45 protein-coding genes, 1 tRNA gene and 1 rRNA gene are annotated in these 46,271 nt (G+C 65.3%); 18 read left to right on the top strand and 29 right to left on the bottom strand.

Annotated features, from left to right (window positions below):
• Positions 1-244 precede the first annotated feature (244 nt).
• Entirely contained in the window at positions 245-1,063 is an 819-nt protein-coding gene (locus FYJ28_RS16040; RefSeq protein WP_229780524.1) for a tyrosine-type recombinase/integrase, read from the top strand.
• A gap of 70 nt (positions 1,064-1,133) precedes the next feature.
• Here the strand turns inward: FYJ28_RS16040 and FYJ28_RS16045 are convergent, their stop codons facing one another.
• Complete coding sequence (locus FYJ28_RS16045) at positions 1,134-1,799, bottom strand: SGNH/GDSL hydrolase family protein (protein WP_154580040.1); 666 nt, start codon at positions 1,797-1,799, stop codon at positions 1,134-1,136.
• Between the two features lie 37 nt (positions 1,800-1,836).
• Complete coding sequence (locus tag FYJ28_RS16050) at positions 1,837-2,364, bottom strand: helix-turn-helix domain-containing protein (protein WP_326831778.1); 528 nt, start codon at positions 2,362-2,364, stop codon at positions 1,837-1,839.
• 144 nt (positions 2,365-2,508) lie between these two features.
• Here FYJ28_RS16050 and FYJ28_RS16055 point away from each other — a divergent pair, with 144 nt between their 5' ends.
• Genes FYJ28_RS16055 through FYJ28_RS16065 form a run of 3 tightly spaced genes read left to right on the top strand, consistent with a single transcriptional unit; the run spans position 2,509 to position 4,300 of the window.
• Positions 2,509-2,796, top strand: a complete 288-nt coding sequence (locus FYJ28_RS16055; protein WP_442778595.1) for a hypothetical protein — start codon at positions 2,509-2,511, stop codon at positions 2,794-2,796.
• Positions 2,793-3,509 (top strand): ABC transporter ATP-binding protein, encoded by a 717-nt coding sequence (locus tag FYJ28_RS16060; protein WP_154580042.1) that lies wholly within the window; start codon positions 2,793-2,795, stop codon positions 3,507-3,509. The genes FYJ28_RS16055 and FYJ28_RS16060 overlap by 4 nt, the downstream gene beginning before the upstream one ends.
• The gene (locus tag FYJ28_RS16065; RefSeq protein ID WP_154580043.1) at positions 3,506-4,300 is read left to right on the top strand and encodes an ABC transporter permease; all 795 of its coding nucleotides are present in this window, start codon (positions 3,506-3,508) and stop codon (positions 4,298-4,300) included. Before FYJ28_RS16060 ends, FYJ28_RS16065 begins: the two co-directional genes overlap by 4 nt.
• A gap of 27 nt (positions 4,301-4,327) precedes the next feature.
• Here the strand turns inward: FYJ28_RS16065 and FYJ28_RS16070 are convergent, their stop codons facing one another.
• Positions 4,328-4,735, bottom strand: a complete 408-nt coding sequence (locus tag FYJ28_RS16070) for a VOC family protein (protein ID WP_154580044.1) — start codon at positions 4,733-4,735, stop codon at positions 4,328-4,330.
• A 73-nt stretch (positions 4,736-4,808) separates the two neighbouring features.
• On the opposite strand from FYJ28_RS16070, the gene FYJ28_RS16075 reads away from it, so the two are divergent.
• Complete coding sequence (locus tag FYJ28_RS16075; protein WP_154580045.1) at positions 4,809-5,387, top strand: TetR/AcrR family transcriptional regulator; 579 nt, start codon at positions 4,809-4,811, stop codon at positions 5,385-5,387.
• Here the strand turns inward: FYJ28_RS16075 and FYJ28_RS16080 are convergent.
• Positions 5,364-5,858: a MarR family winged helix-turn-helix transcriptional regulator gene (locus FYJ28_RS16080; RefSeq protein WP_154580046.1), complete on the bottom strand. Its 495-nt coding sequence runs from the start codon at positions 5,856-5,858 to the stop codon at positions 5,364-5,366. The genes FYJ28_RS16075 and FYJ28_RS16080 overlap by 24 nt on opposite strands.
• 30 nt (positions 5,859-5,888) lie before the next feature.
• Here FYJ28_RS16080 and FYJ28_RS16085 point away from each other — a divergent pair, with 30 nt between their 5' ends.
• The gene (locus tag FYJ28_RS16085; protein ID WP_154580047.1) at positions 5,889-6,947 is read left to right on the top strand and encodes a bifunctional NAD(P)H-dependent oxidoreductase/GNAT family N-acetyltransferase; all 1,059 of its coding nucleotides are present in this window, start codon (positions 5,889-5,891) and stop codon (positions 6,945-6,947) included.
• Between the two features lie 43 nt (positions 6,948-6,990).
• Here the strand turns inward: FYJ28_RS16085 and FYJ28_RS16090 are convergent, their stop codons facing one another.
• Positions 6,991-7,881: a LysR family transcriptional regulator gene (locus FYJ28_RS16090; RefSeq protein ID WP_326831779.1), complete on the bottom strand. Its 891-nt coding sequence runs from the start codon at positions 7,879-7,881 to the stop codon at positions 6,991-6,993.
• Between the two features lie 79 nt (positions 7,882-7,960).
• On the opposite strand from FYJ28_RS16090, the gene FYJ28_RS16095 reads away from it, so the two are divergent.
• A complete protein-coding gene (locus FYJ28_RS16095; protein WP_229780525.1) occupies positions 7,961-8,887 on the top strand; it encodes an EamA family transporter in 927 nt (308 codons plus the stop codon).
• A 58-nt stretch (positions 8,888-8,945) separates the two neighbouring features.
• Here FYJ28_RS16095 and FYJ28_RS16100 read toward each other — a convergent pair whose 3' ends face one another.
• Positions 8,946-10,355 (bottom strand): aminotransferase-like domain-containing protein, encoded by a 1,410-nt coding sequence (locus FYJ28_RS16100; protein WP_154580069.1) that lies wholly within the window; start codon positions 10,353-10,355, stop codon positions 8,946-8,948.
• On the opposite strand from FYJ28_RS16100, the gene FYJ28_RS16105 reads away from it, so the two are divergent.
• The gene (locus FYJ28_RS16105) at positions 10,354-11,316 is read left to right on the top strand and encodes a DMT family transporter (RefSeq protein ID WP_154580048.1); all 963 of its coding nucleotides are present in this window, start codon (positions 10,354-10,356) and stop codon (positions 11,314-11,316) included. The genes FYJ28_RS16100 and FYJ28_RS16105 overlap by 2 nt on opposite strands.
• Positions 11,317-11,686: 370 nt before the next feature.
• Here FYJ28_RS16105 and FYJ28_RS16110 read toward each other — a convergent pair whose 3' ends face one another.
• Positions 11,687-12,163, bottom strand: coding sequence for a MarR family winged helix-turn-helix transcriptional regulator (locus FYJ28_RS16110; RefSeq protein WP_154580049.1), 477 nt, complete (start codon positions 12,161-12,163; stop codon positions 11,687-11,689).
• Positions 12,164-12,225: 62 nt separating this feature from the next.
• Here FYJ28_RS16110 and FYJ28_RS16115 point away from each other — a divergent pair, with 62 nt between their 5' ends.
• Both FYJ28_RS16115 and FYJ28_RS16120 read left to right on the top strand, forming a co-directional pair.
• Positions 12,226-12,660, top strand: coding sequence for a hypothetical protein (locus FYJ28_RS16115; RefSeq protein ID WP_154580050.1), 435 nt, complete (start codon positions 12,226-12,228; stop codon positions 12,658-12,660).
• Positions 12,661-12,710: 50 nt separating this feature from the next.
• Positions 12,711-13,948, top strand: a protein-coding gene (locus tag FYJ28_RS16120) for an IS3 family transposase (RefSeq protein WP_154580051.1) whose coding sequence is annotated in 2 segments (ribosomal slippage) — positions 12,711-12,996 and positions 12,996-13,948 — 1,239 coding nt in all. Because the reading frame shifts where the segments join, the coding sequence is not laid out codon by codon here.
• Positions 13,949-14,986: 1,038 nt separating this feature from the next.
• Here FYJ28_RS16120 and FYJ28_RS16125 read toward each other — a convergent pair.
• The 9 genes from FYJ28_RS16125 to FYJ28_RS16165 form a co-directional block, all read right to left on the bottom strand.
• Positions 14,987-15,060: transfer RNA gene (locus FYJ28_RS16125), tRNA-Pro, on the bottom strand.
• A gap of 209 nt (positions 15,061-15,269) precedes the next feature.
• Complete coding sequence (gene der, locus FYJ28_RS16130; RefSeq protein WP_055241865.1) at positions 15,270-16,814, bottom strand: ribosome biogenesis GTPase Der; 1,545 nt, start codon at positions 16,812-16,814, stop codon at positions 15,270-15,272.
• 184 nt (positions 16,815-16,998) lie between these two features.
• A complete protein-coding gene (gene cmk, locus FYJ28_RS16135) occupies positions 16,999-17,700 on the bottom strand; it encodes a (d)CMP kinase (RefSeq protein WP_326831780.1) in 702 nt (233 codons plus the stop codon).
• Positions 17,697-18,806 (bottom strand): prephenate dehydrogenase, encoded by a 1,110-nt coding sequence (locus FYJ28_RS16140; protein ID WP_326831781.1) that lies wholly within the window; start codon positions 18,804-18,806, stop codon positions 17,697-17,699. Before FYJ28_RS16140 ends, cmk begins: the two co-directional genes overlap by 4 nt.
• 4 nt (positions 18,807-18,810) lie before the next feature.
• Positions 18,811-19,920 (bottom strand): pseudouridine synthase, encoded by a 1,110-nt coding sequence (locus FYJ28_RS16145; protein WP_154580053.1) that lies wholly within the window; start codon positions 19,918-19,920, stop codon positions 18,811-18,813.
• Between the two features lie 24 nt (positions 19,921-19,944).
• Entirely contained in the window at positions 19,945-20,577 is a 633-nt protein-coding gene (gene scpB / locus FYJ28_RS16150; protein WP_055241872.1) for an SMC-Scp complex subunit ScpB, read from the bottom strand.
• Positions 20,558-21,454: a segregation and condensation protein A gene (locus tag FYJ28_RS16155; protein WP_055241874.1), complete on the bottom strand. Its 897-nt coding sequence runs from the start codon at positions 21,452-21,454 to the stop codon at positions 20,558-20,560. Before FYJ28_RS16155 ends, scpB begins: the two co-directional genes overlap by 20 nt.
• Entirely contained in the window at positions 21,432-22,331 is a 900-nt protein-coding gene (locus FYJ28_RS16160) for a ParA family protein (RefSeq protein ID WP_055241876.1), read from the bottom strand. The genes FYJ28_RS16155 and FYJ28_RS16160 overlap by 23 nt, the downstream gene beginning before the upstream one ends.
• 251 nt (positions 22,332-22,582) lie before the next feature.
• Positions 22,583-23,983: a cation:dicarboxylate symporter family transporter gene (locus FYJ28_RS16165; protein ID WP_154580054.1), complete on the bottom strand. Its 1,401-nt coding sequence runs from the start codon at positions 23,981-23,983 to the stop codon at positions 22,583-22,585.
• 197 nt (positions 23,984-24,180) lie between these two features.
• On the opposite strand from FYJ28_RS16165, the gene FYJ28_RS16170 reads away from it, so the two are divergent.
• Positions 24,181-25,839 (top strand): sensor histidine kinase, encoded by a 1,659-nt coding sequence (locus FYJ28_RS16170; protein WP_154580055.1) that lies wholly within the window; start codon positions 24,181-24,183, stop codon positions 25,837-25,839.
• On the top strand, positions 25,836-26,531 hold the full coding sequence (locus FYJ28_RS16175; RefSeq protein ID WP_055241879.1) for a response regulator: 696 nt from the start codon (positions 25,836-25,838) through the stop codon (positions 26,529-26,531). Before FYJ28_RS16170 ends, FYJ28_RS16175 begins: the two co-directional genes overlap by 4 nt.
• A 13-nt stretch (positions 26,532-26,544) precedes the next feature.
• Here the strand turns inward: FYJ28_RS16175 and FYJ28_RS16180 are convergent, their stop codons facing one another.
• Entirely contained in the window at positions 26,545-28,452 is a 1,908-nt protein-coding gene (locus FYJ28_RS16180; RefSeq protein WP_154580056.1) for an AMP-binding protein, read from the bottom strand.
• Positions 28,453-28,663: 211 nt separating this feature from the next.
• Here FYJ28_RS16180 and FYJ28_RS16185 point away from each other — a divergent pair, with 211 nt between their 5' ends.
• The 4 genes from FYJ28_RS16185 (at position 28,664) to FYJ28_RS16200 (ending at position 33,009) form a co-directional block, all read left to right on the top strand.
• Entirely contained in the window at positions 28,664-29,311 is a 648-nt protein-coding gene (locus FYJ28_RS16185) for a GntR family transcriptional regulator (RefSeq protein WP_055241883.1), read from the top strand.
• Positions 29,312-29,330: 19 nt separating this feature from the next.
• Positions 29,331-30,848 (top strand): MmgE/PrpD family protein, encoded by a 1,518-nt coding sequence (locus tag FYJ28_RS16190; RefSeq protein ID WP_326831782.1) that lies wholly within the window; start codon positions 29,331-29,333, stop codon positions 30,846-30,848.
• Complete coding sequence (prpB, locus tag FYJ28_RS16195) at positions 30,849-31,772, top strand: methylisocitrate lyase (protein ID WP_154580058.1); 924 nt, start codon at positions 30,849-30,851, stop codon at positions 31,770-31,772.
• A 100-nt stretch (positions 31,773-31,872) separates the two neighbouring features.
• Positions 31,873-33,009 carry a bifunctional 2-methylcitrate synthase/citrate synthase gene (locus FYJ28_RS16200; protein WP_055241889.1) on the top strand — a complete coding sequence of 379 codons (1,137 nt, stop codon included), beginning with the start codon at positions 31,873-31,875 and terminating at the stop codon, positions 33,007-33,009.
• 62 nt (positions 33,010-33,071) lie between these two features.
• On the opposite strand, the gene FYJ28_RS16205 is transcribed toward FYJ28_RS16200, so the two are convergent.
• On the bottom strand, positions 33,072-33,248 hold the full coding sequence (locus FYJ28_RS16205; RefSeq protein ID WP_154580059.1) for a hypothetical protein: 177 nt from the start codon (positions 33,246-33,248) through the stop codon (positions 33,072-33,074).
• Positions 33,249-33,279: 31 nt separating this feature from the next.
• On the opposite strand from FYJ28_RS16205, the gene FYJ28_RS16210 reads away from it, so the two are divergent.
• Positions 33,280-33,732 carry a monooxygenase family protein gene (locus FYJ28_RS16210; protein ID WP_154580060.1) on the top strand — a complete coding sequence of 151 codons (453 nt, stop codon included), beginning with the start codon at positions 33,280-33,282 and terminating at the stop codon, positions 33,730-33,732.
• 19 nt (positions 33,733-33,751) lie between these two features.
• Here FYJ28_RS16210 and FYJ28_RS16215 read toward each other — a convergent pair whose 3' ends face one another.
• The 10 genes from FYJ28_RS16215 to FYJ28_RS16260 form a co-directional block, all read right to left on the bottom strand.
• Complete coding sequence (locus FYJ28_RS16215) at positions 33,752-34,258, bottom strand: 8-oxo-dGTP diphosphatase (RefSeq protein ID WP_321164371.1); 507 nt, start codon at positions 34,256-34,258, stop codon at positions 33,752-33,754.
• Positions 34,255-35,442, bottom strand: coding sequence for a site-specific tyrosine recombinase XerD (gene xerD / locus FYJ28_RS16220; protein ID WP_268235042.1), 1,188 nt, complete (start codon positions 35,440-35,442; stop codon positions 34,255-34,257). The genes FYJ28_RS16215 and xerD overlap by 4 nt, the downstream gene beginning before the upstream one ends.
• Before the next feature lie 8 nt (positions 35,443-35,450).
• Positions 35,451-36,119 (bottom strand): NUDIX domain-containing protein, encoded by a 669-nt coding sequence (locus FYJ28_RS16225; protein ID WP_055241893.1) that lies wholly within the window; start codon positions 36,117-36,119, stop codon positions 35,451-35,453.
• A 4-nt stretch (positions 36,120-36,123) separates the two neighbouring features.
• Positions 36,124-37,818, bottom strand: a complete 1,695-nt coding sequence (locus FYJ28_RS16230) for a CTP synthase (protein WP_326831783.1) — start codon at positions 37,816-37,818, stop codon at positions 36,124-36,126.
• 19 nt (positions 37,819-37,837) lie between these two features.
• A complete protein-coding gene (gene recN, locus FYJ28_RS16235) occupies positions 37,838-39,562 on the bottom strand; it encodes a DNA repair protein RecN (RefSeq protein WP_326831784.1) in 1,725 nt (574 codons plus the stop codon).
• Entirely contained in the window at positions 39,559-40,503 is a 945-nt protein-coding gene (locus FYJ28_RS16240; RefSeq protein WP_055241899.1) for an NAD kinase, read from the bottom strand. The genes recN and FYJ28_RS16240 overlap by 4 nt, the downstream gene beginning before the upstream one ends.
• A gap of 90 nt (positions 40,504-40,593) precedes the next feature.
• Complete coding sequence (locus FYJ28_RS16245) at positions 40,594-41,400, bottom strand: TlyA family RNA methyltransferase (protein WP_326831785.1); 807 nt, start codon at positions 41,398-41,400, stop codon at positions 40,594-40,596.
• 1 nt (position 41,401) lies between these two features.
• On the bottom strand, positions 41,402-41,695 hold the full coding sequence (locus FYJ28_RS16250; protein ID WP_154580064.1) for a hypothetical protein: 294 nt from the start codon (positions 41,693-41,695) through the stop codon (positions 41,402-41,404).
• 9 nt (positions 41,696-41,704) lie between these two features.
• Positions 41,705-42,700: an HAD-IIA family hydrolase gene (locus FYJ28_RS16255; RefSeq protein WP_154580065.1), complete on the bottom strand. Its 996-nt coding sequence runs from the start codon at positions 42,698-42,700 to the stop codon at positions 41,705-41,707.
• Positions 42,693-43,499 (bottom strand): hypothetical protein, encoded by an 807-nt coding sequence (locus FYJ28_RS16260; RefSeq protein WP_195840711.1) that lies wholly within the window; start codon positions 43,497-43,499, stop codon positions 42,693-42,695. The genes FYJ28_RS16255 and FYJ28_RS16260 overlap by 8 nt, the downstream gene beginning before the upstream one ends.
• Before the next feature lie 6 nt (positions 43,500-43,505).
• On the opposite strand from FYJ28_RS16260, the gene FYJ28_RS17170 reads away from it, so the two are divergent.
• Positions 43,506-44,288 (top strand): hypothetical protein, encoded by a 783-nt coding sequence (locus tag FYJ28_RS17170; protein WP_195840712.1) that lies wholly within the window; start codon positions 43,506-43,508, stop codon positions 44,286-44,288.
• A gap of 1,845 nt (positions 44,289-46,133) precedes the next feature.
• On the opposite strand, the gene rrf is transcribed toward FYJ28_RS17170, so the two are convergent.
• Positions 46,134-46,250 (bottom strand): 5S ribosomal RNA (gene rrf / locus FYJ28_RS16265).
• Positions 46,251-46,271: the final 21 nt, after the last annotated feature.

Raw genomic sequence — 46,271 nt, forward strand, 5'->3', positions numbered from 1 at the left:
TTGCGGGCGACCGCGACGACATCGCGTCGGAACTCTTCGGGAAAGGCTTTGGGCATGATGAACATCCTTCCACCCGCAAGGATCAAATCCTCACAGGCAAAGTGTCAATCAAACCTTCAGCAGTCCCGATCGTTGGCAGCGGGGCCTGGATCCCACCTCCACCGCCGAGCTCTACGACACCGGCCTCCGACTGCGTGTCCTGCCTGCGCTCGGGCATGTTCGGGTTGCGAAGATCACCGCGGGGATGATCGACCGCACCATCGACGCTTGGGAGGTCGAGCACTCCGCCTCGACGATCAAAAACTCCATCGCCCCACTCGTCCGGGTGCTCGATGAGGCGGTGCGTGACGACATCATCTCGATCAACCCGGCCAAGCATCGTGCACGGCGCAATCTCGGCAAACACGTCACTCACACAACGGGGGCGCTGCGGCAGTACGCGCTCCCGGATCTGGCGACGCTGCGGAAGCTTGCAACAGCGTGTGGGAAGGTGCATCAGTCGTATTCCGATCACGTCATGCTCGCCGCGCTCCTGGCCGCGAGGGGTTCGGAGGTCGCAGGGCTGCGGGTTGGGGATGTGGACTGGGAGAACCACATCGTGTGGATCAGGCGCCAGCACTATCCGGGCAAAGGCGGCCTCGTCGTCAAACAGACCAAAGGCCGCCGCGACCGTCCAGTGCCGATGCTCGATGCTCTCGAATCCGTCCTCGAACGCCTCACCACCGACAAGAAACCCGACGACCCGCTGCTGCGCGGGCCACGCGGAGGCGTTCTCACCACCGCGACTGTCAGAGACGCCACCCGCTGGGATGACCTCGTCGCAGGTCTCAACCTCACCGGTCTCACTCGGCATGGGCTGAGGCACACCGGGGCGACGTGGATGGCCGACGCCGGCATCGCTCTGCACGTCCTCCAGGAGATCCTCGGCCATCAGTCGATCGAGACGACCAAGGGCTACCTGCACCCCGATCACCGCCACCTCGCCGAAGCCGCAAGGCAGGCCAACCAGTTCCTCTCCAACACCCCCACGAGGAAGGACATCAGCAACGGACCCCGCCTGTGACCACGAATGGAACCACGCTCTGACCGTCCCAGAAGGGGCCGGAAGACCCTCGTTGCTGGACCGTGGAGCCTCAGCCACCATCGCGGTCTGCCATCAGGTCCGCGACGACGGGCGCGAGTGCGACACCCAGGGCGTGGTGCTGGTCGGCGTCGAGATGCACGCCGTCATGCTTGCTGCTGGTGATGATCGTGTTCGAGTCGAAGAAGAGGCAGCCGGCGTCTTCGCTGACCTGTCGAATCGCCCGCGCGAGACCCCGAGCGGCTATATCCCCGCCCGCGAACTTCGGGCCGATCGGTCCTCGAGGGTTGTCCAGCTGCGGGGGCGCGATAACGAGAATCGGTGGGGTAGGCATCCCGGGCTCGATCGGCGCTGTCCTAATCGCGTGGACGAGCGCTGAGACGCCCATCGCGGAGTGCCAGGGTTTGTGCTGGTGCACGGATTGGAAGTCATTCGTACCGAGTAGCAGGATCACGAGGTCGAGCGGGGATTGCGCTTCTATGACCTGTTGGATGCCGCTGAGGGCGTTCCGCCCAGGCTTGTACGGGTCGTCGAAGGCGGTGCGACGCCCGTTGAGACAGTCCTCCGTCAGCCGGATGCGACCGTCCCTTCCCGCGTTGAGCGCGGCGTGCAGGACTCCGGGCCAGCGCTCTTCGAAAGGAAGTCGCTGCCGAGTTGTCGGGACTATGCCCCAGGTCAGCGAGTCTGAGTACACAAGGATGTGCTTTGTCGTTGGCATCCTGGCTCCTTTGCGTTGCCGTCGTTCCTTTATGCGTTCACGGGTCTGGTAGGAGGATCGTGGCGAGGTTGACGCGTTGCTGACCGTCCTGCCGTTCCGTCAGGTAAGGGGTCAGTAGCTCAGCGAGACCTGCCTGGATCGTGGCGAGATCCTCCGTGTTCACGTACAAGGGAGTTCGGGCGAATCCGACCAGCTCACGGGCTTCGGGAGAATCCGCGCTGAGGAAGCGATCGAAATCACCCGTGACGTCTCCCAGGAAAGTCAGGAAGGCCGCGCTCAGCTGAGCGCTACTCATCGCAGAAAGCTCCGCCTGGTCAATGGAGGCCATCCGGTCTCCCAGCGCCAAGGTTCGCTCGATCGCGCCACGAGATCTGCGCTCATCGACCACGGCGACAACCTTGGCATCGAGGAGGGCAGCCACATGTCGGTAGAGCGTGGCCTGCGGGATATCCGGGAGCGCCTCGCGCAACTGGGCCGTCGTGCGGTTGCGACCACCCAGCTGCTGGATGATCCGTAATCGCACCGGGTGCAGCACGACCTCTGCCAGAGCAGTATTGTCCGGCACCTTGACTCCTCACTGTTATCACAATGATAATGTTCTCAGTACGATTCCATTCTAGCGATCGAGGAGAGCACGATGACGAACATCACATGCGACCAAACGGGAGTGCACGTGCAGTTTCCCGGTTGGGAGGCGACGATGACGGGCTTGCCGAAGCTGTCTATTCCGAGGTCGGCGATCCATGGCGTCGCGAGCGAGCAGGGATGGACGTCCGAGATCCTCGGGATGAGATCCGGTCTCGTCATCTCTGGCTACCGCAAACTGGGCACGTTCAGGCACCCTTCGGGAGTGCGGCGCCTGGTCTCGATGAAGCGCGGGCTCCCGCTGCTGCGGATCGCCGTCGACCGGGCCGCCGTCGGCTTCGACGAGATCCTCCTGAGCACCGATGCTGCAGAGACGATCGCGGCAGACCTTCGATCGGACGTGCACTCTTGAACGCTGCGATCGAGGTAAAGGCGCTCTCGAAACGGTTCGGTGCAGTCGTTGCGCTCGAAGATGTGACCGTGACAGTCGAATACGGGCGCGTCGTCGGGTTCCTCGGGCCCAACGGGGCAGGGAAGTCGACGCTGATGCGCGCGCTACTCGGCCTGATCCGCTCAGACAGCGGCGAGGCGCACATCGCTGGCGCGCCCTATGCCCGCCTGCCTGCGCCCGCAAAGACCGTGGGCGCAGTCCTGGACATCGCCTCGGCGCATCCGCGCGTGACGGCACGCGCTCACCTTCACACGTACGCGGCACTCGGAGGAATGGACCGGTCACGGGTCGACACCGTGTTATCCCTCGTGGGGGCGCCGTCGTACGCCGATCGTCGGGTCGGCACCTTCTCCACGGGGATGCGCCAGCGCCTCGCGCTGGCCACCGCGATGCTCGGCGACCCGGACATCCTCGTGCTCGATGAGCCGTCGAACGGTCTCGACCCAAGCGGAATCGCCTGGCTCCGCACATTCCTGCGCGAGTTCGCCGATGCTGGCGGCGCCGTTCTGCTCTCCAGCCATGTGCTCCATGAGATCGAGCACACGATCGACGACGTCATCCTCATCGACCGGGGCCGCACCGTCTGGACGGGCGCGCTCGAACGACTCGTGGCGCAAGATGCTCCTCTCGAGAAAGCCTTCCTGCGCCTCACGCAGAAAGGACCTCTCTCATGAATGCCGTCTACGGCGAGGTCGCGCGACTGCGCGCCACCGGAGTAGCACTGTGGTCGGCACTGGTTGCGCTCGCGTGCGGTGGCGGATTGACGCTTCTCCTTGCGCTCACCGGACCGCAGAACGCCCAGCCTCCCATGCCGGACATCGACACCCCCGAAGGCGTGGGATTCGTGTTCGGTATCGGAACCGTGCTTCTGTTCGTCCCCGCACTGATCGGGACCATCGCGATCACGAGCGAGTATCGACACCGCACAATCGGCACGACGTTCCTCGTCGTTCCTCGACGGGGTCGAGTGCTCACAGCCAAGCTCGCCGTTTACACGGTGCTGGGCATCGTCTATGGAACGATCGCATCCCTGTCGGCCTTGCTCGCCCTGATCGTCGCAGCGTGGATGCGCGGTGTACCTCTGGGCGTCGATGTGGCGGATCTGGTACCGGCACTCATACAGCTCAGCCTCGCCGCTGCCGCCTACATGCTGCTCGGCGTAGGGATCGGCGCGTTGACCCGTTCACCCTTCGTCGCGATCGGCGTCGTTCTCGGCTACTTCCTGTTCGTCGAGTACCTCCTGATGATGATTCCCGGAGTCAATGCGATCTACCCGTTCCTGCCGGGCGGCGCAACGGCATCGCTGACGAGTTTTGACTTCCTCACCGGCGCGATCGCGAGCCAGACAGCGCTGACGCCCGCGACGATGGTCTCACCTGTGGTCGGCGCTGCGACCCTCGTGGCATACGCGGTCATCGCGGCGATTCTCGCCGTCTTCGTTCCCCTTCGGCGAGACCTGAGGTGACCGGACCCTGGGTCTCGCCGAACGGGACTATGGCTGCGCATACGCGCTCGCGTAGTCCTCGCTGGGGGCCACGGGCTGGATGATGTCGAGCAGGACGCCGTCGGGGGCGGCAACGATGAAGTGCCGCTGGCCGAAGTCCTCGTCGCGAAGCGGTAACACCACGTTCGCCTCTGTCTTGCCGGCCAGCTGCTTGTGGAAGGCATCGACGTCGCTGACTTCGAGGTTGACGATCACTCCTCGGGGAAGCTCACGGTATCCGTCCGGCACCGTGGGGTGATCGTGAGCCAAGACTGCCAGCTCGAACGCGCCTAAGCGCAAGCTGACATACCAGTCCGATTCAAAGGTCGTCTCAAAACCGATGACGTCGCGGTAGAAGGACGCCGCGGCGTCGACATCGCGAGACATGAGCACGGGATAGAGGCTGGTGACGGACATTGCACTCCTTTACGTACGATATGAATGTAACGAAGCCAGCATACATACACACTGTACGTAAAGGAAGAGGACCATGCCCCGCGCCTCCGCAGCCGACGCCGCCCAGACAGCCCAACGCATCCTCGATTCCGCGAAGGAACTCTTCTCAGCACGAGGCTTCAGTGAAGTCTCCGTCGATGACGTCGCCCGGGACGCCGGGGTCACGCGAGGAGCGGTCTACCACCACTACCGGACCAAGGTCGCGCTGTTCGGCGAGGTCGTCTCCCGCCTCCAAGCCGACGTCGCACGAGCTGTCGTCGCGGCAGCAGAGAATGCAGACCCGCAGCCTCTCGAACAGCTCAGGGCCGGGTCGCACGCGTTCCTCGATGCGATCACGAACGGGGCCGCCATGCGCATCCTGCTCATCGATGCACCTGCGGTGACCGGCTGGCAGGAATGGCGCCGACTCGACGCGGAGAATTCGGCGACGCATCTGCGAGAGGCACTACGCGAGGCAGGAGTTGCAGAAGAGATCCTCGATGCATCGACCGCGCAGCTCTCCGGCGCGATGAACGAGGCAGCCCTCTGGACGGCCCAACACGATGACACCGACCTGGCTCGCCGGCAGTCCCACAGGGTTCTCGACAGACTACTCACGGCCTCCGTGTCGTAGACCCGACTCTGGGGCGTGGGCGAGCTTTCCAGAGATTCGCACGATGTCGAGGAGGTCGCGCGCGTCGAGCCGATCGGCGAAGCGACGGCGCACGGACTCCAGGTGCACGGCAGTCGCCCCGCGAAGGGCGTCGAGCCCGAGGGGAGCAAGCACGAGCAGACAGCCGCGGCCATCTGCCGGGTCAGGATCACGGCGAATCAGCTCTCGCACTTCCATCCTGCTGGCATGACGCGAGAGCCTGCTCCGCGACCACCCCATCTTCTGCGCCTGGGCATGCAGTGTGCTCGTCATCTCCGGCGCTTCGACCAGAGTGCTGAGCACTTCGTAGTCGGGCTCCGAGAGGCCCGATGCCGCAAGGTCGTGCACCACACCGGCCTGCACGGCGATCATCATGCGACGGAACGCGCGCCAGGCGACTTCCTCATCCTCGCTCAACCAAGGTGCCGCCGACCCCATCCTTTTCGTTGACATGTAATCATTCTACGATCTATGCTCGTTTACATGTCAACAAAGTCTCCTAGAGTCGTGATCCTCACGTGCAGCACCCGGCCCGGAGCGATAGGCCCGGCGGTTGCAGACTGGCTCCTGCAAACCCTCACCCCCCGCGCCGACGCACTCGATGTCGAGCTTCAGCATGTGTCGTTGCGCGATCTCGATCTCCCGTTCTTCGACGAGGAGGAGCATCCGGCAATCGGCGCCTATCGAAACCCGCACACCAAAGCGTGGAGCAAGATCGTCGACGAGGCCGATGGCTTCATCACGGTCACGCCTGAATACAACTACGGCATGCCCGCAACGCTCAAGAACGCCCTCGACTACCTGAGCCGCGAATGGGCATGGAAGCCCATGGGGTTCGTGAGCTACGGCAACACGTCGGCAGGCACCCGATCCGTGCAGCACGCGAAGCAGGTGATAACGACGCTTCGTCTCGTCCCCCTCGGCTCGACCGTCGCCCTGCGCCTGAAAGACACGATCGATTCGACCGGAGTGCGTCCGAGTGCACAGCTGACCGCGTCGGCGAACGGCTTGCTGGAGGAACTGGTCAGACTAGCTCACGCACTCAAGCCCATGCGGGAGGCTGCACGACCCGGTATCGAAGTCGGGCCGTTGCCCGGTAGCTATACACGCCCATTGACTCCCAACGACGCCCGGCATGTACTGGTTCTGCAGCGATGCTGCTGGGTCGACGAGGCGTTGAGCAACGAAACGCTGGACCTCGCTCCGTTCACCGAGACCCTCGAAGACGTGCAGGCCTGGCTCACCGACTGGGAGAGCGTCGGACTCTGGCTCCACGGTCGTCTCATCGGAATGGTTCGCGCTCGACGCGCATCGCGAACAGGGCACATCGGCAGACTCGCCGTCGTTCCCGATCTCTACGGGCGGGGAATCGGGCGCTGGCTCCTCCGGCACGCGACGGATGCTCTCGCCAGCTCCTGCGACCGGATACAACTCAGCACCGGATCGCGGAGCACGAAGAACATCCATCTGTACACGAGCGAAGGATTCGTCCAGCACGCCGAGAACCCCGAAGGAACAGTCGAACTCGTCAAGCGTTCTTGAAGTGAGGCCCGACGGACTGACATCCGGTCCCCTACCCGTGCACCTACTTGTCGTCGCCCGATTGAGGAATCGGCAGGCTTTCGAGGAATGCTCTTGCCGCGGGGGTGGGGTTGAAGCTGCTACACGCGAGGTATTCGATACGGGTGGGGCCATCGGTGACCGGGATCGTTCGAAGACCCATACTGCTGGGTGGGATCACGGCGGGTGACAGCAGGGCGATCACGAGGCCCTGCCTGACCAGGTCGAGGATGAGGTCGGCGCTCATCGCTTCGAAGGCGACCTCGCGATGGATGCCGGCGGCCTGGAACGCGAGGTCGGAGGGAATCCGTCCGGGTGTTCCTTCGGGAAAGTCCACGAACGCTTCATCGGCCAAGTCTTCCAATCGCAACCTGCGACGCCGCGCCAGTGGGTGTTCAGCGGACACGACAGCGACGAGTCGTTCCCGGGCGAGCACGCGCGCGTTCACGCCTTTCGGGGGTGCGCTGTCGGGCAGCCCGAGCACTGCCACGTCCATACGGCCCTCGCTGATCGCGGTGACGAACTCATCGCTACCGCCGCCTCGGAGCTTGATCCGCACCGCAGGGTGGGTGCGATGGAAGTGCCCGAGCGCAGCGGGTATATCGATGGCGGTCACCGTCGGAATCACACCGATGGTGAGACTGCCTCGAATCTGCCCGTCCGCCTCCGCCGCCTCGGAGACCGCCCGTTCAGCCGCATCGAGACTCTCTCGTGCTCGTGCCAGGAATGCCTCTCCGGCTGCGGTGATCTCAACCCTACGGCTGGTGCGCGCGAATAACCTCACCCCGAGTTCGCGTTCGAGCGCCTTGATCTGGTGGCTCAGAGCGGACTGCACCACGAGACACCGCTCCGCCGCGCGAGTGAAACTGCGTTCCTCGGCCACCGCGACCACATACCGCATCTGCTGAAACTCCACACTTCAATGATTCCTGTTCATTACTGATATGACAACAATGCTCTGGACTCATCAGCATGTCGGACCCGACGATGTAACCATGAGCATCACGACCTCACCGCGCACCCCTCCAAGCGTGCACGCAAGATCCACGCGCCGAGTGGGTTGGACGATACTGACTGCGCTGACTCCGATGGCCTGGGGCACCACCTACATCGTGACAACGCACCTGCTGCCCGAGGAGCATCCTCTCTTCGCAGCGATGATGCGCTCGCTTCCCGCAGGTCTGATCGCGCTCCTGATCGCGAGGCAGTTGCCGCACGGTTCGTGGTGGTGGAAGAGCCTCGTGCTCGGCACCTTGAACATGGCCGCATTCTTCCCGTTGCTCTTCCTCGCGGCCCAGCAGCTGCCAGGCGGAGTAGCAGCCACGCTGGGTGCGGCACAGCCCATCGTTATCGCGTTCCTCGCCGTGGCGATCCTGCACGAGAAGCTCTCGCTCTGGCGCGTCGCTTGGGGCGTGCTCGGCATGATCGGCGTTGCGCTCGTCGTCCTCGGCCCGAACGCGGCAATGTCACCTCTGGGCATCGTTGCGGGCCTTGGCGGGGCCGTGTCGATGGGTATCGGCGTGGTGCTGACGAAGAAGTGGGGGCGCCCCGAAGGGGTATCCGCAGTCGGTCTGGCCGGGTGGCAACTGACCGCCGCTGGTCTTGTCCTTCTGCTGCCGGCTCTGCTCATCGACGGCATTCCGCCCGGTATCGACGGCAAGGCGATGCTGGGGTACGCCTGGCTGGGGCTGATCGGGGCACTGCTGACCTACACCATCTGGTTCGCCGGCATCCGGCGTCTGCCTGTGACGGCGACCGCCCTGCTCGGCCTGCTCTCTCCGCTCGTGGCGGCGGTGCTCGGCGCCGCGATCGCAGGCGAAGCCCTGACCCCACTCCAACTTCTCGGCTTCGCCGCCGCACTCATCGCGATGGTCGCCGGTCAACTCCCGCCACCGAGAAAGAAAGACTACATCCGATCATGAGAGCAGCTGCATCTCGTGCGATCGGCATGGTCAGGACCGCTATCGACACCGCAGCCGTTCACTGTCTGTTCGTGAGAGCGTGTCCGATGATCCGCGCGGCTTCGGAGAACGCGCTGGGGTTGGGGCCGGAGTAGTTCAGACGGAGATAGCGGCCGGTTGGCTCGGCGGGGAACCAATCGTCGCCTGCTGCGATGATGACCCCGCGAGCTTCGCATTCTCGGGCGAGCTGGAGCAGGTCCGTGTCGTCGGGCAGTCGCAACCAGAGGTTCAGACCGCCGCGCGGTACAGCATCCAGGCGCGCCGCCGGGGCGTGCTCGCGGAGTGCGTCGACGAGGAGATTGCGGCGGCTGGTGAGCTGCTGCCGGAGCGAGCGCAGGTGCGTGCGCCAGGCCGGTTGTGTGACGACATCGACCGCGACGGCTTGCAGGGCGGAGCTGACGTACATCTCCTGAGCCTGCGTGTCCGCGAGAATGCGATCACGGGCGGGGCCGCGCGCGATCAGGCCCGCGACCCGGACGGACGGGGAGACGCTCTTGGTGAGTGAGCGGATGTAGACGACATGACCGCTGTCGTCACGGGCGGCGACGGGGACGGAATCGGAGGTGATGCCGAAGTCGTGCGCCCAGTCGTCCTCGATGAGGAACCCGCCGTGCTCGCGCACGATCCCGAGTACGGCGTCACCCAGTTCCGCCGACCACTGTCCGCCGGTGGGGTTGGCGAAGTTCGGTTGCGCGTAGAACGCGCGTGCCCCGGTCTGCGCGAAGGCGCGTTCGAGGTCGTCGGGGTTCGGGCCGTGCGGCCCGGACGGGATGGGAACGAGTTGCACTCCGACCTGCGCGGCGGCGAGCATCGCCCCCCAATAGCTCGGTGACTCGATCAGCAGAGGTCGCCCCGCCCCGACAAGAGTGCGGAAGAGGGTGCTGAGGCCACTCTGACTACCCGGCAGGACCACCACATCCCTTGCGGCCGGGGCGGTGAGGCCCGTGGGAGTGATCGCGCCGAGTTCAGCGGCGAACCAGGATTGCAGCTCGGGCAGGCCCGCAGCGGGCGGGCGGCCCACCGCCGCCTCGCTCCGCGCAGCGCGAGCGAACGCGGCCCGCACCAGACGTTCGGGCAGCAGCTCCCTGTCGGGGTAGCCGGAGTGCAGAGCGATCACATCGTTCGGCGCCGTGCGCAGCGCCGCCGACGAGGCCGGGATGCGATGCAGCGGGGAGCCGAGCGCTGCCGTCTGCCAGCCGTAGTCGTTCGGACGGACCTCCCGGACCCCGCGCACGAACGTGCCGATGCCCGGGCGCGACTCGATCACACCCTGGCCGACGAGGGTGCGCAGTGCCTTCTGCACCGTGACCGGGCTGGCCTCAAACCGTGCGACGAGCTGCCGCGTCGACGGAAGCTGTGCACCCGCAGGAGCGGTCGCGATCCACTCACCGAGAGCGGACGCGATGCGGTCACTGCTACTGTAGGTCATGACGATCAAGGATACCGCTACTCTATCTTCTGCGAAACTGCTACCGATGTCTCGTGCCGGCCTGTGGTGGGGGCTGCTCGGCGTGACCGCGTTCTCTTTCACCGTGCCCTTCACGCGGGTCGCAGTCGAGAACGGGCACATGTCGGCTCTGTTCGTCGGGTCGGGCCGCGCAGTGATCGCGGCCACGCTCGCCGCGCTCGCCCTCGGGCTGACGCGGCAGAGACTCCCGCGCGGGAGGCAATGGATACAGGTCGCGGTGGTCGCCGGCGGCGCGGTGGTCGGGTTCCCGCTGCTGACCTCGTTCGCTCTCACGACCGCGTCCGCGAGCCACGGGGCCGTAGTGATCGCGCTGCTGCCCGCAGCGACCGCGGTGATCGCCGTGCTGCGCACGGGGGAACGACCCGCACGCTCGTTCTGGGTCGCTGCCGCGTTCGGCGCGGTCGCTGCGGTGGTATTCGCCGTGATCCAGGGTGGCGGTTTCGGCGGGCTGCACGTCTCCGACCTGCTGCTGTTCGCCGCCGTCGTCGTCTGCGCGGTCGGCTACGCGGAAGGCGGATTGCTCTCCCGCAGCATGGGGTCGTGGCAGACGATCTCGTGGGCGCTCGTGCTCGCCTCGCCGCTGATGATTCTGCTGACCGGCATCGCCGTGGTGCAGCAGCCTCCCCTGGGCACCGTCGTGGAGTGGGGCGCGTTCGCGTACCTCGCGGTGGTGAGCATGTTCCTCGGGTTCTTCGCCTGGTATCGCGGCCTCGCCATCGGCCCGATGGCACAGGTCAGCCAGGTGCAGCTCACTCAACCCGTGATGAACATCCTCTGGGCGGGCCTGCTGTTGGGCGAGCACATCGGCTGGCAGACCGTAACCGGCGGCATCGCCGTGATCGGCTGCGCACTGCTCGCAGTTCGCGCCCGCAACCGAGGGAACCAGGAAGGCGTGCGAAACACACTCCGCGCTAACCGATGACCGATCTCGGAGAGGTTAAGCGGCTGATCCGTGGCAACTCGCAGGCTCGATTGGGCTTGCAGGGGGTGCACCAGATCCGCAGCGTCTCATCGCCGACACCGCACCGCGGGGTGAGCGCACGATTCGACTGCGAGCGAGGCCCACCTCTCGGGCTTGACTGCAGTAAGCCATGCGCACGGTGCGGTATCGCAACTCCGGACTGAGCTGCTTGGGCATGCTCTTGTTCCCTTACTGAAACATGGAACGAGCCCCAGGGCGCTTCACCGCTATCCTCGGTGGCCAGCGTGTCTCGCACACACCCATGAGGCCGTCGAGCGGTCACGGAAGGGAGTCGCTAGGAATCGCCGAGCCGTGTTCTGGTCGATGACGCTCATTCGCGAGGATGACGATCTCGTCGTGGCCATGCTGCGACGAATCGTTCGAGGAGGTCGGCGAAGACGCGGGATTCGTCGGGCGTGAAGCTGGACAGCGCTTCGATCACGGCAGCCTGCCGAGTGGTGCGCATGTCATTCACGAGCGCCTTGCCCTGTGCGGTGAGGCGGATGAGAGCGTAGCGGGAGTCTTTGGGATCGGGCTGGCGTTCGATGAGCCCCTCGTCGAGCAGCTCGGTCGTCAGCCTGCTGGCGCGGGGGCGATCGACGCCGATCGACCCGGCGATCTCGGAGATCGCCATCCCATCCTCGGCATCCTCGAGGGCGTCGAGGTACCGGAAGCGGGCGGCGCTGGCTGGAGAGGCCGCAACAGAACCACCGCTCGCTATTGTGCGATGCAGGCGACTCCCCTGCTGATCGCGTCGGATGCGCACGAGTGCCCGCTCGACTACCTCCTCCGGTTCACGCTTCGACATAACTGCAATACTACAACAGTTGTTACTTGACAAGTGTGTGCGGATGCGAGCAGGATAATTGCATGAATACAACTGATAGACGGGATCAGCCCCCGATCGGCCTCCTCCTTCGCAAACTGGACAACCTCCTCAACGAACGGTTCGAGCGAACCCTAGGAACACGGAGCGTCACCCGTCGCCAGTGGCAGTTGCTCCGCATCCTCGCTGACCACCCCGCCCACCTCGACGCCCTGAACGCGGCGGTCGCCCCCTTCCTCGATCTGGCCACGGGCGAATCCGCACAACAGCACCTCGACCCGCTGGTGAAACTGGGCTTGGTGACCTCGATGGACGATGTGTACGAACTCACCAGCCCAGGCGGCACATTGTTCGACAGCTTGGCCGAGGACGTGCAAACGACGCGCAGTCTCACCGTTCGGGGCCTTGCCGACGGCGAGTACGATCGCACCATCGCCAACCTCCAAGCAATGATCGCGAACCTGGAGGACGACGGATGAGTTGAATCGGCCTGACTTTCGTTCCGTTCTTCAAGCAAGTATGGAACACGATGAACAGGAAGTATTCGCCGGAGATGCGTGAGCGGGCGTTGCGGATGCTCGCGGAGACGCGACCGTCGCACCCGAACATGATGAGCGCGGTCCGTCACGTCGCCGGGCTGCTCGGGATGAGCCCCGAGACGCTGCGGTTGTGGCAGCGCCGATACGAGGTCGACGCCGGGGTGAAGCCCGGGCTGATCACGGACGCGGCGGCGGAGATCAAGCGCCTGCAGAAGGAGAACGCCGAGCTGCGCAAGGCGAATGAGATCCTCAAGGCTGCGAGCGTGTTTTTCGCGAAGGAGCTCGACCGCCCCTGACCGAGATGATCCGGTTCATCAATAAACGTCGGGATCGTTTCGGGGTCGAGCTCATCTGCCGGGTCCTCAGACCGGCAGTTCAGGGGTTCCTCACTTCTCGCGGTTATCGCTCCGCGGTCGGTCGTGCGCCGTCGGCCAGGCAGCTGCGCGATGACCTGTTGGTGCCGGAGGTCGTGCGACTGCATGCGGAGAACTACGGCGTCTACGGGCGCCGGAAGATGCACACCCTGATGCGCCGACAAGGCTGGAACATCGGCCGTGACCAGACCGAACGACTCATGCGCCTGGCCGACGTAGAGGGCGTGAAGCGGTCGAAGCGGGTCTTCACGACGAAGACCGATCGGACGCAGTCTCTGCCACAGGATCTCGTCAACCGGAGGTTCACGGCCGACGGCCCGCGCCGGCTCTGGGTCTGCGACGTCACCTACGTCGCGACATGGTCCGGGTTCGCCTACGTCGCGTTCGTCACCGACGTCTACTCGAGGCGCATCGTCGGATGGAACGTCGCCGCCACGCTCAAGGCCGAGATCCTGCCGCTGCAGGCCCTCGATATGGCCGCGTGGGACGCCGGCGGCGACCTCACCGGGCTCACCCACCACTCGGACCACGGCTCGAACTACATGGCGATGGTCTACACCGACCGGGTCGTCGAACTCGGCGCCGTCCCCTCCACCGGAACCGTCGGCGACTCGTTCGACAACGCGATGGCCGAGGCCGTGAACAACCTCTACAAGACCGAGCTGATCCGCCAGCAAGGACCCTGGCGGACCGTCGAGCAAGTAGAGCTCGCGACCCTCGAATGGGTGTGGTGGTGGAACAACCAACGCCTCCACGGAGAGCTCGACATGCGCACCCCGACCGAGGTCGAGGACACGTACTACGCTGACCACGAATCAGCCCAACCGGCACCCGCCGGACAAGGCTCACCATAGGAACGACAGTCAGGCCGATTCAAGTTGCCCCGTGTTAGCCTCCACATCGGGGCAGCCCAGAAAGCCGGCGAGGTACCCGACAACGACGAGCCGACTGAGCGACCGCGGTATCGGCACCGCTGACCCGGAGTGGTACTGCCCGCTGAGGATCAGCCTCCGCAGCTTCGAGTACAGCTGCAGCTTTGTCCGCCACCTTCCAATCAGCCAGGAGGGACACGAGCGGCGACTCATGCAACACGGCCCGTTCAACCACTTTCAGGATGCCGATTGGCCAGCTCCAACACCGTCACGGCGCCGCCACTGGTACCGACGAATAGGACAGGCCCTCCGGTGAACCGGTCAACAAGCGCAGCAAGACCCTCGGCAAGCACCTCGGGCGTGGGTGCATCCATCCCTGGGACCGCCCGACTGCCACCGACACCACGCGGGGCGTGGGTGACGACGGCACAGGGGTCTGAAAGCTCATGCGCTAGCGGTGCGAAATCAGCCCGCCCGACCGGCGCACCGACAAGGAACAACAGAGGTCCCTCCCTCTGGACGCCGAAGGCAATCGTGCAATCTGTTCGGTCGAGAAGGTTCACCGAACCGGTGATCCGATCACTGAAGTCCATGATCTTCCGCGTAGCTACATCGCGCGCTCGTTCGAGCTCCTCGCGCCGATCCTGGACGCGACGGCGATGGCTGTCAGCAGCCCCACTCGAAGTCTGGCCAGATTAGCCGCCTTGTTGTTTACACCCGTGAACTGCGCGATATCAACCAGAGGCATCCCCATCTCACGGAGATGAAGCAGCATGCGGATCAGCTCGACGTCGGCCGCTTCCCAACCCTTCCGCTACAGGCCGGGGCGGCATCGTGCCTAGGTTCTAGTTTCACTCCACGGGCACCTTCTGGTGCACTCCGCGAGCGACAACGCCTAGCGGGACTGGTCCACTTCGACGGTAGCTGGATCCAGCAGATCGAGCGAGTGGACCAGCAAGTGACCACCCAGGAGAACGACGAAGCCCAGGTGAGAAAGGTGCTCTCACCTGGGCTTTTCTGTCGGGATGACAGGATTTGAACCTGCGACCCCTTGACCCCCAGTCAAGTGCGCTACCAAGCTGCGCCACATCCCGTTGTTTAGTTTTCGGACAGTCCCGCCGCTCTAACTCACCTGACCCCCAGTCAAGTGCGCTACCAAGCTGCGCCACAACCCGTTCCGCTGATCCGTTAGTGCCGGTTTGTTTCCGGCCGAACCAACTCAAATACTGTACATCATGGTTGGCATTTTCCCCGCATCGGCGCCGGCCCCGGAGTCATATTGGCTCCGGGGCCGGCGGCCGTGCTAGCGCCTGCTGGTCTTGCCGCGCTTTTCACGCACGCGCATTGAGACCTCGATCGGGGTTCCTTCGAAGCCGAAGGTCTCCCGGAGGCGGCGGGTAATGAAGCGGCGGTAGCCCGGATCCAGGAACCCGGTGGTGAACAGCACGAACTTCGGCGGCCGTGAGGACGCCTGCGTGCCGAACAGGATGCGGGGCTGCTTGCCGCCGCGCACCGGGTGCGGGTGCGCCGCCACGAGTTCACCCAGGAAGGCATTCAGCTTTCCGGTCGGGATGCGCTTGTCCCAGTTCTCCAGGGCAAGGTCCAGTGCGGGGACGAGCTTGTCCTTGTGCCAGCCGGTCTTGGCGGAGATGTTCACGCTCGGCGCCCACTCAACGTGTGCCAGGTCGCGCTCGATCTCGGTCTGCAGGTAGCGGCGGCGTTCGTCGTCGAGCAGGTCCCACTTGTTGAACGCCAGCACCAGCGCGCGGCCCGAATCGATGGCGAGCTGCAGGATGCGCACATCCTGTTCAGAGAGGACTTCGTCCACGGCGAGGAGCACGACGGCGACCTCCGCCTTTTCCAGCGCGGCCTGCGTGCGCAGCGAGGCGTAGAAATCGGCGCCCTGTGCCATGTGCTGGCGGCGGCGGATACCTGCGGTGTCCACGAAGCGCCAGGTGCGCCCGCCCAATTCGATCAGTTCGTCAACCGGGTCGCGGGTGGTGCCGGCGAGGTCATCGACAACCACGCGGTCGGTGCCGGCCAGCTTGTTCAGCAGCGAAGACTTACCAACGTTCGGACGGCCGATCAGTGCGATGCGGCGCGGACCGCCGCTGGACTCGAGTCCACCGTAGGCCGAGTACTCGGGCAGGACGTCCAGGACGGCGTCCAGCATGTCAGCGGTGCCGCGTCCGTGCAGCGCCGAAACCGGGTACGGTTCGCCGAAGCCCAGACCCCAGAGCACCGAGGCGTCGGCTTCGTTCTGGATGTCGTCAACCTTGTTGGCGACGACGATGACCGGCTTGCCCTTGCTGCGCAGCATGCGCACCACGGCTTCGTCGGTGGCGGTGATGCCGACGGTCGCGTCGACCACCAGCATGACGGCGTCAGCGACGTCGACGGCGATTTCGGCCTGGTCGGCAACGCGGGCATGGATGCCGCGGGCATCGTGCTCCCAGCCGCCGGTGTCTACGAGGGTGAAGTTCACACCGTTCCAGGTGGCCGGGTATGACACGCGGTCGCGGGTAACGCCCGGGGTGTCTTCCACGACGGCTTCGCGGCGGCCGAGGATACGGTTCACCAGCGTTGACTTGCCGACGTTGGGACGGCCGACGATGGCAACCACCGGGTCAAGGCGCAGTGGTGCGTCTGCGTCATACTCGTCATAGCCGCCGGCCAGCAGGGCAGCGTCTTCCTCGTCGAGCTCGTAGTCGGAGAGCCCGGCACGCAGGGTTTCCGCGCGCAGGTTGGCTTCGTCGTCATCGAGGGCGGCGAGGCGCTCGTCGATCTGGTCCTCGCCTGCCGGGACGTACTCTTCAGAGTCGCCGTCAAAGGTCGCGTTGGCGTTCATAAACTATTGCTTTCTTTCCGTTGAGGCCGTCAGCGCAGGTGCGCCAGGCCGTCTCCGGACGTTCAGCCCGGGTAAGTGTTGGGGGGTCTGTAAAGGGAAAACCCCATGCAGCCACCAGTCCATTGAAACACGGCAAGGCGCCGGGACCCCATTGGAGCCCCGGCAGTCCGCCTGCCGCTGGTGCTTAGTGCGTGCTCGAAAAAACCACGTCCAGCACGGCCTGAACCGTTTCTTCGAAATCCAGATCGGAGGAATCGACCGTAATCACACCGTCGGCCGCCTGCTGGAAGTTGACCACCGTTGAATCCTTGACGTCCCGTGTGAGGACCTGTTCACGCAGGGCAGCGGCGCTCTGCGAGCCGCCCAGCTGCACGCCGCGGCGGCGCAGGCGCGCCTCCTCGGAAGCCGTCAGCAGGATTCGGACTTCCGCGGTGGGAGCCACCACGGTGGTGATGTCCCGTCCTTCGGCCACGATCCGCAGTCCGGAGTCCTTGATCAGCTGCTGCTGGCGGCGTACCAGCTCCGCCCGTGCACCAAGGGTGGTGGCCACGGCAGAGACGTTGGAGGAAACCTCCGGTTCGCGGATCGCCTGGGTGACATCCTCTCCCCCAACGAGCACCCATTCCGCGTCCGGGGACGTGCTCAGCTCAATGTCAGCGTTCCGGGCGGCGGCTTCGACGGCGACGGCGTCGCCGAGGTCAATGCCGGCCCGCATGCACGCAATGGTCACTGCCCGGTACATGGCACCGGTATCGAGATAGTTGGCGCGCAGCCGGCGGGCGACCTCGCGGCTGATGCTGGACTTGCCGGAGCCGGAGGGACCGTCAATTGCCACCACCAGGGGTTTGCCCAGCCTGAACTGTGCCGGATTCTGCTCTGTGTTCACTCCACTACCTTCCAGCCGCGCGAGGTCAGCTCACTGACCAGGCCGTGCACTTTGCTCGGCAGGACCGAGATTTCCACCCGTCCAACCTCGCGGCCGGAGGCGTGCTCCAGGCGCAGGTCTTCGAGGTTGACACCGATTTCACCGATTTCCGTAAGCAGCTGCGCGATCTGTCCGGGGGTGTCGTCCACGAGCACGGTGAAGCTGACGAAGGACTGCGGAGGCGTGCCGTGCTTGCCCGGGATGCGGGCCTGGCCGGTGTTGCCCTCGGAGATCAGCTGCGCCATGTCCAGCCGCGCGCCGTCGGCGGTGGGGTGTTCAAGCGTATTGATCAGCCGGTTCAGATCCTCGCGCACCCCGTGCAGGATGTTTACCAGCTTCGGGGCGTTGCCGCTGAGGATCTGCACCCACAGCTTGGGGTCGCTGGCCGCAATCCGGGTGACGTCGCGCAGGCCGTTGCCGGCCAGTGCCAGCGCCGAGGGAGGCGTTTCCTGCAGCCGGCTGGCCACCAGTGAGGACATGACCTGCGGGAGGTGGCTGATCAGGGCCACTGACGCATCGTGGTCGTCCGCACTCATGCGCGAAACCACGGCACCGAGGTCGATGGCCAGTGCTTCGGCCGTCTTGACTGCTTCAGGGGAGCTCTCCTCACCGGCGCAGATTACCCACGGCATGGACATAAAGAGGTCACCCAGGGCAGCCACCGGACCGGATTTCTCCCGCCCGGCCATCGGGTGCGTCCCCACGTACCGGGCCAGATCCACTCCGGTGGCGCGCAGGTCCGCCAGGACGGCGGCCTTGACGCTGGCAATGTCGACGACGACGGCACCCGGCCAGTCCTTCAGGGCCCGGGCCGCCAGCGAAGCAGTGACATCCGGTGGTGCGGCAATAACGACCAGCTGCGGCGCGAAGCCTTCCTCGGCGTCGTCGAGCAGGCGTCCGGCGCCAATATCTTTGGCAACCGCGGCAGTGGAGGGTGAAACGTCCGAGAGTACGACGTCGATTCCGCGGGCCCGCAGGCCCAGGCCAATGCTCGCACCGAGCAGGCCGGTGCCGATCACAAGGACCGGTCCGGACAGATGTGTACCCCCGTTGGCCAGTGCGGTCACGGCGTTACAGTCCGACGGTGGCCATCAGGTGGCCGACTTCGTGGCGTCCAAGGACGCGGATGCTGCCCTGGCGCTGGTCGCCCAGGCGGATCGGGCCCATCTGGGTCCGGACCAGGCGCTCGACGGGGTGGCCAACGGCGTCGAACAAGCGGCGCACAATACGGTTCCGGCCAGAGTGCAGGACAACCTCAACCAGGATGTGGCCGGGGGTGGAATCAACGAGGCGGAACGAGTCAACCTTGGCGAAGCCGTCTTCCAGCTCCAGGCCTTCACGCATCTGCGCACCAACACCGTGGGCCATGGGACCGCGCACCTGGACCAGGTAGGTCTTGGGAACCTCGTAGGAGGGGTGGGTGAGCCGGTTGGCCAGCTCGCCGTCGTTGGTCAGCAGCAGCAGGCCTTCGGTATTCGTGTCCAGGCGGCCCACATGGAAAAGGCGCTCGTGCTTGTTGGTGCTCTTCAGGTAGTCGCTGATGCAGGGACGACCCTCGGGATCTTCCATGGTGGAGACCACACCGCGGGGCTTGTTGAACACGTAGTACTTCTGGGTTTCATCCAGCTGCAGGCGCATGCCGTCTACGTGAATGGCCACGGTCTTGGGGTCAACACGGACGCCAAGCTCGGTGACGACCTCGCCGTCCACCTCAACACGGCCTTCGGTGATCATTTCCTCGCAGACGCGGCGGCTTGCGACGCCGGCACTGGCCATGACCTTCTGCAGGCGGATGCCTTCGGGGTCGTGGTGCTCGGAAATAACCGGCTTGCCCGGGCGGCGGGTGTGCGTCCGCTTGGTTACCGGGCCCAGGTTCTTGCCGAAGCGTTCGTTGCGGAAGGCACGCTCTGAACCGCCCTTGCCCTTCGGGGCGCCGGTGCGGGGACCGCCGGGCTTGAAGCCGCCTTCCTTGGGGGCGCCGGACTTAAAGCCGCCCGATTTGGGAGCGCCGGACTTAAAGCCGCCGGACTTCGGAGCACCTGAGGGGCCGCCGGAAGACTTCGGGCCGCCGGTGCGCCCGGAGGCGGGCTTGGAGCCCTTTCCGAAGCCGCGGTTGCCGCCTGCTCCCCCGCCGCTGCGCGGATTACTGCGGCCTGAGCCGGAACGGGGTGCCTGTGTCATTGAGAAGTCCTTCGGGTGTAGCGGTTAGTAAGTAGTTTCTTCAAATTCTGGGAGGTTTTCCAGCCCGGGCAGGTGAGGCGCGATCTGGGGCAGTTCCTCCACACTGCCAAGTCCCAGCTTTTCCAGGAAGAGCGGGGTGGTGACGTACAGCAGCGAACCCGTTTCAGGTTCCGTGCCGGCCTCGGTCACCAGTCCTCTCTGGACCAGCGTGCGGACCACGGAGTCCACGTTGACTCCCCGGATGGCCGAAATGCGTCCGCGGGACACCGGCTGGCGGTAGGCAATCACCGCCAGGGTTTCCAGCGCGGCCTGGGACAGCCGTGCGCTTTGCCCTTCAAGTACGAACTGCCCCACAATGTCTGCGAAGGCGGGCCGGGAGTAGATCCGCCAGCCGCCGGCAACTTCCCGGAGCTCGAAGCCACGCGGTTCAACGGCATGCAGCCCGTCAGGTCCACCCCCAGTATAACCGTCATACTCCCGGCGCAGGTCGTGCAGGACCTGCACTGCAGCTGCCGGCCCTACGCCTAGTGCTTCGGCAAGGCTTGCGGCAGTGACCGGTTCATTGGCGACCATAAGCACGGCCTCGGCCGCGGCACGGATTCCGCCCGGGCGGACGTCCACGGATGCAGGGCCATGGTCAGGCTTCTGCGGCTGCATGCAACTCCTCGTCAGCGTCGTCGTATTCTTCGGTGAGCGTCCCGGCAGACCAGTCCGCGGACCCTCCCGGCTTTCCGGTCCAGGTGACCCGCAGCTCCCCCAGCGGCACGGGCTGTTCAAAGGCCAGTACACCGTCACGGAACATTTCCAGCAGAGCGAGGAACCGTCCCACGATTTCCAGCGGCGTGGCGCCCTGGGCAAGCTCGGTAAATGTGAGCGGACTGGCCAGCCGAAGCCTGTCCCCGATGATCTGTGCCTGTTCGCGCACGCTGACCCGCGGCGCGTGCAGGTGTCCCAGTCCCACTTCAGTTGGCGGCCCGGGTTTGGGCTCCAGTGCCTTCCGGGCCAGCCGGCCGAACTCCTCCGCACTGGTGCGCCAGATGAGTTCCGGGAGCATGGCTGCCAGATGCGGCTCCAAGGCGGTGTCCCGCGGGAAACGCAGCCCTTCCTCTTCGAGCCTGCTGCCCATCAGCGACGCAACCTCTTTGAATGCACGGTACTGCAGGAGCCGGGCGAAGAGCAGGTCCCGGGCCTCCAGCAGCGCAATGTCGTCGTCGTCCTCCACGTCGCCTGCGGGAAGCAGGCGGGCTGCCTTCAGGTCCAGCAGCGTGGCGGCGATGACCAGGAATTCACTGGCTTCGTCCAGTGCCCAGCCCTGTCCCGAGTCGGTGAGGGCACGGATATACGCAATGAACTCATCAGTGACCGTAGCCAGGGCAATTTCGGTGATGTCCAGCTCGTGTTTGGTGATCAGCCCCAGCAGCACGTCGAACGGGCCGCGGAAATTCTCCAGCTGAACCTGGAAACCCCCGGCTCCCGCCGCCGTGTCCCCGGAGCCTGCCTCCGGCGCGGGACTAGGGTGCGCCGCCGCGGGCAATCAGTTCCTTGGCGAGGCGGCGGTAGGACTCCGCTCCGGCGTGGTTTCCGGCGTAGGAGGTGATCGGCTCGGCAGCAACGGTGGCATCGGCAAACTTGATGGTGCGCTTGATGACGGTCTCGAAGACCTTGTCACCGAACGCCTCAACCAGCCGGCCGATGACTTCACGGCTGTGCAGGGTCCGGGCGTCATACATCGTGGCCAGCACGCCGTCGACCTGGAGCCCCGGGTTCAGGCGGTCCTGGACCTTTTCGATCGTCTCCACCAGCAGAGCCACGGCGCGCAGGGCAAAGAACTCGCAGATCAGCGGAATAATGACGCCGTGCGCCGCGGTGAGGGCGTTGACAGTCAACAGGCCAAGCGAAGGCTGGCAGTCGATCAGAATGACGTCGTAGTCATCCGAAACGCGCCGCAGGGCACGTTCGAGTACCTGCTCGCGGGCCACTTCGTTGACCAGCTGCACTTCGGCAGCCGAGAGGTCGATGTTCGCCGGAAGAAGGTCGATGTTCTCGACGTGTGTTTCCTGGATCGCATCGCGGATGTCCACCTTGCGGTCCATCAGCACGTTGTAGACGGTGACGTCCAGTTCATGCGGGTTGGTGCCCAGCCCTGCGGACAGTGCGCCCTGCGGGTCGAAGTCCACGAGCAGGACCTTGCGGCCGGCTTCGGCCAGCGCGGCACCGAGGTTGATGGTCGACGTCGTTTTTCCGACCCCGCCCTTCTGGTTCACCATGGCGATGATGCGGGCCGGGCCGTGGGAAGTCAGCACCGGAGGCTCGGGGAATTCGGTCAGCGGCCGGCCCGTGGGACCCATGGCTTCATCGGCGGCGCCCTGCGTTGCGTCCTGCAGAGTTGTGGAACTCTGTTCGCTGCTCACGTATAAATCCACGCTTCCGTCTCTAGCTGTCCTGCTGGCTGTCCATTCCAAGGTTACAACCGTGCAACACGGATACCGTGAATCCGGGCGGCGTAGCGCCTGCGAGCCTTGACGCTCAACCTTAACTCGAAGCTTCCGGTTTTCCTCCGGTGCAGGGCTGCGGCCAGGAAGGACACATGCGTCCGGGCTCCACCAGAAACAACAAAGGGCGCCCCGCAATCAGCGGAGGCGCCCTTCTCTGTTGCTGTTAGCTAGCCGCGCACGCCGGTAGCGGGAACAGCACTCTCCACTTCGCGGGATTCCTCCGTCGGTTCCGGCTCCCCGGATCCGGCATCCACGTTCATGCTCTCCTCATCGAACGGCAGTTCCTTATCCAGGACCCGGCGGACCTGCTCCTTGTCGATTTCCCTGGTCCAGGTGCCGATCAGCACCGTGGCGACGGCGTTGCCGGTGAAGTTCGTCAGCGCGCGGGCTTCGGACATGAAGCGGTCAATGCCCACGATCAGCCCAACACCCTCGATCAGGTCGGGGCGGTGGGACTGCAGGCCGCCGGCCAGGGTTGCCAGGCCGGCGCCGGTCACCCCGGCAGCGCCCTTTGAAGCAATGATCATAAAGACCAGCAGGGAGATCTGCTCGCCCAGCTCCAGCGGCTTGCCCATGGCGGAGGCAACGAACAGTGCCGCCATGGTCAGGTAGATGGCCGTTCCGTCCAGGTTGAAGGAGTACCCGGTGGGGACGGTTACGCCCACCACGGGCTTTGAGACGCCCAGGTGCTCCATCTTGGCAATCAGCCGCGGGAGTGCCACCTCGGAGGAGGACGTGGAGAAGATCAGCAGGTACTCCCGGCCGAGGTAGCGCATCAGCTTGAAGATGTTGAAGCCGGTCACAATCTTCATCAGGCCGCCCAGGATGACGGCAATGAAGAGGATGCAGGTGAGGTAGAAGGCAATCATCAGGGTTGCCATGCTCACGATCGCCTGGACACCGGTTTCGCCAACGACAGCCGCGATGGCGCCAAACGCGCCGATGGGGGCCAGCCACATGATCATCATCAGGATGCGGAAGACCAGCACCTGGATGTAGCCGATGCCCTTGAGGACGGGGGCCCCGGCCTTGCCCATCTTCTGCAGTGCGAAGCCAACAAGCAGTGCAACGAAGAGAGTCTGGAGGATCGATTCACCGGTCAGTGAGGCCAGCAGCGTGGTGGGAATGATGCTGAGGAGGAAACCGACCGTGCCGCCGTCATCTTCCGCTGCCGCCGGTGCAGGGCCGCCGGCAGCTTCCAGGCCCAGGCCCTCGCCCGGGTGGATGAAGTTGCCAACTACCAGTCCGATAGCCAGCGCGAAGGTGGACATGATGATGAAGTAGCCCAGTGCCAGGCCGCCCACCTTGCCCACGGTGGCCGCCTTGGCGATCGAGCCGATGCCCAGGACGATGGTGCAGAAGATCACCGGCGCGATCATCATCTTGATCAGTCCGATGAATGCCGTGCCGAGGGGCTTCATTGATTTGCCCACCTCGGGTGCAACGAGCCCGATGACAGCACCGAGCACCACTGCAGCAATCACGGCAATGTAGAGGAGGTGGGTCCGGTCCTTCTTTTTGGCTTTGACCGGGGGCTGTTCGCCGCCGGGTATCGTGGCAGAGGCCATCGCATGCTCCTAGCTTCGTTGATAGCTGGGCCCCGGCGGCAAAGACGCTGGCGGAACCGGAAGTAATCCGCACATATACTCACCCCGTGGTGTGACGGTGGTCACTGTTGTGTTCATACTGTTCGCAGCTTCGGCTCAGCATCGTCCGCCCGCACAGCAGCCGGACAAACCTGTGCTGCCCGCACCGAAGGAGTTCCTTGCGTAAGTGGAGCCTGGCCACCCGCCTGCTCACCGGTCAGCTGGCGTTTATCCTCTGCCTGTCCGCAGGCCTGTCCTGGGCCCTGTATGCCCAGGCGGAGCAGCACAGCTACGACGAAACGGCTGAACGGATGCTCTCCGTCGCGGAGACGATTGCCGCCGATCCGTTTGTCCTGGAGGCCGTGGCGGGTCCGAACCCCAGCGCCGCCCTCCAGCCGTACGCGGAGGAGGTAATGCAGTCCGCGCACGTGGACTTCCTGACCATCATGGCTCCGGACCGTACCCGCTACACGCACCGGACCGATTCGCAGATCGGCCGGCCGTACATAGGCTCAGTCGAACAAGCCCTTGGCGGCCAGTCCTTCACTGAGGTCTATACGGGCACCCTTGGCCCGTCGGTCCGGGCAATCGTTCCCGTGACAGACGGCGAAGGCACGGTCCAGGCACTGGTGGCGGCGGGCCTCACCGTGGACCGGGTGGCCATAGCCCGCGACGCCGAGCTGCCGGGACTGTTCATCATTTCGATCGCCGCGCTGGCCTGGGGAACCCTGGCCTCCTTCCTGCTGAGCCGGTACCTCAAGCGCACCACACAGGACCGCCGCCCGGATGAGCTCGTTGAAGTCTTCGCCTTCCACGACGCAGCCCTGCACTCGCTCAGGGAAGGTCTCCTGCTGATCAACAACGACGGCAGGCTGGTCCTCTACAACGACCAGGCGGCTGAGCTGCTGGACCTCCCGCCGGAGCGCTGCAGCCCCGTGGATGTCCGCGAGCTGGGGCTGCCTGGAACCCTGGCCGATCTCCTTCGCAGCGGAAACAGGGCCGACGACGAATTCCACTTCACCCGGAACCGCATCCTGGTGGTCAACCAGTCCCCTGCATTGGCTGCCCGCCGGGAGCGGGGCACCCGCGGCAAGCGTACTTTCGAGCCCAAGCGGCTGGGAACAGTTACCACGCTCCGGGACCACACCGAGGTGGAAGCGCTGACCGGGGAGCTGCAGTCAATGCGAACGCTCACGGATGCACTGCAGGCACAGGCGCATGAGCACGCCAACCGGCTGCACACCGTTGTCTCCCTCATTGAGCTCGACCGTCCGGCGGAGGCGCTGGAGTTCGCCACCCGGGACCTGGTGCAGTCCCAGCAGCTGGCGGACGACGTCGTCGGAGCTGTTGGCGAACCGGCGCTGGCTGCCCTGCTGGCCGGCAAGAAGGCGCAGGCCCGCGAACGGGGAATTTCGCTGGAACTCTCACTTGACCCGGCTGCCGCCGACGGCGCCGGGCCGGCGGTCCTGGACTCCGGCGAGTTGGTGACGATTCTGGGCAACCTGGTGGACAACGCACTCGACGCCGTCCAGGGGCTGCCGGACCCGGTAGTCTCCGTGCGGCTGGCTGTGGCGGACGACGGCGCACAGCGGCATTTCGAGCTCACCGTCCAGGACTGCGGGCCGGGAGTTCCGGCAGACTCGCGGGAGCGGATCTTCGAGCAGGGATTCAGCACGAAGGACAGTTCGTTCCCGGGAGCAGGACGGGGCATCGGGCTGGCACTGGTGCGGCAGGCAGTGCTGCGGCTTGGCGGAACCCTCCGGCTGGATCAGGGAACGGCGTACGGCGGCGCCCGTTTTACCGTGCTGCTGCCGCTGCCGGAAGGTGCACGCCGGTGAACAGGGACGGCAGCATCGGCGTTTTGGTCGTTGAGGATGAAACGGTGGTCGCCGAGGCGCATGCCGAATATGTCCGCCGCGCAGAGGGCTTCGCCCTCGTCGGGGTGGCCCACACAGCTGCGGATGCGCTGCGCTTCCTGCAGGAATCCCCGCAGGCGGCGGACCTGGTGCTGCTGGACATGAACCTGCCGGACCTGCACGGACTGGACCTGCTCCGGCGGATCCGCGGATCCGGCATCCCGGCAGACGTCATGGCCATCACCGCTGTCCGGGAGCTGCCTGTGGTGCGGCAGGCGATGTCTGCCGGGATCGCACAGTACCTAATCAAGCCGTTCACCTATGCGGCGTTCAGCGCCAAGCTCGACGCGTACCGCCAGTTCCACACCAACCTCTCCGGGCAGGGCGCCTCAGCCACGCAGTCCGGCGTTGACCGTGCCCTTGCCGCCCTGCGCCCTTCGGTACCGGCACCGCTGCCAAAGGGTCTCTCACCTGAAACCCTGGAGGCAGTGTCGGAGACACTAAGGAAGGCGGGGACAGCCCTTTCGGCGTCCGAGGCCGCAGCGCAGCTGGCGATGTCCCGAATCACCGTCCGGCGGTATCTGGAACACCTGACCGCACAGCGTGTCGTCATCCGTTCCCCGCGCTACGGGGCCCCGGGCCGGCCGGAGCTTGAGTACGCCTGGCGCCGGTGAAGCGGGCCGGAGGCTACTGCCGGGGCCGCAGCAGCGGGATCAGGTCATCGAGTACCGACCTGTCCTCAATGGTGGATGGAACCGTATAGTCGTCACCGTCGGCAATCTGCCGCATGGTCTTGCGCAGGATCTTCCCCGAGCGGGTCTTGGGCAGTGCCTCGACTACGCGGACTTCGCGGAAGTCCGCCACCGGGCCGATCCGTGTACGGACCAGGTCGGCGAGCGCGGCCTGGATGTCTGTCTCGGTGGCTTCCGATCCCGCCTTGAGGACCACGTACCCGCAGGGTCGCTGGCCCTTCAGGGTGTCACGGACCCCAATGACAGCACATTCGGCCACGGCGGGGTGGGCGGCTACCACCTGTTCGATCGCGCCGGTGGAGAGCCGGTGGCCGGAGACGTTGATGACGTCGTCTGTCCTCCCCATCACGAATACGTAGCCGTCCTCATCCACATAACCCGAATCCCCCGTGGCGTAGCTGCCTTCGAACGCTTCAAGGTAGGAGGCGCGGTAGCGCTCATCGCTCCCCCACAGCGTTGCCAGGGTTCCAGGCGGAAGAGGCAGGTCCAGCACAATGTTGCCTTCGGATCCCGATGGCACCTCGGCACCTGTTCCGTCCACGATCCGCACCCGGAATCCGTGCACCGGAAAGGTGGGAGATCCTGCCTTGGCCGGCTGGGGGTCCAGGCCCATCGGGTTGGCGCAGATCGCCCACCCGGTTTCGGTCTGCCACCAGTGGTCCACCACCGGTATGTTCAGCGCCTCGGAGGCCCACCGGTAGGTTTCGGGGTCCAGACGCTCGCCGGCCGCGAAGAGGGTCCGCAGACCGGAGAGGTCATGGTCCCCCGCGAGCGCAGCGTCAGGATCGGCCCGCCGGATAGCCCGCAGTGCAGTGGGAGCGGTGAAGAGCACATCCACGCCGTGTTCCGCGGCCACCCGCCAGAATGCGCCGGCGTCGGGTGTGCCTACGGGTTTCCCCTCGTACAGGACAGTGGCGGCCCCGGCGATCAGCGGGCCGTACACGATGTACGAGTGCCCCACTACCCAGCCGACGTCCGAGGCCGTCCACATCACCTGGCCGGGAGCGACGTCGTAGATGTTCGCCATCGACCAGGCCAGGGCGACGGCGTGTGACCCGTTGTCCCGCACAACACCCTTCGGTGCACCGGTGGTGCCGGAGGTGTAAAGGATGTACAGAGGGTCGGTCGCTTCAACACTGACCGGTCCCTGCGGCTGGGCGGAAGCTGCGAGCTTGGCCCAGTCGAGCCAGGCGGTCCCGCCGGCGCCGTCGAACTCCGCCGCGCCGTGTTCAAAGCCCTCCCGGGATGCCACGATGACGGCCCGGACCGGGTGCGTGGCTGCCTCAAGTGCCTGGGCAACGTTGGGGAGATACTCGACCCGCCGCTTGGGTTCCAGCCCGCCGCTGGCGGTGACCACGACGTCGGGGCGCGCATCGTCGATGCGTGCCGCCAGCTCTGCCGCTGCGAACCCGCCGAACACCACCGAATGGACAGCTCCCAGACGTGCGCAGGCGAGCATCGCAATCACGGCTTCCGGGATCATCGGCAGGTAGATGACCACCCGGTCACCGGCTTCGATGCCCTGTGCGTGCAGGACCCCGGCAAAGCTCTCCACTTCGGCCAGCAGCTCAGAGAAGCTGTACGTGCGCTTGAGCCCAAGCATCGCGGAATCGTAGATCAGTGCGGTGTCAGCCCCGCGGCCGGCCAGGACATGGCGGTCCAGTGCGTTGTAGCTGGTGTTCAGCGCTCCGTCGGGAAACCAGCGGTAGAGCGGAGCACCCGAATCATCCAGGGCCCTGCGCGGACGGACGTCCCAGTCCACCAGCTCAGTCGCTTTCAGCCAGAACGCTTCCGGGTCCTTGATGCTGGCGGCGTAGGTTTCTGCGTACCCGAGCGTTCCCATGAATCCTCCTTGATTCCGGCTGGTTGCGGGAAGGCGCGGACCTGCAGCCCGCGCTCCCGTACCGGCAATCGTAGGGGAAGGAACGGGATGTGAGAACCCCCTGCTGTATACAGACGAACAGCATTATTGGGTCAATCACGAGACGTACTTCACTAAACATCGAACTCTGTATACACTGAACGCCAGTTAACACTCTGCAGGAAGGGCACCTATGCGGGCCAGCGACCGGGCCTACGCCATGCTGCGGGAGGACATCGTCGAATGGCGGCTTCCACCCGGAACCGTGCTGGGCGAAGTGGAGCAGTCCCAGCGACTGGGGATCTCCCGCACTCCGCTGCGGGAAGCACTCGGGCGCCTTACTGCTGACGGCCTCACTGCGCCGCACAACGGACGCGGCGTCGTCGTCACCCCCATCTCCCCCGAGACCGTGGGTTCCCTGTTCGAGCTGCGCCAGGCACTGGAGTGCCAGGCTGCATCCCTTGCAGCGCGGAGGGGAGACCCTGCCGTCTTCCGCGGACTCCGCGCCGACTTCGAAGCAGCTGCCGCCCGGCTTGGCGCAGACCCGGATGAAGACCCGGCGCGCCGGGGGTACTACGCGCTGGTCGCGCGGCTGGATGCTGCGATCGACGGCGCGGCTGCCAACCCGTACCTCACGCAGGCCCTGGGCAACGTCCGGCTCCACCTTGCCCGGGTTCGCCGTCTTGCCAAGGACAATCCTGCGCGGCTGCGCGACACGGCTGCCGAACACGCGACCATCGCCGCGGCGATTGCGGCCGGCGATCCCGCCCTGGCCGCAGCAGCAACCTCAGTCCACCTCCACAAGAGCCTTGAACACTTCAACACCGTCCACCATCCGTAATCCGAGAGGACCATTCCCCGTGAAATCCCACAACGTGCGCGTCTACCGCAGCGAAGAGAACCTTCCCCGCGAAGACCAGCTGGCCTGGAAGATCGCCGAAGTCGCCGCCGATCCCGTTGCCGTCACCGATGACGTCGCGGACATGGTGATCAACCGCATCATCGACAACGCTTCAGTGGCCGTAGCCTCACTCAACCGCGGGCCGATCGTTGCTGCCCGTGCCCAGGCGCTTTCCTTCGCTCCTTCCTCCGGCGGCGCCGGAGCATCCGTCTTCGGTGTGCAGGACAAGACGTCACCGGAATGGGCCGCGTGGGCCAACGGCGTCGCCGTCCGTGAACTGGACTACCACGACACGTTCCTGGCCGCTGAGTACTCGCATCCCGGCGACAACATCCCGCCGATCCTCGCCGCAGCGCAGCACACGGGTGCCACCGGCGCGGACCTGCTTCGCGGCATCGCCACCGGCTACGAGATCCAGGTGGACCTGGCCAAGGCCATCTGCCTGCACAAGCACAAGATCGACCATGTAGCGCATCTGGGTCCCTCAGCGGCAGCCGGCATCGGAACCCTGCTGGGCCTGGACACAGAAACCATCTTCCAGGCGGTCGGACAGGCGCTTCACACCACCACGGCCACCCGCCAGTCGCGCAAGGGCGAAATCTCCACCTGGAAGGCCCATGCACCGGCGTTTGCCGGAAAGATGGCCGTCGAAGCCGTGGACCGCGCCATGCGGGGACAGACCTCCCCCACCCCAATCTACGAAGGCGAAGACGGCGTGATTGCCTGGCTGCTGGACGGGCCCGACGCCGCCTATTCCGTACCGCTGCCGGCTCCCGGAGAGGCGAAGCGGGCCATTCTGGACACCTACACCAAGGAACACTCCGCGGAGTACCAGGCCCAGGCCTGGATTGACCTGGCCCGGAAGATCCACCGCCAGTATCCGGCTGCAGCCGATCCCACCAACGTTGCCTCGGTGCTCATCTCCACCTCGCACCACACGCACTACGTCATCGGCTCCGGTGCCAACGATCCGCAGAAGTACGATCCCACGGCTTCCCGGGAAACCCTGGACCACTCGATCCCGTACATCTTCACCGTCGCCCTGCAGGACGGCGCCTGGCATCATGTGGACTCCTATGCCCCTGAACGCGCAGGCCGGCCGGACACCGTGGCGCTCTGGCACAAGGTCACCACGGTCGAGGACCCGGAGTGGACCCGCCGCTACCACTCCACAGATATTGCCGAGAAGGCCTTCGGCGGACGCGTTGACATCACCCTTACCGACGGGACAGTCATCACGGACGAGATCGCCGTCGCCGATGCCCACCCGCTCGGTGCCCGGCCCTTCGTCCGCGCCGACTACATCAACAAGTTCCGGACGCTGGCTGCAGGCCTGGTCCCGGACGAGGAAATGGACCGCTTTATTGCCGCTGCCGAGCGGCTTCCTGAACTGGCGGCCGGAGAACTCGGCCAGCTCAACATCACCGCCGCATCCGGGGTCATTGACCCGGCTGCCGCACCGAAGGGACTCTTCTAAATGCTCTACTCCTCCACAACACCCGAGCAGAAGCGCATTGCCATGCGCGAAGGCCTTGCCTCCGGCACCCTGCAGCAGTATCCGGGCGCGTTCAACCCGCTCTCGGCGCGGCTGATCCAGGAGAAGGGGTTCAACGGTGTCTACATCTCCGGCGCCGTGCTGGCCAATGACCTTGGCCTGCCGGACATCGGCCTGACCACCCTCACCGAGGTCGCCGCGCGCGCCGGGCAGATCGCCCGGATGACCGACCTTCCCGCGATTGTCGACGCCGACACCGGCTTCGGTGAGCCGATGAACGTGGCGCGCACCATCCAGGAACTTGAGAACGCCGGCCTGGCCGGCTGCCACATTGAGGACCAGTTCAATCCCAAGCGCTGCGGGCACCTGGACGGAAAAAACGTCGTCGACCTGGAAACCGCCACGAAGCGTATCCGGGCAGCGGCTGACTCACGCCGGGACCCCAACTTCCTGATCATGGCGCGCACCGACATCCGCGCCGTCGACGGACTGGAAGCCGCCCAGGACCGCGCACGTGCCCTGGTTGACGCCGGTGCGGACGCCATCTTCCCGGAAGCCATGAAGACGGTGGAGGAATTCGCCGCGATCCGCGCCGCCGTCGACGTCCCCATCCTGGCGAACATGACCGAGTTCGGAAAATCGGAGCTGTTCACCTATGACCAGCTGGCCGGAGCCGGCGTCAACATGGTCATCTACCCGGTGACGCTGCTCCGCAGTGCCATGGGCGCTGCGGAGCGCACGCTGGAAGCCATCAAGGCAGACGGCACGCAGGCCGCCGCGGTTCCCAGCATGCTCACACGTGCGCGCCTGTACGATCTGGTGGATTATGAGGCGTACAACCGCTTCGACACGTCTGTTTTCAACTTCCAGGTCCCCGGTACGTCCGGCACCCCGGCCACGCCCTGACCTGGCCGTAAGTTTCCCTCCGAGCTAGAAGAAGGCACTGCACCACCACTGAACTGAGCGTTACGACTGACCTGAGCACCATGACGAAGGAGTCACAGCTATGACCGAGACACAGATCCACAAGGGGCTGGCCGGGGTGCTGGTAGACACTACCCGCATTTCCAAGGTGAACCCCGAGACCAACTCCCTGCTCTACCGGGGCTACCCGGTACAGGAACTGGCCGCGAAGTGTTCGTTCGAGGAAGTTGCCTACCTGCTCTGGCACGGCGAACTGCCGGATCCGCAGGAACTGGCCGCTTTCTCCGAGGCCGAGCGCTCCCAGCGGGCGCTCACGCCGGAGCTGAAGGCCGTGATCGATGCCCTGCCGGCAACCTGCCATCCGATGGATGTATGCCGGACGGCTGCCTCGGTACTGGGCGCCCAGCACCAGCAGGCAGATGATTCCACGGCAGAAGCGAACCTGGCGAAGTCCGTTTCCCTCTTTGCCGGGATGCCCGCTGTAGTGGCCTACGACCAGCGGCGGCGGCGCGGCGAGGAACTCGTGGAACCACGTGAGGATCTTGGTTACTCTGCGAACTTCCTTTGGATGACGTTCGGTGAGGAAGCGGCGCCGGAAGTCGTGGACGCCTTCAACGTGTCGATGATTCTCTACGCCGAGCACTCCTTCAACGCCTCCACGTTCACTGCCCGGGTGATCACCTCCACGCTGGCGGACCTGCACTCCGCAGTGACCGGAGCGATCGGCGCACTGAAGGGCGCGCTGCACGGCGGGGCCAATGAGGCAGTGATGCACACCTTCCAGGAGATCACCGCTGCAACCGCGGAAGAAGCCGACGCCGCCGCCTACGCTGCGGCCTGGCTGGATGAAGCGCTGGCGGAGAAGAAGAAGATCATGGGCTTCGGCCACCGGGTGTACAAGAACGGTGACTCCCGGGTGCCCACCATGAAAGCGTCGCTGGATGCCATGATCAAGCACTACGACCGCGCGGATCTTGGGGAGCTCTACACGGCCCTGGAGACGGCAATGGCCGAGCGGAAGAACATCCTTCCGAACCTTGACTACCCGGCCGGTCCTGCCTACCACCTGATGGGCTTTGACACTCCCACGTTCACGCCGCTGTTCGTCGCGGCGCGCATCACAGGCTGGACCGCCCACATCATGGAGCAGCTGGAAGCCAATTCCCTGATCCGGCCGCTGAGTGAGTACAACGGCCCGGAGGAGAGGCACCTGGCCTAGGACCTCTTACACACGCGAATGCCCGCGGCAGGATCTTCCTGCCGCGGGCGTTCTCGTTCTGGCTAGGACGAGAGAGGGCCTGGCCCCTCCACCGCAGGGCCGGGAGGACCGGTCCGGGCAAAGAGCCTGCCGGAGACATCCTGCTGCGCCAGCCGGCGAAGTGCCAGCAGAACAGGTTCAATCAGGACGGTACCGAGCACCACGTATCTGAGCGCCTCTGCCGGAGATTCAAGGGGCACCCCCTGGACCTCCCGCGCAGCCACACTGTGCATGGCTGCCGCGTATGTCTCGAGCAGCTCCCGGGTCACAGGGAACCCGGCATCCTCCAGCCCGGCCAGTGCCTTCTCGAGCCGGAAACGGGCTTCGTGGTCCAGAGGGTCCACTTCCCAGCCCAGCTCATCGAGCAGCTCATCGGCGCGGGGATGGGAGTCCTGCTCAGGGTCCTGGGTACCCAGCGCGTGGTGGGCCGCGCCCAGGAAGTCGTGGGCGGATTCCGGCGGATCGTCCAGCTGGCCCAGTACGGCTGCGGCCCTGGCGAACCGCAGGGCCCGCAAAGTGCCTGGAGCAGTGGGGATCTGGCACGAGACGTACGCTGTGGACCGGGCAGAGTCGATGTACGTGGGCATGCCGGTGACGGGGCTGGCCGCCGCAACCGGAAGCCGGGAGGCAGCTGCGGGCAGCCGCGCCGCACAGCGTCTGGGCCAGCCACGCACGGCCGCCTAGCTCCCGCTGCGCCTGCCGCTTAGGTGGAGGAGAACACCACGCTGGCCACGCACTCATTGTCAGGAGCCAATGTGATTGCAGCGGCGAAGTAGTCGCCATCCAGCACCCGCGGCAGCCAGTGCGCCGAGTCCTCCCACATCTGCGGGTATGGAACCGCGTCCGCCGGATACCAGGCCGGATCGATTTCCGACGACGGCATGGGCTCGCCCAGCCAGTTCCAGCTGCGGTACACAGTGGTGGACATGTCCCACTCCGGCCTGGCCGGGAAAATAAACTCAATGGTTCCCGCCGGCTCAAGGTCTGCTTCGGTAATGGTGACACCGGATTCTTCGAACACTTCCCGGACAGCGGCAGCTTCGGGGCTCTCCCCCGGTTCCACGTGGCCTCCCAGGGTAACGATGCGTCCGACGCCGAAGCCGGTCTTCTTCATCCCCAGCAGGACTTCGTGCCCGTCCTGCGCGGTTTCGCGCATCAGGAAACACAGCACCACGGGTGTTGCGCGCGGCGTCTGCGCTGCCGGGTTCACAGTGCCCGCGGATGGGCGGCTGCGTAGACTTCCCGCAGCGTATCGGCGGTGACCAGGGTATACACCTGGGTGGTGGTCACTGAAGCGTGGCCGAGCAGTTCCTGGACCACACGGACGTCGGCGCCGCCCTCAAGCAGGTGTGTGGCGAAGGAATGCCGCAGGGTGTGCGGAGAGACGTCACGGTCAATCTTCGCGCGCTCAGCGGCACTCTTGAGAATGGTCCAGGCACTTTGCCGGCTCAGCCGTCCGCCGCGGGCGTTCAGGAACAGGGCCGGAGTGCCTTTGCCTTTCGCGGCAGCGCCGGGCCGCCCGCGGACCAGATAGTCGTCCAGGGCGCGGGCTGCGTAGGACCCAAGCGGCACCAGGCGTTCCTTGGATCCCTTTCCGAACAGGCGCACGACGTCGGGTCCGCTGGCGGGGATCCGTTCCAGGGACAGGTCATCGAGGTCCAGCCCCACGGCTTCGCTGATGCGGGCTCCGGTGGAGTAGAGGAATTCCAGCAAGGCCCGGTCGCGCAGTCCCATGGGGGTATCCAGCGGAATAGCTTCAAGGATGCGGGTGACTTCGTCCACGCTGATCGCCTTGGGCAGCCGTTTGCCGGGCAGCGGCGGATGGACGTCAGCGGCCGGATCCGATTCAGTGAGTCCTTCCAGCGCCCAGAACTTGTGCAGCCCCCGCACTGCCACGATCGTGCGTGCAGCGGAGCGGACACTCAATGCTGAAGCCCCGTCTGATCCCTCGGCGATGGAGCGTGCGAACGCTGTGACGTCGTGCCGGGTGATGTCCTTAATTGCATCGCGCCCGTGGGCGCTCAGGAATCTGGCGTAACGCAGCAGGTCACGGCGGTAGGCATCGACGGTGTTGCGGGCAAGCCCCCGCTCCACGGCCATGTGCTGCAGGTAGGAGGCAATCGCGCGGCCGACGGCGGTGGCCCGCAGCTCATCCTCCGCTGAACGCGAGCTCCTCGCCGGAGCTGCTGACTTTGCGGCCGCCGCCTTTGGGGCTGAATCGCGAACCGGGCCGGATTCCGGCTCGGAGGCAATACCCGCTGCAAGCTCAGAGCGGTCAAGAATGAGGGTGGGGTTCAGCTGGGCAGAAAGGTCCAGCTCGATTGTGTCATTGGGCCCGGTGCTTCCCGGGGCACCGTACCCTCCGGCGCTGCCTGCTGGAACGTTGGACGGCATGCGTCCCCCTAGCTGACGGAACCGTTGGGCCAGGCGTGGTGTTCGGAATGGTGCTCCGGCCACGGCGCATCGCCCGGACGGAGATCTGCATAGCCGTTGCCGCGCGCCGCGGCAGCGGCCAGCACTGCAGCAGCAGCTGAGGGGCTGTGCACGCGGCCTTCCAGGACGGCCTTCACGGCGTCGTCCAGGTCCACCCACAGCATTTTGATCTCTGCTTCTTCGTCGAAGCGTTCATGACGTTCGGCATCGGGGACTTCATGCAGTCCGCGGGCAAGGTAGATGCGAAGTTCTTCGCGGGAGGATCCCGGGGAAAGGAACAGGTCCGTCAGTACGCTCCAGTCCTCCGCTACCAGATCCGCTTCCTCAGCCAGCTCGCGGACGGCGGCGGCGAGGTAGTCCTCACCGTCAACGTCCAGCAGGCCGGCGGGGATCTCCCAGAGGGTCATGCGCACCGGGTGCCGGTACTGGTTGATGAGCAGGATCTGGCCCTGTTCATTCATGGCCAGGATAGCCACGGCACCGGGGTGCCGGATGAAGTCGCGGACCAGGGGCTCGCCGTCGTCAGTCAGGGTGAACTTTTCACTCACCACGTCCCAAATGGGACCGCTGTAGGCTACGGATGATTCCAGCAGCCGTCGCGGACTCTGTTCGTCGGCGAACCCCCGGTCTTCGCTCATGTCCTTACGCCTCCGCGCCCTGGTGAACCAGCGCGGCCTTGATCAGGCCGGCGAACAGCGGATGAGGGCGGGTGGGCCGCGAGCTCAGTTCCGGGTGCGCCTGGGTGGAGACGTAGTACGGGTGGACTTCTTCAGGCAGTTCAACGTACTCCACCAGCGAACCGTCCGGGGAGGTACCGGAGAAGACCAGACCGGCTTCGGCGATCTGCTCGCGGTAGGCGTTGTTGACCTCGTAGCGGTGGCGGTGGCGTTCGGCGACGGCGGTCTTGCCGTACGTCTTGGCCACAACGGAGCCTTCATCGAGCTTCGCGTCCCAAAGGCCCAGGCGCATGGTTCCGCCCATGTCGCCCTGGCCTGCCACGATGTCCTTCTGCTCGGCCATGGTTGCGATAACCGGGTACTTGGTATCCGGTTCGAATTCGCTCGACGAGGCACCTTCGAGGCCCACCACGTTGCGGGCGTATTCGATGACCATGCTCTGCAGGCCCAGGCACAGGCCCAGGGTCGGCAGCTTGTTTTCGCGTGCGAACTTCAGCGCGCCGAGCTTGCCTTCGAGGCCGCGGATACCGAAGCCGCCGGGGACACAGATGGCGTCCACGCCGGCAAGTGCCTTGCGGGCACCTTCTTCGGTGGCGCAGTCATCGGAGGGGACCCAGCGGATCTTGACCTTGGTGTTGTTGGCGAAACCGCCGGCACGCAGGGCCTCGGTGACGGAGAGGTAAGCGTCGGGCAGGTCGATGTACTTGCCCACCAATGCCACTTCGAGGTGATGCTTGGGGTTGTGGACGGCTTCGAGCAGGCGGTCCCACTTGGTCCAGTCGACGTCCTTGAACTTCAGTCCCAGGTGCTGGACGATGTACGCGTCCAGGTTCTGGGAATGCAGGGTCTTGGGAATGTCGTAGATGCTCGGCGCGTCGGGGCAGCCGATGACGGCATCAACGTCGACGTCGCACATGCGTCCGATCTTGTCGCGCATCGCGTCCGGCACGGGCCGGTCAGAGCGGATGACGATCGCGTCCGGCTGGATACCGATGGAGCGCAGGGCTGCCACGGAGTGCTGGGTCGGCTTGGTTTTCAGTTCCTGGGAGGGGCCGATGTACGGCACCAGGGAAACATGCAGGAAGAAGACGTTGTTCCGGCCAATGTCCTGGCGCACCTGGCGTGCGGACTCGAGGAACGGCTGGGACTCGATGTCGCCCACCGTGCCGCCGATTTCCGTGATGATGACGTCCGGAGCCTTCTTCGCCTCGGAGGGCAGGCGCATCCGGCGCTTGATCTCGTCGGTGATGTGCGGGATGACCTGGACGGTGTCACCGAGGTATTCGCCGCGGCGTTCCTTGGCGATGACGGTGGAGTACACCTGGCCGGTCGTGACGTTCGCGGACCCGTCGAGGTTTTCATCAAGGAAACGCTCGTAGTGTCCGATGTCGAGGTCAGTCTCGGCGCCGTCGTCGGTCACGAAGACTTCACCGTGCTGGAAGGGGTTCATTGTGCCCGGATCCACATTCAAGTAAGGATCGAGCTTCTGCATGGTCACCGAGAGGCCACGTGCCCGAAGCAGGTGACCGAGGCTTGAGGCCGTCAGTCCCTTACCGAGGGAAGAGGCCACACCGCCGGTGACGAAGATGTGTTTGGTCGTAGAAGACGACTTGGGAAACCTGGAATTTGATCGCTGCACCACGGAATTCGAGCCTATCACCTTTTGTTGGTTGGAGTACTTACTTACCGGGGACGGCGGCCGTCGCCAGCAGTTCCTCGGCGTGGGCACGGGCCGACTCCGAGTCCTCATGGCCCGCAAGCATCCGGGCCAGTTCCCTGATCCGGGCCTCACGATCCAGCACAACGACGTCGCTGGCGGTCACGCCGGTTCCGTCGCCTGTCGAGGAAGAGGTTTTAATCACGCGGATGTGGTGGCCTGCGAAGGCCGCCACCTGGGGAAGATGCGTGACCACAATCACCTGCACGTGGCGTGCCAGCATGGCGAGCCGGCGTCCAATTTCGATCGCAGCCTTGCCTCCGACTCCGGCGTCCACCTCATCAAAGACGAACGTCGGGACCGGATCCACCTCAGCGAGCACAACTTCAATGGCCAGCATGACACGCGAAAGCTCACCGCCTGAAGCACCCTTGCCCAACGGCCGGGGCGGGGCACCGGGATGCGGTGCAAGCAGGAATTCGATCGCATCGGCGCCGTGCGGCCCAAGCTCCCCCGTGGGTTCCACGTTGATGAGGAGCCTGGCGTCGGGCATCGCCAGGGCAGTCAGCTCACTGCTGACCCGCTCTGCCAGTTCGGCGGCCGCTTCGGAGCGAAGCTTGGTCAGTCCCACCGCTTCGTCCTGGAGGCGGGCCTGAAGCTCGGTCAGTTCTGCTTCGAGTGCTTCGATCCGGTTGCTGTCGTCGCCCAGATCAGCCAGGCGTGCCCGGCTGGTTTCGGCCCATTCCAGGACCTCGTCGATCGACGGAGCGTACTTGCGCACCAGCGTGGCCAGTTCCGCCCGCCGGGATTCGACTTCGGCCAGGCGTCCGGGACCCTCTGAGTCCAGCGAGGCACTGTAGCTGGAGAGCTCGGCTGCGATGTCGGCGAGGATGTAGCCGACTTCCGCGAGCCTTCCCGCTGCGGCTGCGAGGACCGGATCGTGTTCGCCTGCGAGTTCGAGCTGGCGTTTGGCAGCGTCCACCAGCGACGTGGCGTCTGAGCCGTCCGAGAAGTCCCCTGCGATGAGGGCCTGGTGCGCTCCCACCGAGGCGGTACGCAGTTCCTCGACGTTCCCGAGGCGCATTGCCTCTGCCTTGAGGTTCTCGTCCTCCGCCGGAAGTGGCGCGACGGCGTCGATCTCTTCGAGTGAGGCTGCCAGGTACTCGGCCTCCCGGAGGCGTTCCCGGGCCGTTTCGCGCAGCTCGGTCAGTTCAGCGCCTGCAGCCCGCCAACGTTCGTACCCCTGGCGGTAGGCCGTAAGGGCACCTGCCAGTGAATCTCCGGCATATTTGTCCAGAGCTTCACGCTGCGCGGCCGCGCTCTTGAGCCGCAGCTGGTCTGTCTGACCGTGGACTGCCACCAGGTGTCCGCCCACCTCGGCCAGGACTCCCACCGGTGCGGAACGGCCACCCAGGTGGGCGCGGCTGCGTCCGTCCGCATTGACGGTGCGGGCCACAAGGAGCTCTACCTGGCCGTCGTATTCTTCCAGTTCTGCACCGGCGTCCGCCGAACGCAGGACTGCCGGGCTGTCCGGCGAAAGCCGCACCACTGCCTCAGCCAGGGCCGATTTGGCACCGGTTCGAACTGCCCCGGCGTCGGAGCGTGCGCCAAGCAGCAGCCCGAGGGCGGTGATGACCATGGTCTTGCCGGCACCGGTCTCGCCGGTCACGACGGTAAAGCCGGGCCCCAGGGTCAGTGTTGCGTCAGTGATGACGCCGAGGTCCCGGATGCGGATTTCTTCGATCACGGAATTACTCCTCCGCTGTCGGCTGCGTCTGCGGGATGTGCCACGGGTCCGCGCCAGCCCTGCGTCGGCAGCTGGAACTTGCGGACCAGCCGTTCCGAGAAAGGCGTCTGGTGGGTTCTGGCCAGCCGGACGGGAACGTCCGAACGGGTAACTTCCACACGGGCTCCGGGCGGCAGGTCCAGGCTGCGCCGGCCGTCACACCAAAGCAGTCCGTTGGCCGCGTTGCGGGTAAGGATTTCCACGGCGAGGATCGAATCCGGCGCCACCACCAGCGGGCGGGAGAACACGGCATGGGCGCTGATGGGTGTGATCAGCAGGGCCTCAACCTCGGGCCAGACCACCGGCCCCCCGGCGGAAAACGCGTAGGCGGTGGATCCCGTGGGAGTTGCCATGACAACACCGTCGCAGCCGAAGGAGGAAATGGGCCGTCCGTCAACCTCCATGACAACCTCGAGCATGCGCTGCCTGTCCGCTTTCTCCACGGCGGCTTCGTTCAGTGCCCAGGTATGTGCAAGAAGGGTGCTGTCCAGCCACACCTTGACGTCTATGGTGAGGCGTTCCTCCACGGTGTAAGCCCGGTCCACGACCCAGCCCACGGTCTTCTCCAGGTCTTCGCGTTCACTTTCGGCCAGGAAACCAACGTGGCCGAGGTTCACGCCCAGAAGGGGAACCTCCGTGTCCCGCACCAGTTCAGCCGCGCGGAGGATGGTTCCGTCGCCGCCCAGGACCATCCCCAGATCGACGTCGGTCAGCTGGACGTCTTCATCCAGGATCTCGGTGGGGACAGTGAGCTGGCCGTATTCGCCCTGGACGTCTTCGAGGTCCTTGCGCCGCATCACCGGTACCAGTCCGGCGGCATTGAGCTGCGTGCAGACTTCCTGGGCCGCAGCCATGGCGGCCTTCCGGCCGGTGTGCGCGAGCACCAGTATCCGTCTGCTCATCTGTTCCAGTCCTGTTCTGCCCCGTTACGGAGCCAGTGTGTTGCCGTCCCGCCAGTCTTCTACGGTGTGCGGGGCGTCTGCAAACGCCGGCTACCCCTCAAAGACCCCGTTGACTGCGGTGGAAGCCGCGGCCCCGCGTTCAGCGGCGTCACGGACCGGACCCGCAGGCACCGTCATCCACATAAAGAATTCCACATTCCCGTTCTGGCCGGGCAGAGGACTCCGGGCGATTCCGCTTATTTCAAGTCCCGCCGCCACCGCAGCCTCCGCCACGCGTTCAACGGCCAGCCGGTGCCTTGCCGGATCGGTAACGACGCCGCTGCGGTCGAGCAGCTCCCGGCCTACCTCGAACTGCGGCTTGGCCATGAGCAGCAGGCTCCCCCCTGGCCTGGTTACTGCTGCCAGGGGTTCCACGACCTTGGTCAGGGATATGAAGCTGAGGTCTGCGACGGTGAGGTCCACAGTTCCGCCGATGTCCTCTGAAGTGAAGTACCGGACGTTCATCCCTTCGAAAACGCGGACACGCGGGTCGGCGCGGAGGGAATCCACCAGCTGCCCATGCCCCACGTCAACGGCGGCGACTTCACGTGCACCCGCCCGAAGCAGTACATCGGTAAAGCCGCCCGTAGACGCCCCGGCGTCCAGGCACCTGAGGCCTGTTGGGTCGACGGTGGGAAAAGCAGCCAGCGCACCGGCAAGCTTGTGCCCGGCGCGGCTGACGTAGTCGGGGCTTCCGTCTTCGCTGACGCTGAGCTGGTCCTGGGCCTGAATGGGCGTGGACGCTTTGGTAAGCACAGTTGATCCGCGCAGCACCCGTCCGGCGGAGATCAGCTTGGCGGCGTGGGTCCGGGAGCGGGCCAGTCCGCGGGAAACAAGTTCCTGGTCCAGGCGCGCCACGCTACGCCGCCCCCGGTCCGGGCAGGGCATTGCCCGGTCTGTCCGGAGACGTGCCCTCCGCCGGGTTCTCATTCAAGGCTGCGAGCAGTCCATCGTGGAGGTCCGCGTAGAGCGCGGCATGATCGGTCACAGCTGTCTCCCCCACTGCGTCCAGGCGGGACAGCACCGCATCGACGGCCGGGTCGCCGGTGAGGGGTAATTTGTCCCGTGCGGCATCCCCGGCACCGGTTTCGGTGCCGGCTTCAGTTCTGTGTTCAGTTCCGGATTGAGTACCGGGTTCCAGGCTTTCGTCCACGGAGTCAGCCTAACTTGCGGCACTGACAGTCCAGCGGACTGTCGGGGCCGTCGGCTCGGCGGCATCCGGATGTGCAGCCCACCAGGCAGCGCATGCTGCACGCCATCCGTCCAGGTCACCTTCCGCTGAATCGATGCGTACCTCGCCCCCGCTGACCTGTGCCGAAGCAGCACCGCAGCGGAAGCCACCGTCCAGGGGTTCGACCTCCGGATACGGTTCGTACAGCGCGGCCAGCGACGGGACCAGGAAGTCCGGTCGCATGCTGGAGGGTGCAGCCATTGCGGAGGCAGGGCTATCCACGCCGGTGAGAACCAGCGCGGTGGCATACCCGGCGTTGGTGCCGCCCAGGATGTCCGTGTCCAGCCGGTCCCCAATGACAAGCGGGCGTTCAACGCCCAGGTGACGTGCCGCCGTCGTAAACAGCGGGGCTTCCGGCTTGCCAGCCACTACCGGCGTCTTTCCGGTGGCAGCAGCAACAGCGGCGACCAGGGTTCCGTTGCCCGGTGCTATGCCCCGGGCCTGCGGAATGGTGAGATCGGTGTTGGTCGCAACCCACACCGCCCCCGCTGTTATGGCGAAGGCCGCTTCTGCCAGGTCTTTCCATCCCAGCCCCGGATCGAAGCCCTGGATCACGGCAGCCGGCTTATCCTCTGCCGAGGCAACAGGGACCAGGCCCTGCGCACGAACCTGCTCCGTCAGCGTTGCGCTGCCGGTAACCAGCACCGTGCTTCCGGCGGGCACGAGGCCCGCCAGCAGTTCTGCCCCTGCCTGCGCGGATCCGAAGACGTTCTCCGGGGTTGCCGGTGCTCCGAGTTCGCGCAGGTGTTCGGCGACGGTGGCCGAGGAACGCGACGCGTTATTCGTGATGTAGGCCAGTTTTACGCCGGCAGCTTCCAGTCCCTGAAGCGCCTCGGGTGCTCCAGGGATGGCGTGCGGACCGGCGTAGACAACGCCGTCGAGGTCTGCGAACAGCGCGTCGAAGCTGCTGAGCAGGGCCTTAGTCATTGCTGTCCGCGGACTCGCGGGCGTCGTCGTCCTCGCTGTCTGCTTCGGCTTCTTCGGCTCCCAGCAGGGCTTCGCGCTCATCGCTGGGCAGCGCGTCGTCGTCATCGCCGTCGGAGTCGACACCTGAAGCGTCAGGGGCAGCCTCGGCGCGCTCCGCGTAGTTTCCGGAACGGTCCTCGGCCGAAGCTGCGTGCTCGGCCTTCTCGGCGTCACGGCGGAAACGCGGCTTGGCCTCGGGTTCGTCGTCCTCGCCCAGGTCCATGATTTCCGGCTCTGCGAATTCGCCGAGTCCCAGGACGCTTTCGGCGAGCAGTGCCTGACGGCGCCACGGCTCAGCTTCGCTTCCCCGGCCGGCCAGTTCAAGGGCGTCTGCGTAGGCACGGAACAGGCGGGGGCTGTAGGAGAAGGCGCGGTTCTTATCCAGCTGCGGGATCTCCAGTGCGCTCACAGCGGCGTCGTACTGCTCCATGTCCATGCGGGCACCTGAGGCAACAATGGCGACGTCGACCTTGCCTGCGTTGTCCAGCTCCGCCGCTTCCTCAGAGCGGACCAGGTCCAGGGCGCGGTCGGGACGGCCCAGGCCGCGTTCGCAGTCGGCCATCATGGCCAGGTACTCGTTGGAGCCGCTGATCCGGCGGTGCGTGCGGAACTCGCGCAGTGCGTCGCCGAATTCGCCGGCTGCGTAGGCAGTCAGTGCTACGGCTTCGCGGACGGCAGCCAGCCGGCCGCCGCGGCGGGAAGCTGCGAGGGCGTGCTGGAACGCGAGCTCAGGGTCCGTGTCGATCAGGCGGCCGGCCATGACCAGGTGCTTGGAGACCCATTCACCGTTGACCTCTTCGAGGTTGCGCAGCTGCGCACGGGTGACCTTGTCCAGCTCCTGGCCTGTAACGTCGTCGTCGATTTCCGGCGAGCGTTCCCGGTCAGCGCGGTTGGCGCTGCGCAGGTCACGGGCATTGTGCTTGCGTTCGGTGACGGGAGCTTCGTCAGCACCGTGGCGCTGTGGGCGGTCGTTGTCCTTGCGGAACGGCTTACGGTCACCACGATCATTGTTGAACGGTTTGCGGTCACCCCGATCGTTACCGAAGGAACGACGCTCACCATCACGCGACGGACGATCACCCCAAGGCTTACGATCACCACGGTCGCTATTGAACGGCTTCCGCTCACCATCACGACCAGCAAACGGCTTACGCTCACCACGGTCGTTGTTGAACGGCTTCCGCTCACCCCGGTCGTTACCGAAGGAACGACGCTCACCATCACGCGACGGACGATCACCCCAAGGCTTACGATCCCCATCACGACCAGCAAACGGCTTCCGCTCACCCCGATCATTGCCGAAGGAACGACGCTCACCATCACGCGACGGACGATCACCCCAAGGCTTACGATCACCACGGTCGCTATTGAACGGCTTCCGCTCACCCCGATCGTTGTTGAACGGCTTCCGCTCACCATCACGCGACGGACGATCACTGTTGAACGGCTTGCGGTCACCATCACGACCAGCAAACGGCTTACGCTCACCACGGTCGCTATTAAACGGCTTACGCTCACCATCACGGGACGGACGATCACCACGATCTGAGTTGAAAGGCTTACGATCCCCACGATCGTTACCGAAGGAACGACGCTCACCATCACGCGACGGACGATCCCCACGATCACTATTGAACGGCTTACGCTCTCCATCACGACCAGCGAAAGGCTTACGATCCCCACGATCACTATTGAACGGCTTACGATCCCCACGATCACTATTGAACGGCTTACGATCCCCACGATCACTATTGAACGGCTTACGATCCCCACGATCACTATTGAACGGCTTACGATCCCCACGATCACTATTGAACGGCTTACGATCCCCACGATCACTATTGAACGGCTTACGATCCCCACGATCACTATTGAACGGCTTACGATCCCCACGATCACTATTGAACGGCTTACGGGCGCCACCTTCCTTACTGAAGGGCTTACGCTCACCGTCTCGGGACGGGCGACCAGCTGATGACTGCCTGTCGTCGTAGGACTTGCGCTGCGGGGGCTTGCGATCGTTCGCGCGGGGCCGCCCCTGGCTGTCGCGGTCTTCCCGGTTGTTCTGCTCGGACATGCTGAGTTCCTCTCGTCGTGAGCCGACCAACGGAATTTACTGCAGTCGCTCGTCACTATGTATGTGTAGGTAATTGGCAGGATCTAGCCTGCGAAAGTCATGGGGACCGCACGGGGTCCTTCTCAATTCTAGAGCAGACAGCGACCTCCCCGGTCCGCAGGCTCCCGTCGGACCAGCCGACATCCGTGAAGCTCACCACTTCCGGGCCAGTTTGTGCATATTCCGGCATCATCGTCGCGTGGTTTCTCACCACAGCGTTACCGCTGTGACAGGCGGGCAGCCGCCGGGGCCAGGACCCACCAGAACTGGGGATCTGTGCAGGGGGCTAATAGCACTGAATTTCCGTCGTCCACGGTTTCCCAGCCGTAGTTACGGCCGTGTCTGGTTAGTTCTCTGCGGTTTCCAGGTGCCACGATGGGTGGGATCCCATGCAGGCTGCGCTGCCTCGGTAGAGCCTTGGCGGGGCGAGTAGAGATGGCGGGCGGGGGGACAGGCAGGAGGGACGGAGCATGGCCTGGCTCGGTGACTCGGTCGAGAGCCCACATGTCGCCAGTGCTCCGGTTTGGGTCTTCCCTCCGTGTTGGGCGACACCTCGACGGCGTGGTCCTCCGTTTGGGGACATTCCTCCGTATTGGGACGCTCTTTTGGGACGTTTCCCTGCGGTCGGGGACATTCCTGCTAGTTGGGGTCTTTCCTGCGCGGCGCCGGGTCAGGAAAGACCCAGAGTGGCAGGCACGTCCCAAAGTGGCAGGCACGTCCCAAAGTGGCAGGCACGTCCCAAAGTGGAGGGGAATTGTGGAGGTGGGGATGGCGCAGACCGTTTCTCGTCCTCCGCAGTGCACTGCAGTGGCCTGGAGGGAGGCGCCGATTTGGGTGCGGTAAGGCTCCGCGCCTGACCGTGGTTCCCACGCCGTGGTGCGGTTGTTGCCTGCTGTGGCCCCCGTGAGTGAACAGGTGTCACTGAAAGTGGGAACGGCGGGCCGCCCAGGCCCGGGCTCTCTTCTCCGGAGCGGGAGTTCTCCGGGAATGCTGGACCTCCCAGGCCGGGCCGGCATGCTTTGGCCGGCGGCGCGAACCGGGCAGTAGCGGGACCGGGCAGTAGCGGGACCGGGCGGCAGGCTTGCACTATGGACTGTCATGCCTGGCCGCCGCGCGAATCGGCCGGCGCCGGGTAAGGAACCAGGGGTTAAACAGGGCAGGGCCCGCACACGTGGTGCGGGCCCTGCAGCCCCCCGGTGTTCCCGGGGCGGTCCTGATTTTGCTTGTTAAAGTGTTTCAGGCCCTCGCAGCGTTGCGGGGCCTGAAACATTAATGGTTGTCCGGCGGTGACCTACTCTCCCACACCCTCCCGGGTGCAGTACCATCGGCGCTGCGGGTCTTAGCTTCCGGGTTCGGAATGGGACCGGGCGTTTCCCCCGCGCAATGACCGCCGTAACCCTTCCAACCCGAACCCCC

It is taken from the genome of Arthrobacter sp. BL-252-APC-1A (assembly GCF_009696625.1).
Taxonomy (GTDB): Bacteria; Actinomycetota; Actinomycetes; order Actinomycetales; family Micrococcaceae; genus Arthrobacter_B.

Coding starts and splice junctions, on each gene's coding strand:
- FYJ28_RS16040 (WP_229780524.1), top strand. CDS start 245: ATGATCGACCGCACCATCGACGCTTGGGAGGTCGAGCACTCCGCCTCG.
- FYJ28_RS16045 (WP_154580040.1), bottom strand. CDS start 1,799: ATGCCAACGACAAAGCACATCCTTGTGTACTCAGACTCGCTGACCTGG.
- FYJ28_RS16065 (WP_154580043.1), top strand. CDS start 3,506: ATGAATGCCGTCTACGGCGAGGTCGCGCGACTGCGCGCCACCGGAGTA.
- FYJ28_RS16070 (WP_154580044.1), bottom strand. CDS start 4,735: ATGTCCGTCACCAGCCTCTATCCCGTGCTCATGTCTCGCGATGTCGAC.
- FYJ28_RS16075 (WP_154580045.1), top strand. CDS start 4,809: ATGCCCCGCGCCTCCGCAGCCGACGCCGCCCAGACAGCCCAACGCATC.
- FYJ28_RS16080 (WP_154580046.1), bottom strand. CDS start 5,858: ATGTCAACGAAAAGGATGGGGTCGGCGGCACCTTGGTTGAGCGAGGAT.
- FYJ28_RS16085 (WP_154580047.1), top strand. CDS start 5,889: ATGTCAACAAAGTCTCCTAGAGTCGTGATCCTCACGTGCAGCACCCGG.
- FYJ28_RS16095 (WP_229780525.1), top strand. CDS start 7,961: ATGAGCATCACGACCTCACCGCGCACCCCTCCAAGCGTGCACGCAAGA.
- FYJ28_RS16105 (WP_154580048.1), top strand. CDS start 10,354: ATGACGATCAAGGATACCGCTACTCTATCTTCTGCGAAACTGCTACCG.
- FYJ28_RS16100 (WP_154580069.1), bottom strand. CDS start 10,355: ATGACCTACAGTAGCAGTGACCGCATCGCGTCCGCTCTCGGTGAGTGG.
- FYJ28_RS16110 (WP_154580049.1), bottom strand. CDS start 12,163: ATGTCGAAGCGTGAACCGGAGGAGGTAGTCGAGCGGGCACTCGTGCGC.
- FYJ28_RS16115 (WP_154580050.1), top strand. CDS start 12,226: ATGAATACAACTGATAGACGGGATCAGCCCCCGATCGGCCTCCTCCTT.
- der (WP_055241865.1), bottom strand. CDS start 16,814: ATGAACGCCAACGCGACCTTTGACGGCGACTCTGAAGAGTACGTCCCG.
- FYJ28_RS16145 (WP_154580053.1), bottom strand. CDS start 19,920: ATGACACAGGCACCCCGTTCCGGCTCAGGCCGCAGTAATCCGCGCAGC.
- scpB (WP_055241872.1), bottom strand. CDS start 20,577: ATGCAGCCGCAGAAGCCTGACCATGGCCCTGCATCCGTGGACGTCCGC.
- FYJ28_RS16165 (WP_154580054.1), bottom strand. CDS start 23,983: ATGGCCTCTGCCACGATACCCGGCGGCGAACAGCCCCCGGTCAAAGCC.
- FYJ28_RS16180 (WP_154580056.1), bottom strand. CDS start 28,452: ATGGGAACGCTCGGGTACGCAGAAACCTACGCCGCCAGCATCAAGGAC.
- FYJ28_RS16185 (WP_055241883.1), top strand. CDS start 28,664: ATGCGGGCCAGCGACCGGGCCTACGCCATGCTGCGGGAGGACATCGTC.
- prpB (WP_154580058.1), top strand. CDS start 30,849: ATGCTCTACTCCTCCACAACACCCGAGCAGAAGCGCATTGCCATGCGC.
- FYJ28_RS16200 (WP_055241889.1), top strand. CDS start 31,873: ATGACCGAGACACAGATCCACAAGGGGCTGGCCGGGGTGCTGGTAGAC.
- FYJ28_RS16210 (WP_154580060.1), top strand. CDS start 33,280: ATGGCTGCCGCGTATGTCTCGAGCAGCTCCCGGGTCACAGGGAACCCG.
- xerD (WP_268235042.1), bottom strand. CDS start 35,442: ATGCCGTCCAACGTTCCAGCAGGCAGCGCCGGAGGGTACGGTGCCCCG.
- FYJ28_RS16225 (WP_055241893.1), bottom strand. CDS start 36,119: ATGAGCGAAGACCGGGGGTTCGCCGACGAACAGAGTCCGCGACGGCTG.
- FYJ28_RS16240 (WP_055241899.1), bottom strand. CDS start 40,503: ATGAGCAGACGGATACTGGTGCTCGCGCACACCGGCCGGAAGGCCGCC.
- FYJ28_RS16255 (WP_154580065.1), bottom strand. CDS start 42,700: ATGACTAAGGCCCTGCTCAGCAGCTTCGACGCGCTGTTCGCAGACCTC.
- FYJ28_RS16260 (WP_195840711.1), bottom strand. CDS start 43,499: ATGGCCGGCCGCCTGATCGACACGGACCCTGAGCTCGCGTTCCAGCAC.